Raw genomic sequence first — 54,927 nt, forward strand, 5'->3', positions numbered from 1 at the left:
GGCGGGCCATGGAGATATGGGCGGCGTCCTGTCCGAAAATCGGCTCGCCGACGGAGCGCAGGGCTTGCGCGAAGGCGTCCACATCCTTGTCCTGCGGCACATAGCCAGCCTCGAAATGGACCTCGGCGACGCGGCGGTAGTCGCGTTTGAGGAACCCGTAGAGGATCTCCGCATAGACGCGGCGAGTGTAGCGGTCGATCCGGCCCATGATGCCGAAATCGAAGGTGAGGATCGTGCCGTCGGGCGCGATCTTGATGTTGCCCTGGTGCAAATCGGCGTGGAAAAAACCATCGCGCAAGGCGTGAGTCAGGAAGAGTTGCAGGAGGCGCTGCGAGATGTCGGGCAAATCGTGGCCCGCGTCGCGAAGCTGTTGCACCTCGCCCATGGGGATGCCTTCCATCCAGCCGGTCGTAAGGATCGAGCGGGAGGAGTCCGGCCAGACCACATCGGGGACGCGGAATTTCGCATCCCCCTTGGTCTTGTCCTGAAATTCGCTGGCGGCGGCGGCCTCGTTGCGCAAATCCTGCTCGCCCTGCACAACGCCGTTGAAGTGATCGACCACGGCGGTCGGCTTGAGGCGGCGCGAGCCGGGGGACAGCATTTCGATGAGATTGGCGGCGAGATAAAACGCGTCGATGTCGCGGGAGAAGGCGCGGGCGATGCCGGGGCGCACGATCTTGACGGCGACGAGCCGCCCGTCGCGACGCACGCGGGCGCGGTGGACCTGCGCGATACTGGCGGCGGCAATCGGCTCCTCGAAATCATCGAAGAGGGCTTCGACCGGCGCGCCAAGTTCCTTCTCAATGATCCGCCGGGCTTCTTTCTGCGGGAAGGGCGGCAAGCGGTCCTGGAGCATCCGAAGTTGGCTGGCGATGTCGGGGCCAACCACATCGGGACGGGTCGAGAGGATCTGGCCGAATTTGATATAGGCGGGGCCAAGGGCGGTGATGGCGCGCGGCACGGGCGGGAGCGATGGATCGCCCTTGTGGCCAAGCCATGCGAAGGGCCAGCCAAGCACCCGCGCAGCGATCCGCAGAGGTTTGGGCGCATCGAAGGCGTCGAGCGCCTGCCGCATGGCACCGGTCCGCTCGAAGGTTGCCCCGGTGCGGATGAGGCGCAAGATATTATGGGGTCCGCGCATTTAGATCTTCCAGCCGGAATGGAGCGCCGCGATGCCCATGGAGAGGTTGCGATAGCTGACATTCTCGAACCCGCCCTCGCGGATCATCTGGGCAAAACTGTCCTGATCGGGGAAGCGGCGGATGGACTCGACGAGATATTGATAGCTGTCGCGGTCATTGGCGAGCACCTGCCCCATGGGCGGGATGATGTTGAAGGAATAGCGGTCATAGAGCCATTGCAGCCCGTCATGGGGGATCTGGCTGAATTCCAGCACGAGGAAGCGCCCGCCGGGTTTCAGCACCCGGTGCGCCTCGGCAATCGCTTCGTTGATCCGGGTCACGTTCCGGATGCCGAAGGAGATGGTGTAGGCGTCGAATGTATTCGATTTGAACGGCAGCTTCATCGCATCACCGCAAATCCAGTCGAGCCGATGCGCCTGCCCTTCGGCTTCGGCGCGGGTTTGGCCGGCTTCCAGCATCTCGGCGGTCATATCGCAAATGGTCGCGTGACCGTCGCCCTTCACGCGCTCCAGAAAGCGGAACGCGATGTCACCGGTGCCGCCCGCCACGTCCAGAAGCTTCATGCCGGGGCGCGGCGCGAGCCAGTCCAGCATCGCATCTTTCCAAAGCCGGTGGATGCCGAGACTCATCGCATCATTCATCAGGTCATATTTATTGGCGACCGAGGAAAACACGCCGCGCACGAGACCGGATTTCTCCGACTCATCAACAGTTTTGTAGCCGAAATGCGTGCTGCGTTGCTCTGCCATGATGAGGCCTTTCCGGTTGGTCTCTTCCCTTATAGTGTTGCGCCCAATGAGGGCAAGGAGGGCCGATGCCAGAGCTACCCGAGGTTGAGACGGTCCGCCGTGGACTGGCCCCAGTGCTGGAAGGCGCGGTCATTGACCGCGTGACCCTCAACCGGCCCGATCTGCGCTGGCCGCTCCCGGAAAATATGGTCGCGCGGATGGAGGGACAAGGGATCCGCACGCTGCGTCGCCGCTCCAAAGTGGTGATTGCGGAGATGAGCGGGGGCGAAAGCTGGCTCTTTCATCTCGGCATGTCCGGGCGGATGGACGTGACCGGCGCGCAGATCGGCACGTTCTATCATGAGCATCGCGCGTCGGCGGCGCATGATCATGTGGTGATTGATCTGAAAAGCGGGGCGCGGCTCACTTATAATGACCCGCGGCGCTTCGGCGCGATGGATCTCTGGCCGAGTGCCGAGATCGAGGCGCATCCGTGGCTCGCGAAACTCGGGCCGGAACCGCTCGGCAACAGCTTTCACGAGGGCTATCTTGCGGAGCGACTCGCCGGGCGGCGCAGTCCGATCAAAGCTGCGCTGCTCGACCAGAGGATCATCGCTGGACTTGGCAATATTTATGTCTGCGAAGCGCTTTGGCGGGCCGGAATCAGCCCGCGCCGCCTTGCCGCGAATCTCGGGAGCGCCCGAATTGCCCGGCTCGTTCCGGCGATTCGCGACGTTCTCAGCGAGGCGATCACGGCGGGCGGCTCTTCCTTGCGCGATTATCGCCAAGCCGATGGACAGCTTGGATATTTTCAGCATGGATTCGCCGTCTATGACCGGGAAAACAAGCCCTGTCCGCGCTGCGCGGCCCCCATTGCGCGGATCGTGCAAAGCGGGCGCTCCAGCTTTTTCTGCCCGTCCTGCCAGCGGTGAAGGGTTGCAGTTCACATTTCAACTGCTACAGGATGGGCTTTCACGTTCCCGGGAGCACCCAAGGAGAGCCTGATGGCCTATGAAACGCTGATTACCGAAACCGAAGACGCGGTTGGCATTATCCGGCTGAACCGGCCGGACGCGCTCAACGCGCTGTCGAGCCAGCTCCTCGGCGAGCTCGCCGATGCGGTGGACGCGATGGACCGCAACGAGAAGATTCGGGTGATCATCCTGACCGGCTCGGAAAAAGCCTTCGCGGCGGGCGCGGATATCAAGGAGATGTCCGAAAAGAGCTTCGTCGATATGTATATGGGCCGGTTCTTCAACACCGATGCGCAGCGGTTTTTGAATTGCCGCAAGCCGGTCATCGCCGCTGTTCAGGGCTATGCGCTTGGCGGCGGCTGCGAGCTGGCGATGATGTGCGACTTCATCCTGTGCGCGGACACCGCGAAATTCGGCCAGCCCGAGATCAATCTCGGCGTGATCCCCGGCATTGGCGGTACGCAACGCCTGACGCGGCTTGTCGGCAAGTCGAAGGCGATGGACATGACGCTTTCGGGCCGCTTCATGGACGCCGAGGAAGCGGAGCGCGCGGGCCTCGTCTCGCGGGTCTTCCCGGCCAAGGAGTTCTGGGCCAAGACCAAGGAAGTGGCCGAGAAGATCGCCGAGAAATCTCCCCTCGCCCTCATGGCGGGCAAGGATGCGATCAACGCCGCCGAGGAGCTCTCGCTCGCCGATGGAATCAAATATGAGCAGCGGCTTTTCTACGGCCTCTTCTCCAGCGAGGACCAGAAAGAGGGCATGTCCGCCTTCATCGAAAAGCGCGAACCGCAGTTCCGCGGTAAATAAATGCGTTAAAATTGGCGCGAATCGCGGTGCGGCGCTTGACTCGGGTGCCGCTCACGCGTAAAGACGCGCTTCATCTTTCCAACTTTGAGAGACCGGAATTTATCTATGGCCAATACGCCGTCGTCAAAAAAGCGGGTCCGCACCAACGCGCGTCGGGCCGAGATCAACAAAAACCGTCGTTCGCGCATGCGGACCTTCATCCGCCGCGTTGAAGAAGCCATCGCGGGCGGCGACCAGTCCAAGGCTCAGGAAGCCCTGAAATCCGCACAGCCGGAAATCATGCGCGCCGTGACCAAGGGCATCGTCCACAAAAACACCGCTTCGCGCAAAATCAGCCGTCTGGCTGCCCGCGTGAATGCCATGGGCGCGGCTGCTTAAGCTGATTCCCTTACGATTTTGTGAACGCGTCCCTAGGGGCGCGTTTTTTCTTTGCGGACAAGCGCTTACAGATGTTCCGCTTTCGGTCCCGTTGATCGGTGTCATGTGACAGCGCTATGACATTTTCACCTCAACAGAATCGGCCCCCTGGGGCGCATAAAACTGAACAAGAATAGGCGTCGGCCAATTCTTGCGCTTTACTGTATCGTTATAACGTTTACGTTACGTAACGTCCGATTAGATTTATCTCAGACGAATCTGTGTCAAGCGATACTTTATCTTGAAACGCTGTCGGGGCGAGGGCTAAGGTCCGTCGGGTGACTTGGCTGGCACCCGATTTTGGCCCGCCAGCATGACGAGTTTGAGGCGGCGATCACGGTGCCGTTGGTAAGTAAATGAGAGCATGGCTTGTGAGCCATCGGACGGGGAAACGCGCGCATGACTATTTCGCAAAAGACCGCTGCGGAAACGATGGAATTATTGGGGCAGACCCCCGATGCGCAGCTGGTCGATGTGCGCAGCCGTGCCGAATTTGCCTTTGTGGGCGTGCCGGATCTGAGCGGCATTGACCGTCAGGTCGTTCTGCTCCCGATCCGCGATTACCCGGACATGCAGCCCGATCCGCAATTTGCCGATCTGCTCGACTCACGTCTTCCGGAAGGCAGCGGCACCGTCTGTTTCATCTGCCGCTCCGGCGCGCGCTCCATGGAAGCCGCCCGCCTTTTCGCCGCGCAGCACCCCGAAGCAACCGTCGTGAATGTGTCCGACGGATTCGAGGGTGATCTCGACTGGCAGGGGCATCGCGGCAACGTCAACGGTTGGAAGCAGTCCGGTCTGCCCTGGCGGCAGAGCTGATATGATGGCCGTCTCTGTTGAACATATCTGGGCCGATGCCCTCGTTTCCATCCGTAGCAGCCTTGGCGACGACGCCTGGCGCAACTGGATCGCCCCGCTGGAGATCGTCTCGATCGAAGGCACCGTGGTGCATCTCGCCGCCCCGAGCAGCTTTATCGGCAATTGGGTCGCGCGCAATTATGGCGATGAGATTTGCCGCCAGATCAGCGCGGTCGGCCGTCCGGTCAGCCGGGTGATGATGTGCGAGAGCAAGGGCGCGACCGAGGTTGAGGCCGACGCGCCGAAGGCCACCAACACGCCCCAGCCGAAAGGCAATGGCGCGGCGGTTCTGGATCTCAGCGCTGCGCGGGCCAAACGCGCCGCGGAGCATGATGGCGCGCCCCTCGATTCGCGTTTTACCTTTGAAAATTTCGTCGTCGGCAAGCCCAATGAGCTGGCCCACGCAGCGGCCAAGCGTGTGTCCGAAGGCGGGCCGGTGAGCTTCAATCCGCTCTTCCTTTATGGCGGCACCGGGCTTGGCAAGACGCACCTGATGCACGCGATCGCGTGGGAAATTCAGGAGCGCCAGCCGGGCGCGCGGGTGCTGTTCCTCTCCGCCGAGCAATTCATGTATCGCTTCGTGCAGGCGCTGCGGACGAAAACCCAGATGGATTTCAAACAGCTTCACCGCTCGGTGGATCTCTTGATGATCGACGATGTGCAGTTCATCGCGGGCAAGGAGTCGACGCAGGAGGAATTCTTCCATACGTTCAATGCCTTGGTGGATCACGGCAAGCAGTTGGTGATTTCCGGAGACCGCCCGCCCGTCGAGATGGATGGGATGGAGGACCGCATCAAATCGCGCCTGCAATGGGGCCTCGTCGCGGATATTCACCCGACCGATTACGAACTGCGTCTCGGGATTTTGCAGACCAAGGCCGATGGCCAGCGCGAGCGGATGCCGAACCTCAAGATCGCGCCGGGTGTGCTGGAATATCTCGCCCACCGGATCTCGTCCAATGTTCGGGTGCTCGAAGGCTCGCTGACCCGGCTGACGGCGCTCGCCGATCTGACGGGCCGCGAGGTCACCATGGATATGGTGCAGGACACGCTCTCCGACACGCTCCGCGCCTCCGAGCGCAAGGTCACGCCAGAAGAGATCATCCGCAAGGTCTGCGAGCATTTCAACGTCAAGCGCTCCGACATGCTTTCGGCCAAACGGGCGCGGGCGATTGCGCGGCCCCGTCAGGTGGCGATGTATCTGTCGAAGAACCTCACGCCGCGGTCCCTGCCCGATATTGGCCGGGCCTTTGGCGGGCGCGACCACACCACGGTGATCCATGCGGTCAAGAAGGTCGATGAGCTGATGAAGACCGACAGCGAGCTGGCCGAGGACGTGGAAATGCTGCGCCGGCTGCTCGAAGCCTGACCCGGCATTAACACCTGCGGGCTTGACCCCCCTTCCTGAGCGGATAATCTGCGCATCCAACTCTAAGGAGCCCCTTTGATGAAGCTGATGATCGAGCGCAATGCCCTTCTCAAGGCGATGAGCCGGGCACAATCCGTTGTGGAGCGCCGCAACACCATCCCGATCCTCGCCAATGTGCTGATCGAAGCGGATGGCGGCTCCGTCAATTTCCGGGCGACCGATCTCGACATCGAGGTGGTGGACAAGGTGGCCGGCATGGTGGAGCGCCCCGGAGCGACCACGGTGGGTGCGCATACCTTGCATGAAATCGTCCGCAAGCTGCCTGATGGCGCGCAAGTGAGCCTTGAGGATGATGGCCAGTCGGGCCGTCTCGACATTCAGGCCGGACGCTCGCGGTTCCAGCTGGCGACGCTGCCGAAAGAAGACTTCCCGCAGATGGCGAGCGCGGAATATGACTGCCATTACAAGATCAAGGCGGGCGAGTTGCGCCGCCTGTTCGACAAGGCGAAATTCGCGATCTCGACCGAGGAGACGCGCTATTACCTCAACGGTGTTTATCTGCATATCGCCGATGGAGCGCAGGGTCAGGCACTCCGGGCCGTGGCCACCGATGGTCACCGCCTCGCCCGCGTCGATGGCGCGCTGCCCGACGGCGCAGGTGCCGCCCCCGGCGTGATCGTTCCGCGCAAGACCGTGGGCGAGTTGCGCAAGCTGCTCGAATCCGACGACACCGAGATTGATGTGGCCGTGTCGGAGACGAAGATCCGTTTCTCCACCCCCGAGATCGCGCTGACCTCCAAGGTCATCGACGGCACGTTCCCCGATTATTCCCGCGTCGTTCCGCAAGGCAACACCAAGGCGATGACTGTGGATGCCGCCGAGTTCAAGCAAGCGGTGGACCGGGTCTCGACCGTCTCCTCGGAGCGCTCGCGGGCGGTCAAGCTGGTGCTTGATGAGGACCGTCTGACCCTCTCCGTCAACGCGCCCGATGCGGGCACGGCGGATGAAGAAGTCGCGGTCGCTTATGGCGACGAGCGGCTGGAGATCGGGTTCAACGCCAAATATCTCTTGGAAATCGCCGAGCAGATCGACCGCGAAAACGCGGTATTCCTCTTCAACTCGGCCGGCGAGCCCGCGCTGGTGCGTGAAGGCGACGACGAAAGCGCCATCTATGTCGTCATGCCCATGCGGGTATGATCCGGGAGCTTTCCCTCTCGTATTTCCGTTCTCACCGGGCCGCGCGTCTCAGCTTTGACGGGCGGCCCGTTGCTATTTACGGCAATAATGGCGCGGGCAAGACCAATATTCTCGAAGCCGTGTCGCTGCTCGTACCGGGGCGCGGCTTGCGGCGGGCAAGCCCGAATGAGTTGGTCCGCCGTCCCGAGTCGGTGGGCTGGAAGATCACCGCCGCCGTCGGCAACCACGAGATTGAAACATGGGCCGAAGGCGAAGGCAGCCGCCAGACCCGGATTGACGGCAAAGCCGCCCCGCAAATCGCCCTTGGCCGTATTCTGCGAATGCTCTGGCTCATCCCCGCCATGGACCGGCTCTGGCTGGAGAGCGCCAGCGGGCGGCGGCAGTTTCTGGACCGGATGGTGCTGAATTTCGTTCCCGATCACGGGCAGGCGGCGCTCGACTACGAAAAAGCCATGCGCGAGCGCAACCGGCTGTTGAAAGACAGCGTGCGCGATGCGGGCTGGTATGGCGCGCTGGAGGCGCGGATGGCGGAGGCGGGCGCGGCGATGGATGCGTCCCGCCGGGCGGTGGTGGCGCGGCTGATTGCGGCGCAGAAAGACGCGGCCTCGGCCTTCCCGGCGGCGGATCTGACGCTGGATGGCCGGGAATGGGATCGCGAGTCGTTGGCCGAAGCGCTCGCGGCCAGCCGCCCGCAGGACATGGCCGCAGGCCGGGCGCTTCAGGGGCCGCATCGCGCGGATCTCGCGGCGGTTTATGCGGAGAAGGGAATGCCCGCCGCGCAATGCTCGACCGGGGAGCAAAAGGCGCTGCTGATCTCGCTGATCCTCGCCGCCGCTCGCGCGCTGGCCGCGGAGGGCACGCCGCCGGTGCTGCTGCTGGACGAGGTCGCCGCCCATCTCGACGAGAGCCGCCGCGCCGCGCTCTATGACGAGATTTGCGCGCTGAACCTGCAAGCCTTCCTCACCGGCACCGAGGCGCATTTATTCCAAGCCCTCGGCAAGCGGGCGATATATCTTGAGATTGGCGAAACCGAATCCGCGTCGCAGATCAAGGAAATCCCATGAGCCCGCCCCTGAATCCGCATGTCACCCTCATCACCCTCGGCGTTGGCGATTTGAAAGCCGCGACCGCATTCTATGAAAAGCTGGGGTTCACGCCCCATGCGGAGAGCCAGCCTGGCGTCACCTTCATCCAGCTTCAGGGCCTCGCCCTTGGCCTCTTTCCGCTTGAAGAGCTTGCGAAGGATCAGGGCCGCCCGGACGCGCCGCTTGGCACCGGCGCGATCACCCTCGCCCGGAATTTGCCGAGCGAGGCGGAGGTCGATGCGGCCTATCAGGACGCGCTGGATGCAGGGGCGCGCGCCCTCAAAGCCCCAGAAAAGGTCTTTTGGGGCGGCTATTCTGGCTATTTTGCGGACCCGGACGGGCATGTCTGGGAACTGGCGCATAACCCCTTCTGGCCGCTCAACGCCGACGGCACCCTCACCCTGCCCGGCTGACTGTCATGCCCGCGTCACGAAACTGTGGCGCTATCGTTGCGGTTTATCGGCAAGTTAACGGCGCAAAACGCTGTTCATTTTTGAGAAAGGAAAACGGATGCGTGGGATTTGGTCTTTGGGGCTCAGCGCCCTGTTGATGGCGTCGGCCAGCATGGGCATGGCGCAGGAAAGCGAGACGGCGGAGGCGGCAACGAGCGCGGGTCTCGCGGCGGGCTACGGCCCCCGCCCCGAATTTCTGATCGGGCTGATGGAGGACAGCGAACTAAAAGAGACGCTGCAATCCTGCCTCGGCCAGACGCCGCAAAAGAGCGATTTTTCCATCGGCCATCGCGGCGCGCCGCTGATGATCCCGGAGCATACCGTCGAGGGCAACCGCGCGGCGGCGTCCATGGGGGCGGGCATTCTCGAATGTGACGTGACCTTTACCGCCGATCAGGAACTCGTCTGCCGCCATGCGCAGAACGATTTGCACACGACGACGAATATCCTCGTCACGGATCTCGCGGAGAAATGCACCACCCCCTTCACCCCGGCCGAGGGCGAGACCGAGGCGAGCGCCGAGTGCCGCACCTCGGACATCACGCTCGCGGAATTTCGCAGCCTGACGCCGAAGATGGATGCCGCCAACGCGCAGGCGACCACGGCGGAAGAATATCAGAACGGCACCGCCAACTGGCGCACCGATCTTTATTCGGCGGGCACCACCCAGATGACCCATGCGGAGTCGATCCGGCTCTTTCAGGAGCTTGGCGCGAAATTCACGCCCGAGTTGAAAGCGCCGAGCGTGGAGATGCCGTTTGACGGGTTCACGCAAGAGGATTACGCGCAGAAGCTGATCGACGAATATAAAGCGGCGGGTATCCCGGCGAGCGATGTGTTCCCGCAGAGCTTTAACCTTGATGATGTCCTCTATTGGATCGAAGCCGAGCCGGAATTTGGCCAGCAGGCGGTCTATCTCATTGACGACAGCTCGATTGAGGGTCTCGACGGGATGGACCCGGAGACATGGGGCTTCACCCCGGCGGAGCTGAAGGAACAGGGCGTCAACTATGTCGCACCGGCGATCCCCTTCCTCGTGACGCTGGATGAAACCGGCCAGATCGTCCCCTCCACCCTCGCCCAGCAACTGGCCGAGGCGGATATCGAGATCATCGCCTGGACGCTGGAGCGCTCCGGCGATCTCACCGATGGCGGCGGCTGGTATTACAACTCCGTCACCGATGCGATCGACAATGCGGGCGATTACTACGAAGTGCTGGACGTTCTGGCGCAGGATGTGGGCGCCGCGGGCGTCTTCTCCGACTGGCCGGCGACGACGACCTTCTATGCCAACTGCATGGGGCTTTAATCCTTAATAAAAACCCAACAGAAAGGGGCCGTCGCGGCCCCTTTTTTAAGCGCTTTTCTGCCGCCCTGCCCGTGACATTCCCGGCCCGTAAGGATACAGTCTCGCGAAGGCAAAAAAGGGATGATAACAGATGGCAGAACCCGCCGCCGCCAGTAATGAGTATGGCGCAGAATCTATTAAGGTTCTCAAAGGCTTGGAGGCCGTTCGCAAGCGCCCCGGCATGTATATCGGGGACACGGATGACGGCTCTGGCCTGCACCACATGGTCTATGAGGTTGTCGATAACGGGATCGACGAGGCGCTGGCCGGACATGCCGATGAGGTGAAAGTCACGCTCCATGCCGATGGGTCGGTTTCTGTGAGCGACAATGGCCGCGGCATCCCGACCGATCTGCACAAGGAAGAGGGCGTCTCCGCCGCCGAGGTCATCATGACCCAGCTTCATGCGGGCGGGAAGTTTGACCAGAACAGCTATAAGGTGTCGGGCGGTCTGCATGGTGTGGGCGTGTCGGTGGTGAACGCGCTCAGTGACTGGCTGGAGCTGCGCATCTGGCGCGCGGGCAAGGAGCATGTCGCCCGGTTCGAGCGCGGCGAGACGGCGAAACATCTCGAAGTCGTGGGCGAGTCCGAGCAGACCGGGACCGAAGTGCGGTTCCTCGCCTCTACGGATACGTTTTCCAATATCGACTATAAATTCGAGACGCTTGAGCACCGGCTGCGCGAGCTGGCCTTCCTCAACAGCGGTGTGAAAATCTCGCTGACCGATGAGCGCGGGCCGGAGCCCAAAACCGCCGAGATGATCTATGAGGGCGGCGTGCGGGAATTCGTGCGCTATCTCGACCGCAACAAACACCCGCTGATCGAGGAACCGATCTTCGTGACCGGCGAGAAAGACGGCATCGGCGTCGAGGTCGCGATGTGGTGGAATGACAGCTATCACGAGACGGTTCTGCCCTTTACCAACAACATCCCGCAGCGCGATGGCGGCACCCATCTGGCCGGTTTCCGCGGCGCGCTGACCCGCACGATCAACGGTTATGTGGCGTCCTCGGGCCTTGCGAAAAAGGAAAAGGTGACGCTTTCCGGCGATGATGCGCGTGAGGGTCTGACCTGCGTGCTTTCGGTCAAAGTGCCGGACCCGAAATTCTCTTCCCAGACCAAGGACAAGCTGGTCTCCTCCGAGGTGCGCCCGGCGGTGGAAAGCCTGATGAACGAGAAGCTTTCTGAGTGGTTTGAGGAGCATCCCAATCAGGCCAAAGAGGTCGTCGGCAAGATCGTTGAGGCCGCGCTCGCCCGCGAGGCGGCCCGCAAGGCGCGGGAACTTACCCGCCGCAAGACGGCGATGGATATCGCGTCCTTGCCCGGTAAGCTCGCAGATTGTCAGGAAAAAGATCCGGCGAAGTCCGAGCTGTTCCTCGTCGAGGGTGACTCTGCGGGCGGCTCCGCCAAACAAGGGCGCTCGCGGCAAAATCAGGCCGTGCTGCCGCTCAAGGGGAAGATCCTCAACGTGGAGCGCGCGCGGTTTGACCGGATGCTGTCGAGCCAGGAAATCGGCACGCTCATCACCGCGCTTGGCACGGGGATCGGGCGCGAGGAATTCAACCTCGACAAGCTGCGTTACCACAAGATCGTCATCATGACCGACGCGGATGTCGACGGCGCGCATATCCGCACGCTGCTGCTGACCTTCTTCTTCCGCCAGATGCCGGAACTCATTGAAAACGGCCATCTCTACATCGCGCAGCCGCCGCTCTTCAAAGTCGGGCGCGGCAAGTCGGAAGTGTATCTGAAGAACGAGGCGGCGCTCGAAGATTACCTGATCGGTCAAGGGCTTGAGGGCGCAACGCTTCGCCTTGGCGATGGCACGGTCTTGGCCGGGGCGGATCTGCGCCGGGTGCTGGACGATGCCCGCGCCGCCCGCGCCGCGATCCACAGCTTCCCGACCCATTATCCGCGGTTCCTGCTGGAACAGGCGGCAATTGCGGGCGCCTTTCGCCCCGGTGCGATTGACGGAAATCCGCAGCAGGTCGCCGATGCGGTCGCCGCGCGACTCGATCTCATTGCGCCGGAATATGAACGCGGCTGGCAGGGCCGCCCGACGCAGGATGCCGGTCTGACATTTGGTCGCACCCTGCGCGGCGTGGAGGAAAATCGCTCCATCGACGGCAATGCGATGCGCTCGATTGACGCCAAGCGTCTCGGGCAAATGTCCGACGCACTGGTGGAGATTTACAGCCAGCCCGCCGCCCTTGTCCGCCGGGATCGCGAGACCCCGATCTACGGGCCACAGGAGCTGCTCGCCGCCGTGATGGATGAGGGGCAGAAGGGCCTTTCACTCCAACGCTACAAGGGTCTTGGCGAGATGAATGCCGACCAGCTTTGGGAAACGACTCTCGACCCCGAAGCGCGGTCCCTTCTCAAAGTCAAAGTCGGCCATATCGACGAAGCGGACGAGATTTTCACCAAACTGATGGGTGATGTTGTGGAGCCGCGACGGGAATTTATCCAAGAAAATGCGCTCAATGTCGAAAACTTAGATTTTTAATTGATGCGGATCACACACAGGGCTATCCGATCAGCGTAGGTTAACCTTTCCGTGCAAGATGGCCGGAAAGTTGTGAGGTGATATGGCAAAAGCTGGACGTGGTAAGGCCGAGTTGCGCGAAGCGCGGGCGGAAGGTTCGCGGCTTCTCTGGATTGTCGGGCTGTTCAGCATGTTCGTGAACCTGCTGATGCTGACAGGTCCGATCTTCATGCTTCAGGTCTATGACCGCGTGCTGGGGAGCCGCTCCGAAGAGACGCTGGTCAGCCTCGCGGTGCTGGTCGCGATGCTCTATTTTCTCATGGGGATCCTCGACTATGCGCGCGGCCGCGTCGCCGCGCGGGTCGGGGCGCGCTTCCAGTCGAAGCTCGACTCGCGGGTGTTCAACGCCCAGCTCGACATGGCCGCCCGGCCCGGCTCCGGAGGCAAGGCCACGGGCCTGCGCGATCTTGAAGCGGTGCAGAAACTGCTCGCCTCCCCCGCCCTGCTCGCGATGTTCGACATTCCGTGGACGCCGATTTATCTGGCCGCGATTTTCCTCTTCCATCAGTGGCTTGGCATCATGGCTCTGGTCGGCGGCGCGATCCTCGTGGTTATCGCGCTCTCCAACCAGCAACGTACCCGCAAACCGCTGGAGGAAGCCAATGGGCTGACCCTCACTGCCGAGCGCTTCGCCGACAAGATCCGCAATGAAACCGAGACGATCAACGGCCTCGGGATGCGCTCCTCCGCCCTCAATCGCTGGCAGAAAATGCGCGAGTCGGGCCTCGAAAAGCAGATCCTCGCGAGCGATTATTCCGGCACATTTACCACCGGCTCCAAGACCTTCCGCCTGTTCCTGCAATCGGCGATGCTGGCGCTCGGTGCCTATCTGGTGCTGCAAGGCGACATGACGGCGGGCGCGATGATTGCGGCCTCCATCCTGATGGGCCGCGCCCTTGCCCCGATCGAGCAGACCATCGGCCAATGGCCGGTCGTCCAGCGCGCGATGCAGGGCTGGCGCGACCTCTCGACCCTGCTCGACGACGTACCCACGGGCCGCGAGCCGACCCGCCTGCCGGACCCCAAAGCCGTGATCGAGGCGAAAAACCTGACCATCGTGCCGCCCGGCACCCGCACCCCGACCCTGCGCGGCATTTCCTTCCGCATGGAGCCGGGGCAGGCCATGGGCGTGATCGGCCCGTCGGGCGCCGGCAAATCCACCCTCGCCCGCGCAGTGATCGGCGTCTGGCCACCCGCGACCGGAAAGGTGCGGATTGACGGGATCGCGCTGGAGCAGTTCGGCCCCGATGTTCTGGGCCGTTATGTCGGGTATCTGCCACAGGATGTGGTGCTGTTTGACGGCACGGTGGCGGAGAATATCGCGCGTCTCGACGAGACGCCGGACTCCGAAGCCGTGGTCAAAGCCGCCCGCGCCGCCAATGTGCATGACATGGTTCTGAAACTGCCCAAGGGCTACGACACGCAGCTCAGCACGGCGCTCAGTATGCTGTCCGGCGGGCAAAAACAGCGCATCGGCCTTGCCCGCGCGCTTTATGGCGACCCGATCCTGCTTGTGCTGGACGAGCCGAATTCGAACCTCGACAATGACGGCTCCATCGCGCTCAACGAAGCGGTGCGCAAGATGAAAGCCACCGGCGGCGCGGTGATCATCATCGCCCACCGTCCGGCCGCGATTGGCGAATGTGACCAGATCATGATTATCGAGAACGGGCTGCAACGTGCTTACGGCCCGCGCGACGAGGTGCTGAAGGAGCAACTCAAGAATTTCGACCAGCTTAAGGGTCATCTCAACGAAAAACCGAAGGCGACTGTGCAATGAAGTGGAGCGCAAGACCGCAACTCATCACCGGCTTTATCGCCCTCGCCGTCCTCGTCATCGGCATCGGGGGATGGTCTGTCATGACCCATCTTTCGGGGGCCGTGATCGCGTCAGGTCAGGTGGTCGTTGAGGATAACCGGCAGGTCGTGCAACACGCCGAAGGCGGCATCGTCGGCGAAATTCTCGTCCGCGACGGGGACCTTGTGAACGCGGGCGATATGCTGATCAAGCTGGACGCGACACTGCTGCGCTCGGAACTCGACTCGGTGGAAGGCCAGCTTTTCGAACTCGTCGCCCGCCGCGACCGTCTCGCCGCCGAGCGGGACGAAGCCGATGAGATCACCTTTTCCGACCTTCTGGACGAGGCCAATGCGGACGATGCCGCGCAGCTCAAGGAGAGCCAGATCGCCCTGTTTGAAGCCCGCCGCGAGTCGCTGAGAAACCAGCGGGAACAGTTGGTTGAGCGGAAGGGTCAGCTTGCCACGCAGATTGCGGGCAGCGAGGCGCAGCTCAACGCGATCACCGAGCAGCTTGGCTTTATCCGCGAGGAACTCGAAGATCAGGAATCGCTCTTCGACCGCGGGCTGACGCAGCAAAGCCGCGTCCTCTCGCTCCAGCGCGAACGCGCCGGATTGCAGGGCCAGATCGGCGAGTTGACCTCCTCCATCGCCGGGATCAACGGCCAGATCACCGAGCTCGACATCGAAATCCTGCGCCTCGGCACGCAGCGCCGCGAGGAAGCAATCACCGAACTGCGCAACCAGCAGGGGCAGGAGATCGACCTCAGCGAGCGCCGCCTGTCGCTGCGCGAGCGTCTCGCCCGCCTCGACATCCGCGCGCCCTCGTCGGGCCTCGTTTACGGCATGGAAGTCCACGCGGAAAACGCGGTCATTCAGGCCGCCGAGCCGCTGATGTATATCGTGCCCTCGGAAAGCCCGCTGATCGTGGAGAGCCGCGTCGAGTCGATCCATATCGACCAGGTGCATATCGGCCAGCCCGCCAGCATGCGCTTCTCGGCCTTCGACCAGCGCACCACCCCGGAGATTTTCGGCGCCGTGGTGAATGTCTCGGCGGACGTGTTTACCGATGAGCGGACGGGAGAGAGCTTCTACACCGCCAAAATTCTGCCCAATGATGGCGAGCTCGACAAGCTGGAAGGGCTGACGCTGGTGCCGGGGATGCCGGTCGAAAGCTTCATCCGCACCAATGAGCGCACGCCGCTTTCCTATCTCGTCAAACCGATGGCGGATTACTTCGCCAAAGCCTTCAGGGAGCCGACATGAGCGTTGAAGAAAACCTGTCCGAAAAGGGCCTGACCCTGCCCGCCGCACCTGCGCCGGCCGCCAATTACGTGCCTTATGTGATCTCGGACGGGCATCTTTATGTCTCGGGCCAGATTTCGCAGGATGCGGACGGTAATCTCATCACCGGACGGCTTGGCGAGACGATGAGCATCGAGGACGGCCAAGCGGCGGCAGAGCGCTGCGCGCTGGCGCTGATCGCGCAGGCCAAGGCGGCTTGCGAGGGCGATCTGTCGAAAATCGCGCAGGTCGTGCGGCTTGGCGGCTTCGTCAATTGCACACCGGAGTTCACCGATCAGCCCAAGGTGATCAACGGCGCGTCCGATCTAATGGTCGCCGCCTTCGGCGATGCGGGCCGCCACGCCCGCGCGGCGGTCGGCGCGCCGAGCCTGCCGATGGGCGTCGCCGTCGAAATCGACGCGATCTTCCGCCTTGCCTGACCTGCCGCAGGCGTTTTTCGCCCGCCCGCTCGCGCATCGCGGGCTGCATGATCGTGCGCAAGGGCGGATCGAGAACAGCCCGGCGGCGTTTGCGGCCGCGATTGACGCCGGCTATGGCATCGAGCTCGACCTGCAACTGAGCGCCGATGGCGAAGCTATGGTCTTTCACGACGATGAGTTGGGGCGGCTGACGGCGGAAACCGGGCGTGTGCGGGATCGCAATGCGGACGCGCTAACACAGATCCGGCTCAAGGACAGCGAGGACACGATCCCGACGCTGGAGGCCGTTCTGGCGCAGGTGGCCGGACAAGTGCCGCTTTTGATCGAGATCAAGGATCAGGATGGTGCACTTGGCGAGATGGTCGGGCCGCTGGAGGCCCGCGTTGCGGCGCTCCTCAAAACCTATGACGGGCCGGTCGCGGTGATGTCTTTCAACCCGCACAGCATCGCCGCGATGGCGGAGGCCGCGCCGGAGATCCCGCGCGGGCTGGTGACCTGCGGTTTTCATCCCGGCAATTGGCGCGGCGTGCCGGAGGCGCGGCTGGAGGCGCTGCGCGAAATCCCGGATTTTGACCGGGTCGGCGCGAGTTTTATCTCTCACGATCACAAGGACTTGGACCGCCCGCGCGTGGCGGAGATCGCCAAGACGCATCCGGTGCTCTGCTGGACCATCCGCAGCGCCGCGGAAGAGGAACGCGCGCGGCGGATCGTCTCCAACATCACCTTTGAGGGCTATCGGCCATAGGCGCGCTCGTCGGGCCGTTTCACCCGGAAGACCACGCAGTACAGCGCCGGAACGAAGATCAGCGTGATCAGCGTGCCGACGATGATCCCGCCCATCATGGCGAAGGCCATCGGCCCCCAGAAAATCTGCCGCGAGATCGGGATGAGCGCGAGCGAGGCGGCGGCAGCAGTGAGTAGGATCGGGCGGGCGCGACTGTCGGACGCCTCGAACACCGCGTCCCAACGGCTGCGCCCTTTTTCGTAGAGCACCTGCACTTCGTGGATCAAAATCAGTGAGTTACGGATCAGGATGCCGATCAGCGACAGCACCCCAAGGATCGCGACGAAGCCGAGCGGCGCGCCGGAGAGGCCGAGCGCCAGCACCACCCCGATGAGGGCGAGCGGCGCGACCGAGATCACGATGGCGGTCAGGCGGAAGCTTTGCATCTGCACCATCACCAGCGTGACCATCAGGAACAGCATCAGCGGGACAACGGCGGCAATCGGGCCCTGCGACTCGGCGCTCGATTCCACCGTGCCGCCGACCTCGATGGTGATCCCGGCGGGCAGGCTGTCTTGATACGCTGCGACGGTGCTGGCGAGATCCGCGACGATGGTGTCGGGCTGCACGGCAGCGCTGATGGCGGCCTTGACGGTGATCGTCGGGATGCGGCCTTCCTGCCGGATGATGGGATGCTCGACGTCATAGGAGAGGGTCGCGAAGGCGCGCAGCGGAACCATGCCGCCGGGCGTCGAGATTTGCAGATTGCGCAGTGCATCGATGGATTGCCGGTCCGTGTCCTGCCCGCGGGCGATCACGTCGATCAGGTATGTGTCGTCGCGGATTTGCGTGATGGTCTGGCCGACAAAGACGGAGTTCAGCAGTTGCGAAATGCCTTGCGGGCTGAGGCCAAGCTGGCGCGCGCGGTCGTAGAGGACATCGACCTTGACCACCCGCGCGGGCTCGGACCAATCGAGGGTGATGTCGGCAAGCCGCGTGTCGCTGGCGATTTCCGCCGCAAGGCCGCGCGCCGCCGGGAGCAGCGCTTCGAGGTCGTGGCTGGCCACGCGATACTGGATCGGCTTGCCGACGGGCGGGCCGATTTCGAGGTTCTTGATGATGATATCCGCCGCCGGGAAGTCCGCCCGGACAATGGTATCGAGCCGTGCTTTCAGACGGTTCCGGGCCTCGACGCTCGGCGTCTGGATCACGATCTGGCCCATATGCGGCCCGGCGGTCGGCACATCATAGGAGAGGATGAACCGCGGAGCGCCCGCGCCGACATAGGAGGTCCAGAACAGCGCGTCCTCATCGCCCTCCAGATGCGACTCGAGCCGGTCCATCGTCGCCTTGGTCGCGTCGATGGAGGCGTTTTGGCGGAGCGCCACGTCGATGATGACTTCGGGGCGGTCGGAGGTCGGGAAGAATTGGTTTTCGATGAAACGCGTCCCCCAGACGGCGACGAAAAACAGTGCAAAGGTCACGGCGACGGTGATCCAGCGGAAGCGCATCGCGGCGCGGAGCAGCCCGTGAAAACGGCGGCGGAGCCAGCCGGGCGTGTGGTCGTGCTTGGCCATCTTGCTGGAGAGGAACGTCACCCCAAGGAGCGGCGCAAAGAGAACCGCGACGATCCAGGAGATGATCAGCGAGACCGCGATCACCACGAAAAGCGAGAAGGTAAACTCCCCCGCCGCCGAGTTGTTGAGGCCAATCGGGATGAAGCCGACCACGGTGACGAGCGTGCCCGACAGCATCGGGAAGGCGATGGAGGTCCAGGCATAGGAGGCCGCCTGCTCCTTGTTTTCGCCCCGTTCCAGCCGGGAGATCATGGTTTCAATCGCAATCATGGCGTCGTCAACCAGCAGGCCGAGCGCGATGATGAGCGCGCCGAGGGAGATTCGTTGCAGGTTGATGCCGTAATAATTGAGGATCACGAAGGTGATAGCGAGCACGAGCGGGATGGTCATCGTCACGACGAGGCCCGCGCGCATCCCCAGCGACACGAAGCTGACGATCAGCACGATGATCACCGCCTCGGCCAGCGCCTGCACGAAATGGCCGACGGCGTAATCCACCACTTCGGGCTGGTTGGCGACGCGATACATCTCGATCCCGACCGGCAGATCGGCGGCGACTTCGGCCATCGCCGCGTCGAGATCTTCGCCGAATTGCAGGATGTTGCCGCCCTCGACCATGCCGATGGAGAGGCCGTAGGCGGGCCGCCCGTCATAGCGGAACAGCGCGGAGGGCGGGTCCTCATAGCTGCGCTCGATGCTGCCGAGATCGCTCAGCGAATAGAACCGCTCGCCGATACGCAGGTTGACATCCTCCAGCGATTTCACCCCCGCAAAGGCGCCTGTGACCCGCAGGAAGGCCCGATCTTCGCCGCTGTCGATCACGCCGGAGGGGACCAGCGCGTTTTGCTCCTGAAGCGTGCCCATCACCTCGGATTGCGTCAGGCCAAGGGCGGCGAGGCGGCTCGGGGAGAAGTGGATATAGATCACCTCATCCTGCACGCCCAGAAGCTCGACCTTGCCCGATTGCGGCACATTTTGCACCGTCGTGCGGACCTCTTCGAGTCGGTCGCGCATCTCGCGGGGGCTGTAGCCATCGGCGGTGAAAGCGTAAATATTGCCGAACACATCGCCGAAATTGTCATTGAACTGAAAGCCGGTGAACTCTTCCGGGAAGTCGCCCCGGATATCGGCCATCATGTTGCGGACATCCTGCCAGATGCGGTCGATCTCGCTCGCATTCGTGGTTTCCAGAAGGTCCACATAAACGACCGACTGGCCCTGCATCGTGACCGAACGCGTGGTGTCCAGCTCGTCGAGGTCTTCGAGCTTTTTCTCAATCCGGTCGGTGACTTGTAGCAGCGTTTCCTCAACGCTCGCGCCCGGCAGCGCGCCCGCGATTACCATGGTCTTGATGGTAAAGTTCGGGTCTTCCTCACGGCCAAGATTGAGATAGGCGAAGGTGCCCGCGATCATCGAGACAATCAGGAAATACCAGACCATCGAGCGGTGGCGCAGCGCCCATTCGGAAAGGTTAAAGCCGCGGCGTTTTTGCGGTGTGCTCATGGCGCGGCCCTCTCCGTCACGTCCTGCCCGTCGGTGAGGCTGTTCACCCCGCGAATAACGATTTCATCGCCGCTCTGGATCTCGTCACCAGGGAGCCGCACCCGCGCATCGGGGCGGCCTGTCAGGGTGATCTCGCCCGAAAGCGGCACCCGCTCGACCGTCCCTTCGACCTCGCTGGTACGGTTCACCCGCCAGACCGCCGGGGGCTCGCCGCCCGTAAAGGCCGCTTCAGGCAGCACAATTTGCGCATTCCCCGCGTCCTTCACTTGCGCATCGACGATCTGCCCGATCCGCCAGATCGGTGCGACATCGCCAAGGCGAAGATGCGCGCGGCGGGTCCGGGTGCTGGTATCCGCAAGCGGGTCGATCTCGCGCAAGCTGGCTTCAACCGGATCATGATCGGTTCCGGGCAGGCGGATCACGAAAAGATCGCCCGGCGCGAGCGTTTCGACCGCCGTCAGCGGCAGGTCGATCACCACCTCGCGGCTCGTGGGATCGGCGAGATAGAGGACCGGCGCGCCCGCCTGCATCATGTCGCCCTCATTGGCCGCAACCGAGGTGACGACGCCGCTGATCGGGGCCTCCAAGGTCGCGAAATCACTGGCATCTTCGGCGCTCGACAGGCTCGCCGCCGCTTGCGCCACCTGCGCGCGGGCGTTTTGCAGGGCCTCGTCGGTGCTTTCCTTACGCGAACGCGGCGCGACACCGCGCGCAACAAGCGCATCGGTCCGGCGCGCTTCCGCTTCGGCTTCGGCCAGCGCAGCGCGGGCGCTGTCGAGATCCGCCGCCGCCGCGCGGGCGTTATCATCCAGTTCACCCGGAGAAAGCTGCGCGACAACAGTGTCTTGCGTCACCGTATCGCCCAATTCCACATTGCGCGCGATCATCCTCCCCGCCGTTTGAAAGGCCAGCGCCAATTCGGTTCGGGCAACGATAGTCCCTGCGTAATGGCGCTGCGCCTCCAGCTCCGTCTCCGCGATGATGGAGACGACCGGGCGCGGGTGATCCTGCGTCTCCGCGTTGCTTTTCGGCGCGTCGGATTGGCAGCCGTCGATGGCGAGCAAGGCGACCAGCGGGATCATCGCAAGTTTCATTGCGCGCCCTCCGCCACCGGGTTCAACTCCCGCCCCGGATAGAGCAGAAACGCGCCTTCGGTCACGACCTGCATCCCCGGCGACAGACCCTCCGCAACCATCACGCTATGGGTGTCGTAGCGCCCGACGGTGATCGGCTGAAGCTCCGCCGTCGTCTCGCCCGCCATCACCCAGACCGCCGGGCCTTCGCCGGTTTCCACCAGCGCGTCGGCGGGGATGCTGATCCCTTCGGGCATCGCCGCCGTGATCCGCCCGCGCACCGCACTGCCAAGCAGATCCGTATCGAGCCCGGTCGCGTCGGTGATCCGCGCGCGCATCTCCACGCTGCCCGTCGCTTCATCCACAATCGGCGCGATTTCGGTGACGCTTCCGGTCATCTGGATCTGCGGCGCATCGACCGGGATGAGATCCACCGGCTGGCCCATCAACGCATCGACCTCAATACCGCCGGGCAGCATGAACCGCGCCTCAAGCATCTGATCCTGCGCGATATTCACAATACTGCTGGCGCTGCTCACCACCTCGCCAATCTCGACCTCCCGCGCGACGATCACCCCGGAAACCGGCGCCGTCAGCGTGGTGTCCTCCAGGCTTTCCTCCGCATCGGCCAGACGCGCCGCCGCGCGGCCAACCGCCGCCTGCGCCACATCGCGCGCCCGGAGCGACGCATCGAGCCGCGCGCGTGTGATCACACCGCGCCGCAGCAGTTCCGCATCACGGGCATAATCGGTTTGGGCCGTCTCCGCCGTCGCCTGCGCGCCATTCAACGCCGCCTGCGCCGCATCGCGCGCCAGCCGCGCCTGCGTGGGATCGATTTGGGCAATGCGGTCGCCGGCGGACACACTGTCCCCGGTATCGACCCAAAGCTCTGTCACCCGCCCGCCTTCACGAAACCCGACCGACACCGTTTCCGCCGCCGTAATTGTTCCGGTGATCGCCAGCGGCACAACCTGCTCCTCCACCGCCACCTCAACCACCGTGACCGTCAGCGGATTGGCGAAAAGCGGCGCCGCGAGCGCGGCAACGGCCAGCGCGACGAGGGAACGGGGGGCGGTCATAAGATCCTGCCGAATGGTGACTATTCAGTCGGGACTGAAGCCGAAAAAAGCACCAAAATGCAATGGCAAAGGCCCCGCGACCTTACGGCAAATAGGTCGCATTTTTCCTAAATTTGGTGCCCGCTGCCGGACTCGAACCGGCACGCCCGGAGGCAAGGGATTTTAAGTCCCTGGTGTCTACCAATTCCACCAAGCGGGCCCGATATGAGGGATATTGCCGCAAAGGCGGCTTGTCCAGACGCCTTGGCCCCAACGTCACCCCAAAGCCTTCCCTCACGTTAACCCTCGCATGGGGCCGCGTCGCATGGCATTGTTAACAAAAAGGGAGGAACACATGCTTGGACAGATGATGACTCTGCCGCTCACCATTTCGCGGATCATCACCCATGCGGGGAAATATCACGGCGAGACGGAGATTGTCTCGGTCGAGACCGATGGCAGCACCGCGATCACCAATTGGCGCGAGACGGAGCTCAGGGCGCGCAAACTCGCCTCCGCGCTTGGCAAACTCGGGCTGGAGCCGGGCGCGCGCTGCGGCACGATCGCGTGGAACAATTACCGCCATCTCGATATTTATTACGGTGTCGCGGGGGCGGGGCTGATCTGCCACACGATCAACCCGCGTCTTTTCCCCGAACAGCATGTGTTCGTCACCAACCATGCCGAGGATCAGGTGCTGTTCTTCGATCTCACCTTCCTCCCGCTCATCAAGGCGCTGAAGGCGAAATTCGAGACGGTGAAGCATTACGTCCTCATGGGGCCGCGCAATGAGGAGGCCGCGAGCGAGGTCGACGGGCTGCTCTTTTATGACGAGTTGATCGAGACGGGCGATGCCGATTACGTCTGGCCGGAGCTGACCGAGGACACCGCGTCGTCGCTTTGCTACACCTCCGGGACGACCGGCAACCCCAAGGGCGTGCTCTATTCGCACCGCTCAACCGTGCTGCACAGCCTCAATATCTGCATGGCGGATTCGCTGGCCATGTCGGCGCGCGACTGCGTGATGCCCGTGGTGCCGATGTTCCATGTGAACGCTTGGGGCATCCCCTATGCCGCCGGGATGAGCGGCTGCAAACTCGTGCTTCCGGGGCCGGGTCTCGATGGGGAGAGCCTGCTCAATCTCATCATGACCCACAAGATCAACATCGCGCTCGGCGTGCCGACGATCTGGCAAGGGCTGCTCGCCGCGATCCGCAAGGCGGGGCTGAGCGAGTTGCCGATGAAACGCACCGTGATCGGCGGGGCCGCCGCGCCGCCCGCGATGATCCACGCCTATGCGGAGGTCGGCGTCGAGGTGATCCACGCTTGGGGGATGACCGAGACGAGCCCCGTGGGAACCGTCAACCATCTGCTTGAAAAACATCAACATCTGTCGCCCGATGAGCAAATGAATATCCGCGAATGTCAGGGCCGTCCGCCCTTCGGCGTGGAGTTGAAGCTGGTCGATGATGACGGCGCACCGCTCGCCGAGGATGGCGAGACGCAGGGCCGGCTCCTGATCCGCGGCGACTGGATCGTGCAGGATTATTTCAACACCGATGTGCAGACCCTGACCGAGGATGGCTGGTTCGACACGGGCGACATCGCAACCATCGACGGCGACGGGTTCATGACCATTCGCGACCGCTCGAAGGACATCATCAAGTCCGGCGGCGAGTGGATTTCGACGGTGGAGCTGGAAAACATCGCCATGAGCCACCCCAAGATCCGCGAAGCGGCGGCCATTGCAGCGCGGCACCCCAAATGGGACGAACGCCCGGTCCTCCTCGCGGTCCGCGAGGGCGAGGATGTCGCCGAGGACGAAATGATCGCGTTCTACGACGGCAAGGTCGCCTCCTGGCAGGTGCCCGACCGCGTGATCTTCATCGACGCGCTGCCCCGCAACGCCACCGGCAAGGTGCTGAAAAACACCCTGCGCGACGAATATGGCGGGGTGCTTGAGGGGTGAATCCCATCCTTGAGACGAACTATCCGGCCCCGCTTTGCGGGGTCGATGAGGTCGGGCGCGGGCCATGGGCCGGGCCCGTGATCGCCGCCGCCGTGATCGCGCCGGACGGGCTCCCTGAGGGCATCCGCGATTCCAAAAAACTCAGCCTCAAACGCCGCGAAGCACTGTTCGACGCGATTTCCGAGCGCTGCCTCATCGGCATCGGCCGCGCCGAAGTGGAGGAGATTGACGCGATCAACATCCTCGCCGCCTCGATGCGCGCCATGGAGCGGGCCATCGCCGCCCTCGGCACCACTCCCGCCTTCGCGCTCATCGACGGCAACCGCCTGCCCGTCCTCCCCTGCCCCGGTGAAGCCGTAGTAAAGGGCGACGACCGCTCCCCCCTCATCGGTGCCGCCTCCATCATCGCCAAAGTGACGCGCGACCGAGAGATGGTTGCCCTTGCGCAACAGTTTCCCGGCTATGGATGGGAAAGAAACGCCGGATATGGCGTGAAAGCCCATTCCGAGGCGCTCAAATCCCTAGGGGTCACCCCACATCATAGACGTTCCTTCAAACCCATCCACAATATCTTGTGTGAAGGAAAATCTCTAAGTGACTGATTCGAAAAAGAAATTGACCACGAATCACCTTTGACTCACACTAAGCCTCATAACCCAGACACAAAAATCGGGACTTAGAGGCATGGCGAAAACAACACAGCGCGTGGCAGAATTGCCAAAGGATACCATCCTGCAAGGGGACTGCATCGAGATCATGCAGTCGCTTCCGGAAAACTCTGTCGATCTGATTTTCGCCGATCCGCCCTATAATTTGCAGCTCAAAGGAGATCTGCACCGCCCGGATAACTCCTTGGTGGACGCCGTGGACGACGCCTGGGACCAGTTCGCGAGCTTCAAGGTCTACGATCAGTTCACCCGCGAATGGCTCGCCGCCGCGCGCCGCATCCTCAAGCCCGACGGGGCGATCTGGGTGATCGGCTCCTATCACAACATTTTCCGCGTCGGAACGGCGCTACAGGATGCGGGGTTCTGGATCCTTAACGATGTGGTCTGGCGCAAGTCGAACCCGATGCCGAATTTCCGGGGCAAGCGCCTCACCAACGCCCATGAAACCATGATCTGGGCCGGCAAATCCGACACCGCCAAGCCGACCTTTAACTATGAAGCGCTCAAGGCCCTCAACGAAGGCACCCAGATGCGCTCCGACTGGCTGCTCCCCATCTGCAACGGCAATGAGCGCCTGAAAACCGAGAGCGGCGAGAAGGCGCATCCGACCCAGAAGCCCGAGGCCCTGCTCCACCGCGTCCTCGTCGGCTCGACCAATCCCGGCGATGTGGTGCTCGACCCGTTCTTCGGCACCGGCACGACCGGCGCCGTCGCCAAACGTCTCGGCCGCCACTATATCGGCATCGAGCGCGAGGACGCCTATATTCAGGCCGCGACCAAACGCATCGACGCGATCCGCCGCTACGACCGCGATGCGCTGGAAGTGAGCCAGTCGAAACGCGCCGCGCCGCGCGTGCCCTTCGGCCAACTCATTGAGCGCGGGATGCTCCGCCCCGGCGAATTCCTCTACTCCCAATCCGGCCGCCACAAAGCCCGCATCCGCGCCGACGGCACCCTCGTCGCCCACGACGCCCGCGGCTCCATCCACCAGGTCGGCGCGATTCTGGAGAACATGCCAAGCTGCAACGGCTGGACCTATTGGTGCTACAAGAAAGAGGGCGCGCCGGTGCCGATCGACACGCTCCGGCAGCAGATCCGGGCGGAGATGTGAGAGCGAGTCTCAAACTTCCTTGATATAAGCATATTCGCGCTCAGGGCCGCTACGAGGCCGAGACCCGAAAATTCTCAGCGCTTAAATCTTGAAATGTACAGGATTCTGTGCATATAATAAGAGACTCATAAAGAGGTGCCTCAAGTGGATGTTATGACTTACACAGATGCCCGCGCATCGCTGAAGGATGTTATGGACCGCGTCATACATGATCGCACAGAGGTCGTTGTCACGCGTAAAAACCGCGAAGCTGTCGTGATGATCTCACTTGATGATTTCAATGCGATCCAAGAAACGCTGCATCTTCAAAAAAGCCCAGAAAACGCGCGGCGTTTGCAATCGTCCATTGCGCAACTAGATGCTGGTCGCGGCACGGAACGTGATGTCGAACTTTGAAGTTAATCTTTTCCGATAACGCTTGGGAGGATTACATCTGGTGGCAGTCCGCAGGTCATGAAAAAGGGCTGCTCCGGATCAACGAGTTGATAAAAGCCACAAGAAGAACACCCTTCAAAGGCATCGGAAAGCCCGAACCTCTCAAGGGTGATCTCAGCGGCTGGTGGTCAAGGCGCATTACCGATGAACACCGGTTCGTGTATCGCGTAAGCGGTAAAGGCGACGAACAAAGCTTGGACATCGCCCAACTAAGATATCACTATTGACGAAGACAGTCGTTAGCCGAATTTCCGTAGAAGTTAAGGGGCCTCACCGGCCCCCTCCCATCTTACCTCGCTGCCAGCCGATACCCGCCCTGCTCGGTCAGCAGGATCGACACATTCTGCGGGTCCGGTTCGACCTTCTGGCGGAGGCGGTAAATATGCGTCTCCAGCGTGTGCGTCGTGACCGCGGCGTTGTAGCCCCAGACCTCATGCAGCAGTTCTTCACGCGGTACGGTTTTTTCGCCCGCACGGTAGAGATACTTGAGAATATTGGTTTCTTTCTCCGTCAGGCGGATCTTCTTGTCGCCTTCGAGAAGCTGCTTTGCCGCCGGTTTGAACGTGTAGGGCCCGACCGTGAACACCGCATCTTCGGAGCTTTCATGCTGGCGAAGCTGCGCCCGGATTCGCGCCAGCAGCACCGGAAACTTCATCGGTTTGGTCACATAATCATTCGCCCCGGAATCGAGCCCAAGGATCGCGTCGCTGTCGGTGTCATGGCCGGTCAGCATGATGACGGGGCAGGTCACGCCCTGTTTGCGCATCACGCGGCACAGCTCGCGTCCGTCCATATCAGGCAGACCGACATCGAGGATGATGAGGTCGAAGAGATTGTCCTTCGCCGTCTCCAGCCCCTCCTGACCGTTGCCCGCTTCGGTCACGTTAAACTCTTCGCTCATGCGAAGCTGCTCGGCCAGCGCCTCGCGCAGATCAAAATCATCGTCGATCAAAAGGATATTTTTTGCACTGCTCATATTACACCTCCGTGAAATCTGGTGATAAGGAAGGATCAGTCGCGTGATTTCGCAAGTGGTGGCGAGAGTTTATCACGAACGCGTGTCCAAACGTGGCAGATTGTTTCAGAATGTGAGGCCGTATCACGTGAATTCCAAGGCGCTCAAACCCAGCCAGACCGAATGGGCCGCCCGCGCGGCGGCGGATCTGCGCCTTGGCCTGCCCGTGGCGCTGGAGGGGGCCGGGCTGATGCTCGCGGCGGAGACGGCAACGGCGGAACGCCTTGCTGCGTTACGTGCATTGGGCGCGGCGCAGATGGTGATTTCGGCGCGGCGGGCGGAAACCCTGCGAATCGCGGCCTATGACGGGGATCTGGCGCGGCTCGCGCTGCCGGATCACGCGGATCTGGCCTGGGTGCGCGCCATGGCGGACCCGCAATGGGATCTCGATTATCCCATGAAAGGCCCGTTTTCTTCGCTCCGCGGCGGCGATCCGGCGGCGGCCCGCGCGGCGCTTCAGCTTTGCAAGGATGCGCAGCTTTTGCCTGCGGCGCTCCTGGTCGAGACGGATGCGCGCCCGGACGGCGTCTCTGTGATCACGATTGAAGCGGACAGCGCCGCGCCGAAACTTGTCGAGATTTCCGCCGCCCGTGTGCCGCTTGAGGTCTCGCAATTCGGCCGCGTCCGGGTGTTCCGCTCCCCCGATGCGCGTGAGGAGCATTACGCGATTCAGATCGGCGAGATCTCGGGCGATCCGCCACTGGCGCGGCTCCATTCCGCCTGTTTTACGGGCGATGTGCTGGGCTCACTCAAATGCGATTGCGGGCCGCAGCTTCATAAAGCGCTGGAGATGATGGCCGATGAAGGGCGCGGGCTGCTCCTCTATCTCAATCAGGAAGGGCGCGGGATTGGCCTCGCCAACAAAATGCGCGCCTATGCGCTTCAGGACCAGGGGTTTGACACGGTCGAGGCCAATCATCGGCTCGGTTTCGAGGATGACGAGCGGGATTTCCGCCTCGGCTCGGCCATGCTGAAAGGGCTGAAACTGGACGCGGTGCGGCTGCTGACGAACAACCCGCGCAAGGTCGCGATGCTGGAAAGAAATGGCGTGACGGTCACCGAGCGCGTGCCGCTCATCATCCCGCCACGCGACGAAAACCGCGCCTATCTCGCGACAAAGGCCAAGAAAAGCGGGCATTTGCTATGATCGCGACGCGTGACGATCTTGTGATCACAAAATGGGGCGCGCGGTTCAGCGGGCTGCGCTTCCCCTGCGCCATCGGGCGCGGCGGGATTGGCGAAAAACGCGGCGAAGGGGACAGCATCACGCCGCGCGGTGTGCATCGCTTGCAATATGTGATCACACGGCCCGACCGCCCGGTGCCGACCCTGCCCCTACCGGTTGTTACAAGCGGTCCGCAAGATGGTTGGGGTGACGATCCGGCGGACCCGGCGGGCTATAACCGCCCGATCTGCCGCCCTTATGCCGCCAGCCATGAGCGCCTGCGCCGCGCCGACCCGCTTTACGATCTCGTCGGTGTGATGGATTACAACCGCGACCCGATCACCCCCGGCGGCGGAAGCGCGATTTTCCTGCATGTCTGGCGGCGACCGCGCTACCCGACCGAGGGCTGCATCGCCTTCGATCCGGGCGATCTATTGGCGATTCTCTCCCGCTGGACCCCGCGGAGCCGGATCCTCATTCAATAGGCGCGTTTCCCGAAAATCGCGCTGCCCACGCGGATATGCGTCGCGCCAAGCGCAATCGCCTCCTCGAAATCGTCGCTCATCCCCATGGAAAGCCCGTCCAGCCCATTGCGCTTGGCGATCTTCGCGAGCAGCGCGAAATGCAGGCTTGGCGTTTCATCGACCGGCGGAATCACCATCAGCCCCTTCACCGGCAGGTCCATGCCCCGGCAAGTGGCAATGAAATCATCCGCTTCGCTCGGCAACACGCCGGCCTTTTGGGGCTCTTCGCCGGTGTTCACCTGAATGAAGAGATCCGGAGAGCGCCCCGCCTCCTGCGCCTTGTCGGCGAATTTGCGGGCGATTTTCTCACGGTCGAGGGCGTGGAAGGCATCAACCAGATCGAAGGCGGTATTGACCTTGTTGGATTGCAGCGGCCCGATGAGATGGAGCTTCACCCCCTCAAACTCCTCGCGATAATCCGGCCAGCGCCCTTGCGCCTCCTGCACCTGATTCTCGCCAAAGACGCGGTGCCCCGCTTCCAGAACCTCGCGAATCCGCGCTTCCTCCTGCCGTTTCGAGACAGCGATCAGCGTGATGTCATCGGGGTTTCTACCAGCGTTTTCAGCGGCATTGCGAAGGCGGGTGGTGATGTCTTCCAAGCTCATGCCCCACACATAACGCCGCTTCGCGCATAAAAAAAGAGCGGGCACGAGGCCCGCTCTTTCGTGAAAGGTTTCTGATCCCGAGGGATTAGAATTCCATTTCGATACCGCCACCGATACGGGTGACGTCGTAGTCAACTGCTGCGTCGCCGTCGAGCTCGTTCTCGAAGTTGACGAAGGAAACAGCTGCGGTTGCTTTCGCGCCACCACCGAGGTTGTAAGCGCCGAACAGACCGTATGCCATCCAGTCGAGGCCTGCTTCGTCTTCGAAGTCGAACGACACAACGTTCGCACCGAACTCATATGCGTCCATTGCGTAGGTTGCCGAACCCTGGATCGTGGTCAGGTTCTTCTCGTCGTCGATGTCGTAACGGGTGTAACCAGCAGTCAGACCGAAGCCCATATAGGTGGTGCCAGCGGTGATGCCGTAAGCGTCGAACTCGACATTGTCGTCGTTCTCACCGGTCTGGTAAGCAAGACCAAAGTCGAGGTCAGCATTCATCACGTTGCGCGAGAAGCCAGCACCGACCGAGAAGAGGCCGTTGTCGAGGCCTTCAGCTTCGCCCTGATACGAACCCGAGAGGGTGAAACCAGCGATCGAGTAGTCGTAACGCAGGGTGTCGCCGCCGAAGTTCGAGTTGAACAGGTCGTGCTCGTCATCATAGTAAGCAGCTTCGTCGTCGATACCGCCGGTAGCGATTTCAGCGAGTGCTTTTTCGAATGCGGAGTCAACGTCCGAACCACCGGTCAGGGTGCCGAAAGCGCCCGAGATGTAGACGGAGTAATCGTAGGTGCCGCCAGCTTCCTCAACGAGGACCGGGTTACCTTCTTCGTCAACACCGATGGTGTAGGAGGTGTCGCGACCGAGGTCGTCGAGGTCCATTTCACCACCGAAGGTCAGACCGTTGTTGGTCGTGCCGGTTGCAACAGCTTTGAGGTCAAAGTCATGCACGTAGTGAGTCGTGCTGTCATTGCCTTCGCCGATGTCAGCGCCTTCGATCGAGAACGGGCCGCTCAGGCCGTCCAGCGAGGTGTGCGAAACACCGAGTTCAGCGGAGCCGGTGAGGGAGATGCCGGTTTCTGCGTCTTGAGCAGCTGCGGCACCTGCGAAAGCAACCAGTGCGGTGGTTGCGAAGAGAACGTTTTTCATCGTCGTGTCCCTTTCAGGTTTCTAATTCGATCCACCAGAGGATCTGGAAGAAGTGCTATCTTATTCCTCCAAAACACCCTTTTGGGTCAATCAAAGCACGCCCGCGCCGGGTGCGGTTTGCGAAAAATGGTGCAGCTTTGCCACAGTGTCACCGCGTAGACCCTTATTTTCTTTAGTCAAAGCCCTGTGAGCGCCTGTGCGCCGCGTTCATTCAGCCCCCTTGTGAGCCCGCCTTGTCGCCGCTAAAACCGCTTGCAACAGTATATTTTCCAAAGGAGGCCGCGATGCCTGCCCCTCTCCGGTTGATTCCCCTCGCGCTCGTCGCAGCGCTCGGCCTCGCCGCCTGTAACCCGGATCGTGACGCGCAAATTGAAGAGCAGCGCCAGAACGTGCCTGATTATGCGCGGGACGACAGCCCGGGTCTTCTCGATCTCTTTACCAACCAGTCCGATGCGAACCGCGAGATCAACGTCAATAAATTCATCTGGCAGGCCTCGCTCGACACGCTGTCCTTCCTGCCGCTGGAAACCGCCGATCCGTTTGCGGGCGTGTTCACCACCGGTTGGGGCCGCGCGCCCGGCTCGTCGCAGCTTTATCGCGCGACGGTTTATGTGACCGGCCCGGCGCTCGATGCGCGGAGCCTTAAGGTCTCCGTCCAGCGCGCTGCGGGCGGCGGCGGTGTTCCGGCCTCGGCGGAAACCACGCGCCAGATTGAGGACGCGATCCTCACCCGCGCGCGCCAGCTGCGCATCGCCTCGCAAGGCCGTTAACTCTTTGCGGCCCGCGTGAGGGCCGCCACTCAGGGATTCTATATATCTATGTCGCGTTACAACGCCCGCACCTCCGAACCGCAGTGGCAGGCCGCCTGGGATGAGGCCGGTCTTTTCCAAGCCGAAGCCAAACCCGGAGCGCCGAAATATTATGTGCTGGAGATGTTCCCCTATCCGTCGGGGCGCCTCCACACCGGCCATGTGCGCAATTACACCATGGGCGATGTGGTCGCGCGGTATAAGATGGCGCAGGGCTTCAATATTCTGCACCCGATGGGCTGGGACGCTTTCGGGATGCCCGCGGAAAACGCGGCGATGGACAAGGGCGTCCATCCCGGCGACTGGACCTATCAGAATATCGACCAAATGCGCGCGCAGATGAAGCCGCTTGGCCTCTCGATTGACTGGTCCCGCGAATTTGCGACCTGCGACCCCGAATATTACGGCCAGCAGCAGGCGCTTTTCCTCGACATGCTGGAGGCGGGCCTCGTTTACCGCAAAAACGCCGTGGTTAACTGGGACCCGGTGGATATGACGGTTCTCGCCAATGAGCAGGTTGAGGATGGCCGCGGCTGGCGCTCCGGCGCGCTGGTGGAGCGCAAGGAACTGACGCAGTGGTTCTTCAAGATCACCGAATATGCCGAAGATTTGCTGGACGCGATTGACGGGCTCGACGGCTGGCCGGAAAAGGTCCGCCTCATGCAGCGCAACTGGATCGGCAAGTCGCGCGGAATCGAGATTCCGTTCGCGCTGACCGAAACCGTGGCCGGGCTCGACGTGATCACCTGTTATTCGACTCGTCCCGACACGCTGCATGGTGCGAGTTTCCTTGCGATCTCACCGGATCACCCGGTCGCCAAGGCGCTTGAGGCGGACAATGCGGAGATTGCGGCCTTCAACGCCGAATGCCGCAAGGGGGCCACCACGGAAGAAGCGCTGGAGAAGGCCGAAAAACGCGGGCTTAGCACGGGCCTCACCGTCCGCCACCCGGCCGAGGACCGCGATCTGCCGGTCTGGATCGGCAATTTCGTCCTGATGGATTACGGCACCGGCGCGGTCTTCGGCTGTCCGGCCCATGACCAGCGCGATCTCGATTTCGCCCGCAAATACGACCTGATGGTCCGCAACGCCTTCTTCCTGCCGGGCGACGACATCCCCGTGGAAAATGAGGCGCTGATTCCCGAAAAAACCGAAACGGTCCATTATGTTGACCATTTCGCGGGGCTGACCGATGCGACGTCCCAGCAGGGGATCGACCAGACCATCGACTGGTTCGAAGCCAAGGGCCTCGGCACCGCGATGACCAAATACCGCCTGCGCGATTGGGGGATTTCCCGCCAGCGCTATTGGGGCTGCCCGATTCCGGTCGTCCATTGCGAAAGCTGCGGAATCGTCCCGGAAAAGAAAGAAAACCTGCCGATTGAACTGCCCAAGGATGTCGCCTTCGACCGCCCCGGCAACCCGCTCGACCGTCACGCCAGTTGGCGCGATGTGCCCTGCCCGTCCTGCGGCGCACCCGCCAAGCGCGAGACGGACACGATGGACACATTTGTCGATTCCTCATGGTATTACGCGCGTTTCACCGCGCCCCATGCCGAAACGCCGACGGACCCCGAAGCCGCCGATTACTGGATGAATGTCGATCAATATATTGGCGGGGTGGAGCACGCGATTCTCCACCTGCTCTATTCGCGTTTCTTCGCTCGCGCCATGATCCGCACCGGGCATCTGCCGGAAAAAGCGGCGGAACCGTTCAACGCGCTCTTCACCCAAGGCATGGTCAATCACGCGACCTATAAAAGCGCCGATGGCAAATGGCTCGCGCCGACCGAGGTGCAGCCCGATGGTCAGGGCGGCTTTACCTTTGACGGCCAGCCCGTCGAGGTCGGCCCGTCGATCAAGATGTCCAAATCCAAGCGCAATGTGATCGACCCGGACGAGATCATCGACCAATATGGCGCGGACACGGTGCGCTGGTTCGTCATGTCCGACAGCCCGCCCGAGCGTGATGTCGAGTGGACCGCCGCCGGCGCAGATGCGACATGGAAGCATCTTCAGCGGGTTTACCGCCTCGCCGCGGAGATTGAGGACGCCCCCGCCAATCCCGACGCGGATAAGGCGCTGGAAAAAGACACGCATCGCGCCATTGCCGCCGTGACCGAGGGGATCGAGGGCTTCGCCTTCAACAAATCCATCGCCAAGCTTTACGAATTCACCAACGCCATCGGCAAATCCAGGGCCGGGAGCGACGCGAAAAAAGCCGCGCTCCGCGTTATGGCGCAGCTCACCTGCCCCTTCACCCCGCATCTGGCCGAGGAGCTGTGGTCCATGGCGGGCGGCGAGGGCCTTGTCAGCGCCGCCGCTTGGCCCGAAGCCGATCCCGCGATGCTCAAGGACGACACGATTCTGCTGCCGATCCAGATCAACGGCAAGAAACGGGGCGAGCTGGAAGTCGACGCGGATGCGGATAAAGGCACCATCGAGGCCGCCACTCTCGCCCATGAAGCCGTGCAAAAGGCGCTTGATGGCGGGCAGCCCAAGAAACTCATCGTCGTGCCGGGCCGGATCGTGAATGTCGTGGTCTAGGCGGCATATCCTGCTGGCGCTCGCGGCCCTGCCGGGGTGCGGGTTCACGCCGGTTTATGCGCCCGGCAGCGCGGCGAGCGCGCTTGATGGCCAGATCGCCATCGCCCTCATTCCCGGCGGTCTCGGCTTTGCCCTGCGCGAGCGGTTGCAGGAACGTCTCGGCCGGGTCGAAACCGCGCCGCTCCTTCTCGAAATCGATCTCGATCTCGACTCCGAAGGCCGTGTGATCACAGAGGACAACCGGATCACCCGCTACACCCTGACCGGCGAAGCGCCGTGGCGGATTGTGGCGGGCAATCAGGTGGTTATGGAAGGCCGCGCGCTCTCGGTCACCGCATGGTCGGCCACCGCCGCGCCCTTCGCGACCCGGCAGGCGGAAGAAGACGCCTATCGCCGCCTCGCCATCAGTCTCGCCGAGAAAATCTCCCTCGAAATCGCGGCCCGCGCGGGGGAAATCCCGCCCGAAGCGCTCAGCGCCGCGCCGCAGGGCCTATGATCCCGAATCGCACCGATGCCCGCGCCTTCCTCGCCAACCCCCGCGAGGCGGTTGGCGCGGTGCTGCTTTACGGCCCGGATTCGGCGCTCACCGCCAGCCACCGCAAATCCGTCGCCGCCGCGATTGGCGGGCCGGAGGCGGAAAAAGACATGCGGCTTGAGCGGATCGACCCGGCGGGCCTGCGCAGTGATCCGGCGGCGTTGAGCGATGCGCTCGGCGCGGTTGGCTTTTTCCCCGGCCCGCGTGTGGTCATCGTCGAGGACGCCAACGATACCGCTGCCGCCGCGATCACCAATGCGCTCGACGCCCGCAAGGAGGGCGACGCTTTCCTGATCGTCACCGCTGGCGCGCTCAAGAAAACCGCCAAGCTGCGCAAGCTCTTCGAGGACAAGAAGCGCCCCGCCTATTGCATCGCGCTCTATCCGGACCCGCCGGGCCGCGCCGATATTGAGCAGGCCCTCACGGCGCGCGGCGCGGAGGCCGACGGCCCCGCCATCGGCGCGCTCACGGAACTCGCCCACGGGCTGACCCGCGGCCAGATCGACCAACTCATTGAAACCCTGAGCCTTTATGCCAAGGGCGAGACCGTGACGGCCGAGACGGTCGCCCTGCTCGCCCCCGGTGCGCTCGACGCGGAAACCGACGAGATCGTCACCGCCATGGCGGGCGGCCAGCCCGCGCGGATCGCGCCCCTGATGCAGCGGCTCTCGGGCCAAGGCGTCACGCCGACCACGCTCGTCATCTCCGCAGGCCGCCATCTGCGCCAACTCCACAGCGCCATGAGCCACCCGAACGGCCCCGATGCCGGGATCGGCGCGCTCCGCCCGCCCGTCTTTGGCCCGCGCCGCGACGCCATGCGCCACCAGACCCGCCACTGGACCGCGCCGCTCCTCGAGCGCGCCCTCACCGAATTGACCGAGGCGGATCTTGCGTTACGCTCGGGCCGAACCGTTCCCGCCACCGCGCTTGTTGAGCGCTGTTTCATCCGCATCGCCATGATGCCGCGTTAGGAGAGTCTCATGAGTTATCGTGTCCTTGGAAGCCCCGTCACCCGCGCCATGCGCGTTTACTGGCTGCTCGAAGAGCTCGGCGAGCCTTACGAGATGATCCGCGCCATGCCCGCCTCCAATGATGCCAAAGCGTCGAACCCCACGGGCCGGGTGCCCGCGCTTTTGCTGGAGGATGGGATTTTGACGGAATCGGTCGCGATCATGCAGTTTCTGGCGGATCGTCACGATGCGTTTACCTTCCCGGTCGGCACGATGGAGCGCGCCCGGCAGGATGAAGCGCTGCATTTCGGCCTCGACCGGATGGACGCGACCCTCTGGATGGCCGCCCGCCACAGCTTCGCCCGCCCCGAGGAATTACGGGTGCCTGCGGTGAAGGATTCGCTCCGCTGGGAGTGGAACAACGCGATGGAGGAGCTGGAGGGTTTGCTGGGCGATCAGGAGTTTATCGCCGGGGAATTCAGCATCGCGGACATCCTGCTGGTCCATTGCGCCGGTTGGGCGCGGGTCGCGAAATTCGACCTGCCCGGCGGCAAAGTCGGCGACTATTTCAAACGCATCTCCAAGCGCCCCGCCTATGCCAAACTGCGCGAGCAGGCGAAGGGCTGACCTTTTCACACGCGGGGCCGCCGCGCCTGCGGCAACGCCGTTTGAGGGGGCACCCGCCCCCGAAACCGGCGGTCATCCCTCGCGGTCCAACCACGCCGCCGCGCCAAGACCCGCCGCGCGGCCCGTCGCAAGACACGCGGTCAGCAAATAGCCCCCGGTCCGCGCGTCCCAATCGAGCATTTCCCCGGCGATAAACAGGCCGGGCCGATCCTTGACCATCAGCGCCGCATTGACCGCGTCCCGAGGCAGTCCGCCCGCCGTCGAAATCGCTTCATCCATCGGAAAGGGCGCGCCCACGCACAGCGGTATCGCTTTGGCCCGCAGCGGATCGCCCTCGGCCCATTCGTTGAGCAGCGCCGCCCGCGCGCCTTCGAGACCAAACGCCTTGCGCAGCCAGTTTTTCCGGCTCGCCTTGCCGCGCGGTTTCGCGGCCTGCGCCGCCAGCCAGTCCATATCCCGGTCCGGCACCACATCCAGCGTCGCCCGTGCGCCGTTTCGCAGCGCCGCCGACACCCGGTAAATCAGCGCGCCCTCAACGCCGCGCTCTGTGATCACAAACTCCCCGCGATGCGTCTCGCCGTCTACGCTCACCGCAGCGGGCTTCACCGGCGCGCCGAAATGCGGGGCCATATGCGGCGTCCAGTCCACGGCAAAGCCCATATTGCTCGGCTGAAACGGCACGGACGGGAGCCACCCCGTCCACGCCCCATCCGATCCGAGCCGCGACCAACTCGCCCCGCCGAGCGCCGCCACGGCCACCGGCGGACGTAGGCGCTGCGCCCCCTCCGGCGTCTCGAAAAGATAGGCATCGCCGTCAAACCCGGTCCACCGCCAGCGCGGGCGCATCTCCACACCTGCCGCGCCCAAACGCTGCGCCCAGGCCCTGAGAAGCGGCGCGCCTTTCATCGCTTTGGGAAACACCTGCCCGGACGATCCGGTGAAACAGTCGGCCCCCAAACCATCCGCCCAGTCCCGCACCGCCTCCGGCCCGAAATCGGCGAGCATCGGCGCGAGCCAGTTCGCCCCCTCCCCATAGCCGGAGAGAAAATCCGCCCCGGCATGGGTCAGGTTCAGCCCCGATTTCCCGGCCATCAGAAACTTGCGTCCAAGCGTCGGCTTGGCCTCGCAGATCACCGGCGGATGCCCGGCCTTCGCCAGCATCTCCGCCGCCATCAGCCCCGCCGGGCCGCCGCCTATCACCAAGGGTCTCTCCATGCCCTCCGCGATAGCGCGCTTGCGCTGCGGCGTCCATCGGCCAATCATGGACCCCATGTCTGACGATCCCCTCTGCGCGCTCTGCGGCCGCCCGATCCCGCCCGAGGCCAAGCAAAGCGTTCACCATCTCGTCCCGAAGCTCAAAGGCGGCAAACATGGCGAGACGGTGCGCCTCCACCAGATCTGCCACAACGAAATCCACGCCGTGCTGACCGAGGCGGAACTCGCCCGCGATTTCAACACGCCCGAAGCCCTCCGTGCCCATCCCCATCTCGCGCGCTTCATCCGCTGGCTTGCGAAGAAACCGCCCGGCTTTCATGGCCGCACCCTGCGCTCCAAAAGGCGGCGTCGCTGATTGCCCGCGCGCCGAAACCGGGCTATGCACCGCCCATGAGCCATGATCTTTCCCATCTCGCCCACCATCTTCTCGACCTTGCGCAGAAAGCCGGGGCGGACGCCGCCGATGTGCTGGCCGCCGAAGGGGTGAGCCAGTCCATCGAGGTCCGCGCGGGCCAGCTTGACCAGATCGAACGCGCCGAGGGGATCGACCTTGGCCTGCGCGTGCTGGTCGGCACACGTCAGGCCTGCGTCTCCGCCTCCGATCCGCGCGAGGCGACGCTGGCGACTCTTGCGGAACGTGCCGTGACCATGGCGCGGCTGGCCCCGGAGGACCCGACGGCAGGGCTTGCCGATCCATCTGAGCTTGCGACGGACACCGATATGTCCGCCCTCGATCTCGTCGATGACAGCCCGGCCCCGAGCCCCGATGAGCTTCTCGACCGCGCTCGTGCCGCCGAGGCCGCCGCCCTTGCCCATAAAGGCATTTCGCAGGTGGAAATGGCCGGGGCCTATGCGAGCGACAGCCGGGTCCACATGGCGATGAGCAACGGGTTTTCCGCAGGCTACCGCCGCACCGGCCACGCCCAGCACTGCGTTGCGGTCGCCGGGACCGGCACCAGGATGGAGCGCGACAGCCATGGCGACTCGCGCAGCCATCTCAGCGATCTCGAAAGCGCGGCACATATTGGCGATCTCGCCGCGACCCGCGCCCTCGCCCGTATCGGCGCGCAAAAGCCGCCGACCGGCACCTATCCCGTGCTTTATGACGAGCGTATCGCGGGCGGGCTGATCGGGCATCTGCTTGCGGCGATTAACGGTATGTCCATCGCGCGCGGTGATAGCTGGCTCAAAGACGCCATGGGGGAGCGTGTTCTGCCCGAAGGACTGGACCTGACCTGCGCGCCGCATCGCCCGCGCACCACCAGCGCCCGCCTCTTCGACGCCGAGGGCCTGCCGACGCGCGCGCTCCCGCTCGTGGCGGATGGCGTGCTGCAAAGCTGGGTTCTCGACCTCTCCACCGCGCGCAAACTTGGGCTGGAGAGCACCGGCCATGCCGCGCGCGGCACCTCTTCGCCGCCCCGTCCGGCGGTTGGCAATCTGACCATGACGCAAGGCACCGCCTCGCGCGAGGATCTCATCCGCGACATGGGCACCGGCCTCATCGTGACCGGGCTGATCGGCTCCACGATCAACTCCAGCACGGGCGATTATTCGCGCGGGATCAACGGGTTCTGGGTCGAGAATGGCGAGATCACCGGCCCCGTGCAGGAATGCACCATCGCGGGCAATCTGCGCGACATGCTGGCCCGCGTGATCCCGGCCAATGACGCGCGGACGCATCTGTCGCGGGTCGTGCCGTCGCTGCTCGTGGAGGGGATGACGGTTGCCGGAAACTGACGACCTCACCCTGCTCCTCGACGCTGCCCAGAAAGCCGGACGCATCGCCAGCAAACATTTCGGCGCGAATCCGGAGTTTTACGACAAGGGCAACGGGCTCGGCCCGGTCTCGGTCGCCGATCAGGAGATCAACAGCGCGCTCTATGAGATGCTCACGGCGGCGCGGCCCGATTACGGCTGGCTGTCGGAGGAGAGCGTGGATGATCCCGCGCGGCTCGACGCGGCTTACAGTTTCATCCTCGATCCCATCGACGGCACCCGCGCCTTTCTCGAACAGCAGCCGCATTTCTCGCATTCCATCGCGATTGCCAAGGGTGCGGAGATTGTCGCCGCCGTGGTGCATCTGCCCGAACTCGGCCTGACCTATCGCGCCCGCAAGGGCGGCGGCGCGTTTCTCAACGGGCGGCGGCTCGGCGGGCCGCATCCGGCGGATCTGAAAAACGCGCGGATCCTCTCCAACGCGCAATCGCTCAAGGACGATCACTGGCGCGGCGGCGCCCCGCCCGTCAAACGCCATTTCCGCCCGTCGCTGGCCTACCGCCTCTGCCTCGTCGCCGATGGCAGTTTCGACGGGATGATCTCGATGCGCCCGACTTGGGAATGGGACATCGCCGCCGGCACGCTCATCGCCGGGGAAGCGGGCGTTACCGTGACCGACCGCACCGGCGCGCCGCCCCGGTTCAACCAGCCCGATCCGCGCAGCAACGCCGTGATCGCGGCCCCCGCCCCCCTTCACGCCGCCCTCATGGATCGGCTATAAACAGCGCGACATATCAGGAGGATTCCATGTCTGAACAACGCCTTCACCTCGTCTTTGGCGGCGAGTTGGTTGACCCGCAAAGCACCGAATTCCGCGACACGGACGACATTCATATCGTCGGCGTCTTTCCCAATTACGACTCGGCTTTCAAGGCTTGGCAGGGCGAGGCGCAGCGCACCGTGGACAACGCCCATATGCGCTATTTCATCGCCCATCTTCACCGCCTGCGCGATGAGGAAAAAGAGGCCAGCCCCACCGAAGAGCTCGGGAACTGAGTATGAGTGCAGCGGGGGCGAGCGCGCACCTGCATGTGCATAGCGAAGCGGCGGATCATGCGCCGCTTCTCGCGCTTCTTGAGCGCATCCGGGACCGGTTCGGCCTGACGATCAGCCTGACCCGCTCGACCCGGCTGACCTGTCCCGCCCCGACCTGGCTCACCGATCTGGGCGACAGCACCCTGACACTGCCGGAAAACATGCGCGCCGACATGATCCTGCATCACGGCCCGGTCCAGCGCTTTGACCATCTGCGCGGCGCGCTCCGGCTCGCCAAACAGGACAACGTGCCGTTTTTTCTCACCGATTTCGGGACAGAACTCGCCAATTGGCGGATGCTGCTCGGCGGGAACATGGCCCTGCGCGAGCTTCTGACCCATGCGCGGTTTTGCTGGGTGAGCGACGCGGCGACGCAGCGCCAGATCGTCCAGCTTGGCATCCAAGACACCCACAGCCGCTTCAGCGACCCGTTGAGCGAAGCGCCGCCCGCCCCGCCTTGCGACGAGGCGCGGCGTCAGACCATCGCGCGCTCCACCGGAAGCCGCCCGAGTTGGCTCGCCAGCGATCCGGCCCCCGAGGAAATCAGCGCCGTCATCACCGCCCATGGCGCGCTCCGCCGCCGGGCGCACAACCTCTTGCTCATCATCACCCTGAGCGACCTCAAGCAGATCCCGAACCTGCGCGAACGTCTCAGCAATGCAGGCTTCACCGCCATCGAGGACGGCGAGGGCATCGTGCCGGGCCGCGATACCGATGTGGTGATCGCCAATGCCGCCGATGACGGGCTCTGGCACCGCATCGCGCCCGCCTGTTTTCTGGGCCGCACCCTTTGCGAGCGGGACGCGCCCCTCCCTTGGGCCGCGCTGACCCTTGGCTCGGCCATGGTTCACGGCCCCCACACCAAGCCGCATGAAGCTCTTTATAAACAAGCGGATGCGCTCGGCGCGGCGCGGCGGGCGGACACGGCGGATGCACTGATCCCGGCGCTTGGCACCGCGCTCGCCCCCGATCACGCGGCGGATATGGCGGCGGCGGGCTGGCGGCTCGCCTCGCGCGGCGCGGATCTGACCAACGAGATTCTGGACCATATCGCCGCCGCGCTGGAGGACTCATGAAACGCTTCTGGCAAACGCGCGGCCCGCTCGCGCGGCTCCTCTTTCCGCTTGGCCGCCTCTATCAATCCGCAACGGACCGCCGCGTCGCGCGCGGCCCCTATGAGCGCCTGCCCGTCCCGGTCATCTCCATCGGCAACCTCACCGTCGGCGGGACCGGCAAAACCCCCGTGACCATGGCCCTCGCCGAACGCCTCATCGCGGCGGGCCATGCCCCGCATATCGTCTCACGCGGCTATGGCGGATCGCTCGCAGGCCCCGTCACCGTGGACCCGCAGCGCCACAGCGCCGCCGAAGTGGGGGATGAGCCGCTGATGCTCACCGGTTTCGCGCCGGTCCATATCGGGCGGGATCGCGGCCCGGCGGCGGCGCTGGCGGTCAAGGCCGGGGCCGATGTGATCCTGCTTGACGACGCGCATCAGAACCCGGCGCTCGCCAAAGATCTCTCCATCATCGTGATCGACGGCGCGACCGGCTTCGGCAATGGCTACGGCCTGCCCGCCGGGCCGCTGCGCGAAACCGTTCCCGCAGGTCTGAAACGCGCCGATCTCGCGATCATCATGGGCGCGCAAACCGCCCCGCTCCCGCCGCTCGACATGCCGACCCTCCACGCCACGCTTGAACCGCTGTCTACTGGAATGGACTGGCAAAACCTTCGCGCCATCGCCTTCGCCGGGATCGGGCGGCCCGCAAAGTTTTTCGAGACATTGAAAGGGCTTGGCGTCACGCTGGTCGCAACCCACGAGTTCCCCGATCACGCGCCCTATTCGGACGTGATCCTCACCCGCCTGCGCAATGAGGCGGCGCAAAGCGGCGCCGTTCTGGTGACAACGGAAAAGGATATCGCGCGGATGACGCCGGAGCAGCGGCAAGGCATCTGGCCGCTGATGGTCCGATGCAAATTCGCGGATGAGGGCCCCCTCACCCGCGAACTCGCGAAACTCGGATTATGACGCGTTTTCAACCGCTTCGGCGAGCGCATCGCTGAGGGCCGGATAGCCCCCTTCCAGCTTCTCGCCATTAATCACGAAGCTCGGCGTCGAGTTAATCCCGTCCTCTTCGCTGTTGGTCTGATAGGCCGTAACCAGCGCGCGCATCGCCGCCTCATCGCTCAGACAGGCATTGACCTGCTCTTCATTCAGCCCAACCGAATTGCCGAAATCGCGCAGGTTCTGCACGAGTTCCTGCGCACTTCCGGCCTGCGCCCAATCTTTCTGCTTGCGATACAGCATATCGGCGGTCGCGAAATAGCGCGTCTCACCCGCGCAGCGCGCAACAAGACCGGCCCAAAGACCACCCTGATCGAAATACACCTCGCGCTTGATATATTTCACCTGACCGGAATCGATGTAATCGGCCTTGATGTCCGGATAGACCTGCGTCGCGTAATTGGCGCAATGCGGGCAGGTGAAGGAGGCATACTCGATCACCGTGACCGGCGCGGCCTCATCGCCAAGCACCATATCGCCCACTGGGATGGTCGGCTCGGCATCCGCCGCCGCGCTTTCTGCCTCGGCGCCGGTGTCGGCTTCATCGCCATCCGTCTCGGCCTGCGCATCAATTGGCGCCACCTCCTCAACCACCTGGCTGTCCGACGCGGTGGCCAGAACGGGCTCTTCCTCTTTGTTCAGCACCAGCACCGCAGCCACAGCCGCGACGGCGACGCCGCCCATAAGAACAAGTTTATTCATCTTTTCATCTCCTGAGTTTGACCCTTCGCCGCCACATGCTTGCCCAACCGGGTCAAAGCCTCGCGCAGCGGGCTGTCTTCCATCTCCGCAAGGCTCGCCTTGGCGGCGGGCTCGGCGGGAATCTTTGGTTTCGGGGTAAAGGCGGCCTGCGCCTCGGCCATGCCGCGCATCCCCACAGGGGCGCTCTGGCTCAGCCGGATCTTGGACACCGAGCCGTAACCCAGCGCCGCATTGATCCGCCCGCGCAAGGTTTCAAGCTGCATACTGACCTCCGGCGCATCCGGCCCGGCCACGGCGAGCGTCAGCAGCCCGCCACTCCCGGCGCGCTGGCTCAGCTTGACCGGCGTGCATTTCGCCGCGAGGTCCCCCGCGATCTCCGTCCAATTGGAGAGAAGCCGCGTCTGGGCAAAGCCACGCTGCTGCACCGCCTTGCCCAGACGGCCCTTGAGAACACCGCCGGTCTGGCGAAATCCGCCCGTGCCGCGTCGTTTCTCGTAAGGGGTTTTCATCCGCGCTGCTCTCCGCTTGTCGCTGTCCCGGCGCCACCTTAGATAAAAGCTCCATGGAAAACCAGAACCCCCAAGCCCCCTCAAATGGACGTGAAGCGGCGCTTTTGCTCGCTTGGTACGACGAAAACGCCCGCGATTTGCCGTGGCGCGTGCCGCCGGGGGCGAATACCGCGCCCGATCCGTATGGCGTCTGGCTCTCCGAAGTCATGCTTCAGCAGACCACCGTGGCGGCGGTCCGCGAGTATTATCAAAAGTTTCTGGGTCTTTGGCCGGATGTGACTTCGCTCGCCGAAGCCGCAGACGAGGACGTCATGGCCGCATGGGCCGGGCTCGGCTACTACTCCCGCGCCCGCAACATGCTGAAAGCGGCGCGTTTTGTCGCCTTCGAGCGAAACGGAGTGTTTCCAGACAGCGAAGCGGGCCTCCTCGCGCTGCCCGGCGTCGGCCCCTACACCGCCGCCGCCATCGCCGCGATAGCTTTCGGCGAGCGCGCCGTAGTGGTCGACGGCAATGTCGAGCGCGTCATGGCCCGCTATTTCGCCATCGACACGCCCCTGCCCGCCGCCAAACCGGAGCTTCGGGCGGCCATGGATCACCTGACCCCCGCCCTCCGCTGCGGCGACTTCGCCCAAGCCGTGATGGATCTCGGCGCGACGGTCTGCAAACCCCGCACCCCCGACTGCCTCGCGTGCCCCTGGGCCGAAGGATGCGCCGCCCGCTCTGCCGGGACCGCCGACACCCTCCCCCGCAAAGCGCCAAAAAAGGCCAAACCCGAGCGCCGCGCCCACGCCCTCGTCGTCAGCGATGGCCGCGACATCCACCTCGAACGCCGCCCCGCCAAGGGCCTCCTCGGCGGCACGATGGGCGTGCCCCTCAGCGAGATGGTGGAATTTGCGGCAGGCGAAACGCCGCCGGACCTACCCGTGCCGTGGAAGACCTCCGAGACGCTGCGCTATTGCGGCGAGATCACCCACGTCTTCACCCATTTCCGCCTCACGGTGAAGGTCTGGCGCAGCGATACGGATAAGGCGCACCCGCTGACACATAGCATGGAAACCGCCCTCGCCTCGGTCCCAACGCTGATGAAAAAGATCATCCGGAAGGCGCAAGAGGCTGAGGACATGCCGAAATTGCCGCTTTAACAGCATTGAGAGGCAGCCAGCAGCATTAAGTGCACCCGTCGAGTTAGCTTCTCTGGAACCTAACCGCCTAAGGCTCCTTTCGTCCTAAACGGTTGACCGCGAGCACCCGTATTCAAGCAGCGCAATTGTACAAATCGAGCTAAAAATTACTTCGGCGCAAAAAGGCCCGCACGCTGAAACCCTACTACAGAAAATTCATCCCAACTGCGTCGAGAGGCGTTTGGGGAATTTGAACAGGCCGGATGAGTGGATTTTCTGCGCAGGAGCACTATGATGCCGCGAGCGCTGAGAAGCCTATGGCAAGACAACCGCGCCGGAACCACAGCCCGGTATTCAAAGCAAAGGTGGCGGTGGCAGCGATCAAGGGCGAAAAGACCCTGATCGAGTTGTCGCAGGATTTCGACGTGTATCCGAACCATCTCTTCGAAACTGGCGAGGCTGCTTATAGATCTCCGTTTCTAGCTCTCACTGCAAACTGCACGCATTGTTTGATGCTGATGCTGATGCTGATGCTGATGCTGATGCTGATGCTGATGCTGCATTTCAGCCAGTTTCATTATCAAGCCATTTATTCATCGCAAATGCAGTCCAATCCTCTCATCATCAGATTAGCCTCGCGCTCATCAAATTAGCGTCCTGTTAAGCTAACCACCTGCGTCTTCACTGAACCCAAAAGCAACTGGGCAGCCACTGAACCAAGCATAAAGCCAACGCATAAATCACCTAAGACCAATCAACGAGCCTCCGCCGTCAGTCAAAATCGCCCCTTCGCTCGGCATCTATATCACCGTCGCGCCCGCCTAATCTGCGTCACCTCCGACTGAGCAATTTCGCCCCCGCCAGAAAGCCCGAGGATCATCCGGCCATCCTCCACGCTGACCTCCTCAACCGTCGCGTAGACAAGTCCCGGAGAGGTTTCGAGCAACTCCTCGCCCTCATAACTCTCGACCGCAAAACTGTATTCGCCGAGCGGGAGATCCGCCGTGCCGCCCCAATTGATCTCATTCGCCGTCGGCGACACCGCTTCCTTATGCACCACATTCCCGCTCGCGTCGCGAACCACCATCTGGGCGCCATCCGCCGTGGCGTGCGTGTCGTAGCGGATATTGATCGTCTCGCCGCGCCAGTCCGCGCGCGTGTCGGCCCGCACCTCCTTGCCGATCCAGTCCGCCGCGCCCACCTGCGCGCCGAGCGAGAGTTCAGCAAGGATCGCATCCAGCGACTTGTTGGTGTTCACTTGCTGCTCCACTGCAGAGAAATTCGCAAGCTGCGCGACAAACTCGGTCGACTCCAGCGGCTTGAGCGGATCCTGATTTTTCATCTGCGTTGTCAGCAGCTTGAGGAAGGTTTCGAAATCCCCCGTCGCGCTGGTCAGCGTTTTGGTTTGATCCGTTTTCGCGGACGCCGCCGTGGCGGGCTGCGTGTTCATCACGTCCATAAGTTTCCCTCTCTAAAGCCGCATATCGAGGCGGCCAGACACCGTCCCTTGCGCCACAACAATCTGCTCCGTCTCAGGCGGCAGCGCGGCGAATGATGCTCCGTTTTCTTCCGCCAATCTGGGCGGCTCTCGCTCCGGCGCGTCTCCGAAATCAAGTTGCGCGCCTTCATAGCCTGCATCAACGAGGTTCTGCTGAAGCAGATCCGCGTGACGGCGCATGAGATCGACCACCTCAGGGCGTTCCGCCTGAACCATCGCCGTAACGCCTTGGTCTGTCACCGAAAGATGCATCGTCACCCGGCCCAACTCCGCAGGATCGAGGCGAAGGACGACGCGCTCATGCCCGCCGAGTTTCTGCACCTCATAGTGCACAATCTCGGGACGCGGCATGTTCGCAACCTGCGGGGTCGTATGCGTTGCGACCACGTGAGGCGCATCTCGGCGCGCTATGTGCGAGATGCCGTCAATATCGATGTCCGGCGCGAGATCGGAAGAGAAATTTGAGGGTGGAGCCGCGTCTGACATCACGTCAACTCGCGTTTGCGGAGGGGGCGTGATCACGCGCGCGGCAGTATCATTATAAAGCTTCGGCTTGAGGTCGTCGACAGCCCCGAGCTTCGTTTCACCCTCATGCTCAAAGGCTTCGGCGACTTGGTCAGCCATCACACCGACATCTACAGACGAGGCGGTCATTGACATGCTTGCCAGAACTTCGCTGTTTGAGTTAGCCGGCACCGCACCTTTTGTCTCCTGCGGCGTCGAGGTGGCTTCCCAAAGCTGCCTTCTCGCATCGGGTGATTTGCTACGAACGGGCTCCGACTTCTTTTGCTCGGCCGTGACTTCGGCATTCGATGATTGCGTCTGCACGGACGCCGCAACGGCGGTTAAAGCAGGGTTGTCAGGAGAAGCTGCTACATCTTTGTCAGTTTGACGGGACGGTTCCGTCAGATCGCGAGCGGTATCGGCGATTTCCGTCGGGTATTGAAGGGCGTGCCCTTCCGCTTCCTCTTGCGCTGCGTCTGTTGAGATGTCGACATCAGCCTCCGGAGAAGACGCTGCAACCTCCAGAACATCTGTGCTTTCAGCGACCTCTTCATCTGAAGCAGTCGGATCATCCTCGTCCGCCGACAACGCGGTGATCGCCTCCGCGAGATCTACTTCCTGCTCCGCAAACCCCTCATCCACCTGACTTTTCGTGAAAATCATATCGAAAGAGGCGACAGGCACCTCGGGGTCAACGCTGTCCACGGCCTTGGGCGACGGCTTCTTGTCCGCAGCCATGCTGGCCCCGAGAATCATCATCGCTTCGCTCATAGACGCATCACCCTCTCGATTTCGCTCGAAATTTTCACAGACAGACTAAGAAATCATTTACGCGAATCAGGCAGGTTGGGGCGTGAAAGAAGCGAGGTGCGATGAGCGTTCACTCTGTAAATATGGCCGGTTTGGCGAAGGAGCCGCATCCGAAACTGCGTGCGGTGGCGCAGGATCTGGAGGCTAATTTTCTCGCGGAGATGCTGAAATTCAGCGGGCTTGGCGAGTCTCGTGAAAGTTTCGGAGGCGGCGCGGGCGAGGATGCTTTCGCGTCCATGCTCACCACCGAATATGCCGATCTGCTTGCGGCGCAGGGCGGCGTCGGGCTTGGCGAGCAAATCTATCAATCCCTTGTGGAAAGGATGGCGGAATGATCAGTCGGATGCTGGCGCGGATGCGCTTGAAAACATTGGAAAGACTTCTTGAGGAAGAGCGGCGGCTTTTGCTTGCCGGAGAGCTCCACAAGCTGGTGGAATATGCGGCGCAGAAGGATGAGGCACTGCGGGTCATCGAGGCGATAGATGAAAGCGTCGCCGAACCGCTGGCGGAGTCGATCAAATCCGTGCGGGACAAGGCGGCGCGCAATGTCGGCCTGCTGAAAGCGGCCATGCGCGGGTTCAAAGAAGGCGTCGAGGCCGTTGCCGCGCTCCGGGCCGAGCAAGGCGCGCTGACGGTTTATGGCGAGTCGGGCCGGGCGGAAGCGCTGAAAACGCGGGCGTAGGCCGGATCAGACGCAGTTGACGGTGAACTGGCGGAGCCGCAATTCGGCTGTCGCTTCCTGATTGCGCTGACCAATGCCCTTGCCGTCGCCAGCGCTCACGGCACTCTTGCCTTGGGCGGCGCAGATGCTTTGGGTGTCCGCCGTCGCGCGGGCTTCTGTGGTCACTTCGGGATCATAGGTCACCAAGACTTCGGAACCGATCTGGAATTGCATGTGAATGCCACGCGACATCAAGGGGTTCTGCGCCGTGATATCCCCCTGCCCGATCGCGCCGGCATTGCTCGTCGGCGTCGAGGTGGTCGTGCTGCTTGCGCCGCAAGCCGCCAGGAAAAACAGGGGAAGAAAAGCGTAGCGCATACCAACACTCCATGATTGATCTGCGCCACGCTATCACCGCCCGCGCGCCGCGATCAAGCGGGCGCGGACGGGCGAGACATAAGAAAGCGTTACCAGCTTCCGGTGTTTTCCATGCTAGCCCAAGGCTCTTGCGGTGGAAGGTGGTCCCCCTCCTGCAAAATCTCGATGGAAATGCCGTCAGGGGATTTCACAAAGGCCATATGCCCGTCCCGCGGCGGGCGGTTGATCGTGACCCCCGCATCCATCATTTTCTGGCAGGTCTCATAGATATTCGCGACGCGATAGGCGAGATGGCCGAAATTCCGCCCGCCCTCATAGGTTTCGTCGCTATCCCAGTTATATGTCAGCTCCACTTCGGCCGCGTCCTGACCCGGAGGCGCGAGGAAGACCAGCGTGAATTGTCCTTTTTCGTTTTCCATCCGGCGACGTTCCTCTAAACCAAGAAGGTCGCAGTAGAATTTTTTGGACTCTTCGATGTCGCGCACACGGACCATTGTGTGCAGATAGCGGATACTCATAGGGTCCTCCTTAGTGTTGATGGGAGTAACATATGCCGCTTTCACCCGAGCAAAAGGCCGAAATTGAAGAACAACGTTCTGAAATCCGGGAGACGCGCCGCGCGGTGGCCCCCGGCATGGAGGCGCATCTTTACGAGGCGAAAGAGGTTCTCGACCACGGTTTTGTCCGGGTGATCGACTATATGGGCGACGATGCGGCCATCGTTCAGGCGGCGCGGGTGTCCTATGGGCGCGGCACGAAAGCGGTGCAGAATGACGAGGGGCTGATCCGATATTTGATGCGTCATTGGCACTCGACACCGTTCGAGATGTGCGAGATCAAGCTGCATGTGAAGCTGCCGGTTTTCGTGGCGCGGCAATGGATCCGGCACCGGACGGCGAATGTGAATGAATATTCGGCGCGATATTCGATTCTGGATCGCGAGTTTTACATTCCGGCGCCGGAAAACCTGTCCGCGCAGTCGAAAAACAACAAACAGGGCCGCGGCGCGGTTCTGGAGGGCGAGGAAGCGGCGCGGGTGCTCGATCTGCTGAAAACCGACGCCGAGCGCGCTTACGACCATTACGAGGACATGCTGTCGACGGACGGTCAGCAGGGTCTCGCGCGGGAATTGGCGCGGATGAACCTACCCGCCAATGTCTATACGCAATGGTATTGGAAAACCGATTTGCACAATCTTTTCCACTTCTTGCGCCTGCGCGCGGACGCCCATGCGCAATATGAGATCCGCGTCTATGCCGATGCGATTGCCGATGTGGTGAAGGACTGGGTGCCGATGGCGCACAAGGCTTTCGAGGACTACGGCATGGGCGGCGCGCAACTCTCCCGCATGGGCGTCGACTGCCTCCGCCGGATGCTGTCCGGCGAAAAGGTCACGCAGGAAAACAGCGGCATGAGCGCGCGGGAATGGCGAGAGTTTGAGGGGATTATAAAAGCGAGTTAAAAACTCGCTTTAGAAACTTCAGCTTTTTCTATTTCTCTTTCACCGTGGTAGCTGGATGAGCATTAGCATAACGCTCGCTTACAAACCGCCCAGTTTTGGCGCTTCTAGGACTACCTGTAGGAGCGCCGCCACGCTTTTCAGAAAGAGTAGTTGATGGGTGTGTTTTCGCATACCTCTCCGAAACAAACTGACCCGACTTCGAACTTCTATGATTTTTACCGGCCATCTCATACCTCATGTGGTGTAACATTTAATGACACACACTATATCGAGATATACCGATTCGATCAAACTAAATGGAACGAAGGCGGAACAGGCTTTTCCAGCCTAACGCCCCCATCGCCGGTGGAGCCAATACCATTGCCCCGGATGCGTTTCGACGCGGGCGGAGAGGCGGGTGTTGATCTCGCGGGTCATGGTTTCGGCGTCGCTTGGGGGGATCGGGGCCTCGAAGGCGATGTCGATCTCGTTGGGGTCTTCGCGGCGAATGCCGAAAGCGGGGACCATGGGAATGCCGTATTTCAGCGCCAGTTGCGCGGGCGCGATGGAGGTCAGCGCGTCATGGCCGAGGAAGGGGATGTCCTTGCCTTTACGGAATTTTTGGTCCGTCAGGATGGCCACGAAGCCGCCTGAACGGAGGTGTTTGATCATCGCGCGCATCCCTTCTGGGCCGCTGTCGAACATCGGCTCGCCGCCCTCGGCGGTCATGCGGACGAAGAGATCGTTGTAATAGCCGTTATTGTTGTCGCGATAGATCGCGCCGGTCGGCAGGCCCTCGGCTTGCAGCACGGCGCGGATGGCTTCCCATTGGCCGAAATGGCCGGAGACGATGATCGCGCCTTTGCCCTTGGCGGCGCGTAGAACGTCGAGACCGGGGCCGCTTGGGTGGAAATGGGTCAGGCGCTGCTGGAATTGGTCGTTGTTGAGGAGTTCCGATAAGCCGCGGGTGACATTGCCGCCGACGGCGCGGATGATCTCGGCGCGACGGGCCTCGGGCAAATTGGGCCAGATGAGGGCGAGGTTTTTCTCCACCCGGCGGCGCGGGCCGAGGGGGAGCGCGATCAGGAGCCGCCCGAGCGACGCCCAGAGGGCGGCGCGGGTCTCGAAAGGCAGCGGGCGGGTCAGGCCCCACCACAGGCGCACAGGAAGAAATTCAAACCACCTGCGCAAGGTTTTCTGGTTTCGCGTTTGCATCCCTGTCCGCTAGCATGGCAGCCGTGACCGGGGAAGGGAGTTGCTATGCAAAAGATCGTGGTTTTGAGCGGGGCGGGGCTGTCGGCGGAGAGCGGCATTCGCACCTTTCGCGACACGGGCGGTCTGTGGGAGGATCACGCCATTGAGGATGTGGCGACCCCGGAGGCTTTCGCGCGTAACCCCAAGCTGGTTCAGGAGTTTTACAATATGCGCCGCCGTCAGGCGAAGGATGTCCAGCCCAATCCGGCCCATGAGGCGCTGGCGCGGCTCTGGCAGTCGGCCCCGGAGAAGGTCACGCTGGTGACGCAAAATATCGAGGATTTGCTGACCCAGGCCGGGGCGGAGGATGTGGTGCATATGCATGGGAGCCTCTTTTCGGCGCTGTGCCTGAGATGCGGCGCGCGGTCGGACTGGCGGGAGGATATGGGGGCGGAAAGCGTCTGCCCGGCTTGCGATCGGGCGGGCGGGCTGCGGCCCGATATCGTGTGGTTTGGCGAAATTCCCTATCATATGGAGCGCATCGAGGCGGCGCTGGCGGATTGCGATATGTTCGTCTCGGTCGGCACCAGCGGGACGGTGTATCCGGCGGCAGGTTTCGTGCAAATGGCGCAGATGGTGGGCGCGCGACGGGTTGAGCTAAACATGGAGGCGACGGCCCCGCATCTTTATGACGAGAGCCATCAGGGACCCGCCAGCGAGACGGTGCCGGCCTTTGTGGATCGGGTGCTTGGTGAGGCGCTCCCTTAACATTGCCGCCCATTCTGCCTATATCGGCCCGAACTGAGGAGGACGATTATGAGCGAGCAGGATTTTCCCGGATGGCACGGCACGACGATTATTGGCGTGCGCAAGGGCGGCAAGGTGGTTGTCGCCGGAGACGGGCAAGTCAGCCTCGGCCAGACCGTCATCAAGGGCAGCGCGCGCAAGGTGCGGCGGCTGACACCGGGCGGTCAGGATATCGTCTGCGGCTTTGCGGGCTCCACGGCGGATGCGTTCACGCTGCTCGAACGGCTTGAAAAGAAGCTGGAAAGTCATCCGGGGCAGCTCCGCCGCGCCTGTGTGGAACTCGCCAAGGACTGGCGGATGGACAAATATCTGCGCAATCTCGAAGCGATGCTGATCGTGACCGACGGCACCGATTTGCTGGTCATCACCGGCGCGGGCGACGTGCTGGAGCCGGAGCATGAGATTGCGGCCATCGGGTCGGGCGGGAACTTCGCGCTGGCCGCGGCCCGCGGGCTTTACGACTATGAAACCGACCCCGAAGAAATCGCACGCCGCGCCATGGCGATTGCCGCCGATATTTGTGTATATACAAATGGCAATCTGACGGTGGAAATCATAGAAAGGGCATAGTCATGCCTTGGCTTTACCTAGTATTCGGCGGAATTTTTGAAGTCGGCTTCACAACCGCGATGAAAGCATCGGACGGGTTTACACGCGTGATCCCCTCCCTCGCCTTTCTGGTCTGCGCAGCTCTCAGCTTCTGGTTCTTGTCCCGCGCAACGCTCCATTTGCCAATCGGCACCGCCTATGCGGTGTGGACCGGGATCGGCGCGGTCGGGACGGTGATCATGGGCATTGTGCTCTATGGCGAGCCCGCCGGCGCGATGCGGCTCTTTTTTATCGCCACGCTGGTCGGCTCCATCATCGGGCTGAAATTCGTGTCCTGACGGGCATTTCCAACAAAAAGAAGGCAGTATGACTGATCTCACTCCCCGCGAAATCGTCTCGGAACTCGACCGGTTTATTATCGGCCAGAAGGACGCCAAGCGCGCCGTTGCGGTGGCGCTGCGCGGTCGCTGGCGGCGGCGGCAACTCGATGCGTCACTCCGCGATGAGGTGTTTCCGAAAAATATCCTCATGATCGGCCCGACCGGCGTGGGCAAAACCGAAATCTCGCGCCGTTTGGCCAAGCTGGCCAAAGCGCCCTTCGTGAAGGTGGAAGCGACGAAATTTACCGAAGTCGGCTATGTCGGCCGCGATGTGGAGCAGATTGTCCGCGATCTGGTGGAAAGCGCCATCGTGATGATCCGCGATCAGATGCGCGAGGATGTGAAGGCGCAGGCCCATGAGGCCGCCGAGACGCGGGTGTTGAACGCGCTGACCGGCGACGAGTCCCGCGAGGCGACCCGCGAGATGTTCCGCAAGAAGCTGCGGGATGGGGAGCTGGACGACAAGGAAATCGAGTTGGAGGTCGCCGACACGTCGAACCCGATGCAGATGCTCGACATGCCCGGCATGGGCGGTCAGATGGGCATGATGAACCTCGGCGATATGTTCGGCAAAGCCTTTGGCCAGCGCACAAAAACGCGCCGGGTGAAGGTGAAGGACAGCTACGAGCTTTTGATCAATGAAGAGGCGGACAAGCTTCTCGATCAGGAGACCGTGCAGCGCGAGGCGCTGCGGGCGGTTGAGGAGAACGGCATTGTTTTTCTTGACGAAATCGACAAAATCGCCGCTGGTGAAGGCCGCCGCGGCGCGGATGTGAGCCGCGAGGGTGTACAGCGTGATCTGCTGCCGCTGATCGAAGGCACGAGTGTGGCGACGAAATATGGCCCGGTGCGGACGGATCATATTCTCTTCATCGCGTCCGGCGCGTTCCATGTGGCGAAACCGAGCGATTTGCTGCCCGAATTGCAGGGCCGCCTGCCGATCCGCGTGGAATTGCAGGCGCTGACGGAAGAAGATTTCGTGCGGATTCTGACGGAAACCGACAATGCTCTGACCCGCCAATATACCGCGCTGATGGAGACCGAAGGCGTCAATGTCAGCTTCACCGAGGACGGGATCGCGGCGCTCGCCCGGATCGCGGCGGAAGTGAATGGTTCGGTCGAAAATATCGGGGCGCGGCGGCTTTATACGATTGTCGAGCGGGTCTTTGAGGAACTGGGCTATACCGCCCCGGATCGCGGTGGCGAGGCGATCACCGTCGATGCCGCCTATGTCGAGGGACAGCTTGGCGATCTGGTGCGCGACACCGACACCAGCCGCTATGTTCTGTAACAAAGGCTTGCGCGGAAACCCCCTATCGAGGGCAGTGATTTGCCCCTAAACTGCGCGCGAAGGAGAAATTTATGAAGAGATTTGCTTTTGCAGCGACGCTGCTCGCCGCGACGCCGCTTCTGGCGGCAGATGCCGAGGATAAATTCGCCGTTGAGGGCCGTGCCGCGCTCGCAAGCTGCGAGGATTTCGTTGGCGCGCGGGAAAACAACCCGGAGCTTCACGCCGCTTTTGTCGGCTGGATGGAAGGCTTCATGCTGGGCGCCAATGCGTTCACGCCGAATGTCTATGACGCAACCCCTTGGCAGAACGTCGAATATTTCGGCGCGGCGATTCAGAGCGCCTGCACCGAGAACCCGAATATGGCCGTCGGGATGGTCGCGAGCGGGATCATGAAGCGTCTGACCGAGGAGCCGCTGACCGAAGAGGTGGCCCGCGTGACCTTCGAGGATGGCGACAACCGGGCGACCATCTATGAGACGGTGGCCGAGGATCTGCGCCAAGTTCTGAATGAT

Annotated in this window: 57 protein-coding genes, 1 tRNA gene and 1 pseudogene (2 of these 59 cut by a window edge); 42 read left to right on the top strand and 17 right to left on the bottom strand. The window is 62.8% G+C overall.

The features are described 5' to 3' along the window. Positions 1 to 1,141, bottom strand: partial view of a 2-polyprenylphenol 6-hydroxylase gene (gene ubiB / locus ACMA5I_RS14645; RefSeq protein WP_525887023.1) — the 5' portion only. The gene continues 383 nt to the left of window position 1, outside the view; only the first 1,141 of its 1,524 coding nucleotides appear in the window; it begins with the start codon at positions 1,139 to 1,141; its stop codon lies off the left edge, out of view. Continuing rightward, positions 1,142 to 1,891: a bifunctional demethylmenaquinone methyltransferase/2-methoxy-6-polyprenyl-1,4-benzoquinol methylase UbiE gene (gene ubiE / locus ACMA5I_RS14650; RefSeq protein WP_525887024.1), complete on the bottom strand. Its 750-nt coding sequence runs from the start codon at positions 1,889 to 1,891 to the stop codon at positions 1,142 to 1,144. 65 nt (positions 1,892 to 1,956) lie between these two features. Between ubiE and mutM the strand changes: the two genes are divergently transcribed. The 14 genes from mutM (at position 1,957) to ACMA5I_RS14720 (ending at position 17,185) form a co-directional block, all read left to right on the top strand. Next, complete coding sequence (mutM, locus tag ACMA5I_RS14655; protein WP_525887025.1) at positions 1,957 to 2,802, top strand: bifunctional DNA-formamidopyrimidine glycosylase/DNA-(apurinic or apyrimidinic site) lyase; 846 nt, start codon at positions 1,957 to 1,959, stop codon at positions 2,800 to 2,802. A gap of 72 nt (positions 2,803 to 2,874) precedes the next feature. Beyond that, positions 2,875 to 3,651: an enoyl-CoA hydratase/isomerase family protein gene (locus tag ACMA5I_RS14660; RefSeq protein WP_525887026.1), complete on the top strand. Its 777-nt coding sequence runs from the start codon at positions 2,875 to 2,877 to the stop codon at positions 3,649 to 3,651. Positions 3,652 to 3,756: 105 nt separating this feature from the next. Continuing rightward, on the top strand, positions 3,757 to 4,029 hold the full coding sequence (gene rpsT, locus ACMA5I_RS14665; RefSeq protein WP_525887027.1) for a 30S ribosomal protein S20: 273 nt from the start codon (positions 3,757 to 3,759) through the stop codon (positions 4,027 to 4,029). A 438-nt stretch (positions 4,030 to 4,467) separates the two neighbouring features. Next, complete coding sequence (locus tag ACMA5I_RS14670; protein ID WP_525887028.1) at positions 4,468 to 4,884, top strand: rhodanese-like domain-containing protein; 417 nt, start codon at positions 4,468 to 4,470, stop codon at positions 4,882 to 4,884. Positions 4,885 to 4,888: 4 nt separating this feature from the next. Continuing rightward, positions 4,889 to 6,292: a chromosomal replication initiator protein DnaA gene (gene dnaA, locus ACMA5I_RS14675; protein WP_525887029.1), complete on the top strand. Its 1,404-nt coding sequence runs from the start codon at positions 4,889 to 4,891 to the stop codon at positions 6,290 to 6,292. A gap of 78 nt (positions 6,293 to 6,370) precedes the next feature. Then, positions 6,371 to 7,489 (top strand): DNA polymerase III subunit beta, encoded by a 1,119-nt coding sequence (gene dnaN, locus ACMA5I_RS14680; RefSeq protein ID WP_525887030.1) that lies wholly within the window; start codon positions 6,371 to 6,373, stop codon positions 7,487 to 7,489. After that, complete coding sequence (gene recF, locus ACMA5I_RS14685; protein WP_525887031.1) at positions 7,486 to 8,553, top strand: DNA replication/repair protein RecF; 1,068 nt, start codon at positions 7,486 to 7,488, stop codon at positions 8,551 to 8,553. The genes dnaN and recF overlap by 4 nt, the downstream gene beginning before the upstream one ends. Continuing rightward, a complete protein-coding gene (locus tag ACMA5I_RS14690) occupies positions 8,550 to 8,987 on the top strand; it encodes a VOC family protein (protein WP_525887032.1) in 438 nt (145 codons plus the stop codon). Before recF ends, ACMA5I_RS14690 begins: the two co-directional genes overlap by 4 nt. Before the next feature lie 157 nt (positions 8,988 to 9,144). Next, positions 9,145 to 10,335 (top strand): glycerophosphodiester phosphodiesterase family protein, encoded by a 1,191-nt coding sequence (locus ACMA5I_RS14695; RefSeq protein ID WP_525887088.1) that lies wholly within the window; start codon positions 9,145 to 9,147, stop codon positions 10,333 to 10,335. 130 nt (positions 10,336 to 10,465) lie between these two features. Further along, positions 10,466 to 12,880 (top strand): DNA topoisomerase (ATP-hydrolyzing) subunit B, encoded by a 2,415-nt coding sequence (gene gyrB, locus ACMA5I_RS14700; protein ID WP_525887033.1) that lies wholly within the window; start codon positions 10,466 to 10,468, stop codon positions 12,878 to 12,880. An 82-nt stretch (positions 12,881 to 12,962) separates the two neighbouring features. Next, positions 12,963 to 14,699 (top strand): type I secretion system permease/ATPase, encoded by a 1,737-nt coding sequence (locus ACMA5I_RS14705; RefSeq protein ID WP_525887034.1) that lies wholly within the window; start codon positions 12,963 to 12,965, stop codon positions 14,697 to 14,699. Then, positions 14,696 to 15,982: an HlyD family type I secretion periplasmic adaptor subunit gene (locus ACMA5I_RS14710; protein ID WP_525887035.1), complete on the top strand. Its 1,287-nt coding sequence runs from the start codon at positions 14,696 to 14,698 to the stop codon at positions 15,980 to 15,982. Before ACMA5I_RS14705 ends, ACMA5I_RS14710 begins: the two co-directional genes overlap by 4 nt. Then, positions 15,979 to 16,440: a RidA family protein gene (locus ACMA5I_RS14715; protein ID WP_525887036.1), complete on the top strand. Its 462-nt coding sequence runs from the start codon at positions 15,979 to 15,981 to the stop codon at positions 16,438 to 16,440. Before ACMA5I_RS14710 ends, ACMA5I_RS14715 begins: the two co-directional genes overlap by 4 nt. After that, a complete protein-coding gene (locus ACMA5I_RS14720; RefSeq protein WP_525887037.1) occupies positions 16,433 to 17,185 on the top strand; it encodes a glycerophosphodiester phosphodiesterase family protein in 753 nt (250 codons plus the stop codon). The genes ACMA5I_RS14715 and ACMA5I_RS14720 overlap by 8 nt, the downstream gene beginning before the upstream one ends. Here ACMA5I_RS14720 and ACMA5I_RS14725 read toward each other — a convergent pair. The 4 genes from ACMA5I_RS14725 to ACMA5I_RS14740 all read right to left on the bottom strand — a co-directional run bounded on the left by ACMA5I_RS14725 (position 17,173) and on the right by ACMA5I_RS14740 (position 22,595). Then, the gene (locus tag ACMA5I_RS14725; protein WP_525887038.1) at positions 17,173 to 20,244 is read right to left on the bottom strand and encodes an efflux RND transporter permease subunit; all 3,072 of its coding nucleotides are present in this window, start codon (positions 20,242 to 20,244) and stop codon (positions 17,173 to 17,175) included. The two genes, ACMA5I_RS14720 and ACMA5I_RS14725, sit on opposite strands and share 13 nt — an antisense overlap. Continuing rightward, on the bottom strand, positions 20,241 to 21,338 hold the full coding sequence (locus ACMA5I_RS14730; protein WP_525887039.1) for an efflux RND transporter periplasmic adaptor subunit: 1,098 nt from the start codon (positions 21,336 to 21,338) through the stop codon (positions 20,241 to 20,243). Before ACMA5I_RS14730 ends, ACMA5I_RS14725 begins: the two co-directional genes overlap by 4 nt. Next, positions 21,335 to 22,396: an efflux RND transporter periplasmic adaptor subunit gene (locus ACMA5I_RS14735; protein WP_525887040.1), complete on the bottom strand. Its 1,062-nt coding sequence runs from the start codon at positions 22,394 to 22,396 to the stop codon at positions 21,335 to 21,337. The genes ACMA5I_RS14730 and ACMA5I_RS14735 overlap by 4 nt, the downstream gene beginning before the upstream one ends. A 114-nt stretch (positions 22,397 to 22,510) precedes the next feature. Then, positions 22,511 to 22,595, bottom strand: a tRNA-Leu gene (locus ACMA5I_RS14740). A gap of 135 nt (positions 22,596 to 22,730) precedes the next feature. Here ACMA5I_RS14740 and ACMA5I_RS14745 point away from each other — a divergent pair. The 5 genes from ACMA5I_RS14745 to ACMA5I_RS14765 all read left to right on the top strand — a co-directional run bounded on the left by ACMA5I_RS14745 (position 22,731) and on the right by ACMA5I_RS14765 (position 26,785). Further along, complete coding sequence (locus tag ACMA5I_RS14745; protein WP_525887041.1) at positions 22,731 to 24,344, top strand: long-chain fatty acid--CoA ligase; 1,614 nt, start codon at positions 22,731 to 22,733, stop codon at positions 24,342 to 24,344. Beyond that, positions 24,341 to 24,946, top strand: coding sequence for a ribonuclease HII (gene rnhB / locus ACMA5I_RS14750; RefSeq protein ID WP_525887042.1), 606 nt, complete (start codon positions 24,341 to 24,343; stop codon positions 24,944 to 24,946). The genes ACMA5I_RS14745 and rnhB overlap by 4 nt, the downstream gene beginning before the upstream one ends. 82 nt (positions 24,947 to 25,028) lie before the next feature. Continuing rightward, a complete protein-coding gene (locus ACMA5I_RS14755; RefSeq protein ID WP_525887043.1) occupies positions 25,029 to 26,123 on the top strand; it encodes a DNA-methyltransferase in 1,095 nt (364 codons plus the stop codon). Between the two features lie 153 nt (positions 26,124 to 26,276). Then, complete coding sequence (locus tag ACMA5I_RS14760; RefSeq protein WP_525887044.1) at positions 26,277 to 26,519, top strand: type II toxin-antitoxin system Phd/YefM family antitoxin; 243 nt, start codon at positions 26,277 to 26,279, stop codon at positions 26,517 to 26,519. Next, positions 26,516 to 26,785: a Txe/YoeB family addiction module toxin gene (locus tag ACMA5I_RS14765; protein ID WP_525887045.1), complete on the top strand. Its 270-nt coding sequence runs from the start codon at positions 26,516 to 26,518 to the stop codon at positions 26,783 to 26,785. The genes ACMA5I_RS14760 and ACMA5I_RS14765 overlap by 4 nt, the downstream gene beginning before the upstream one ends. Positions 26,786 to 26,847: 62 nt before the next feature. Here the strand turns inward: ACMA5I_RS14765 and ACMA5I_RS14770 are convergent, their stop codons facing one another. Then, a complete protein-coding gene (locus ACMA5I_RS14770; protein WP_525887046.1) occupies positions 26,848 to 27,534 on the bottom strand; it encodes a response regulator transcription factor in 687 nt (228 codons plus the stop codon). 82 nt (positions 27,535 to 27,616) lie between these two features. On the opposite strand from ACMA5I_RS14770, the gene ribA reads away from it, so the two are divergent. Together ribA and ACMA5I_RS14780 are read left to right on the top strand one after the other, a co-directional pair. After that, the gene (ribA, locus tag ACMA5I_RS14775) at positions 27,617 to 28,720 is read left to right on the top strand and encodes a GTP cyclohydrolase II (RefSeq protein WP_525887047.1); all 1,104 of its coding nucleotides are present in this window, start codon (positions 27,617 to 27,619) and stop codon (positions 28,718 to 28,720) included. Next, positions 28,717 to 29,223, top strand: coding sequence for a L,D-transpeptidase family protein (locus tag ACMA5I_RS14780; protein WP_525887048.1), 507 nt, complete (start codon positions 28,717 to 28,719; stop codon positions 29,221 to 29,223). The genes ribA and ACMA5I_RS14780 overlap by 4 nt, the downstream gene beginning before the upstream one ends. Here the strand turns inward: ACMA5I_RS14780 and ACMA5I_RS14785 are convergent. Beyond that, on the bottom strand, positions 29,217 to 29,867 hold the full coding sequence (locus tag ACMA5I_RS14785; protein ID WP_525887049.1) for a YggS family pyridoxal phosphate-dependent enzyme: 651 nt from the start codon (positions 29,865 to 29,867) through the stop codon (positions 29,217 to 29,219). The genes ACMA5I_RS14780 and ACMA5I_RS14785 overlap by 7 nt on opposite strands. 85 nt (positions 29,868 to 29,952) lie before the next feature. After that, positions 29,953 to 31,014 carry a porin gene (locus ACMA5I_RS14790; RefSeq protein WP_525887050.1) on the bottom strand — a complete coding sequence of 354 codons (1,062 nt, stop codon included), beginning with the start codon at positions 31,012 to 31,014 and terminating at the stop codon, positions 29,953 to 29,955. A gap of 284 nt (positions 31,015 to 31,298) precedes the next feature. Here ACMA5I_RS14790 and ACMA5I_RS14795 point away from each other — a divergent pair, with 284 nt between their 5' ends. Genes ACMA5I_RS14795 through ACMA5I_RS14815 form a run of 5 tightly spaced genes read left to right on the top strand, consistent with a single transcriptional unit; the run spans position 31,299 to position 36,482 of the window. Continuing rightward, on the top strand, positions 31,299 to 31,784 hold the full coding sequence (locus tag ACMA5I_RS14795) for a DUF3576 domain-containing protein (RefSeq protein WP_525887051.1): 486 nt from the start codon (positions 31,299 to 31,301) through the stop codon (positions 31,782 to 31,784). A 48-nt stretch (positions 31,785 to 31,832) separates the two neighbouring features. Then, a complete protein-coding gene (gene leuS, locus ACMA5I_RS14800) occupies positions 31,833 to 34,370 on the top strand; it encodes a leucine--tRNA ligase (RefSeq protein ID WP_525887052.1) in 2,538 nt (845 codons plus the stop codon). Continuing rightward, the gene (lptE, locus tag ACMA5I_RS14805) at positions 34,357 to 34,866 is read left to right on the top strand and encodes an LPS assembly lipoprotein LptE (protein ID WP_525887053.1); all 510 of its coding nucleotides are present in this window, start codon (positions 34,357 to 34,359) and stop codon (positions 34,864 to 34,866) included. The genes leuS and lptE overlap by 14 nt, the downstream gene beginning before the upstream one ends. Beyond that, entirely contained in the window at positions 34,863 to 35,876 is a 1,014-nt protein-coding gene (gene holA / locus ACMA5I_RS14810) for a DNA polymerase III subunit delta (RefSeq protein WP_525887054.1), read from the top strand. Before lptE ends, holA begins: the two co-directional genes overlap by 4 nt. 9 nt (positions 35,877 to 35,885) lie before the next feature. Then, entirely contained in the window at positions 35,886 to 36,482 is a 597-nt protein-coding gene (locus tag ACMA5I_RS14815) for a glutathione S-transferase (RefSeq protein WP_525887055.1), read from the top strand. Between the two features lie 72 nt (positions 36,483 to 36,554). On the opposite strand, the gene ACMA5I_RS14820 is transcribed toward ACMA5I_RS14815, so the two are convergent. Then, the gene (locus ACMA5I_RS14820; protein ID WP_525887056.1) at positions 36,555 to 37,697 is read right to left on the bottom strand and encodes a TIGR03862 family flavoprotein; all 1,143 of its coding nucleotides are present in this window, start codon (positions 37,695 to 37,697) and stop codon (positions 36,555 to 36,557) included. A 46-nt stretch (positions 37,698 to 37,743) separates the two neighbouring features. Between ACMA5I_RS14820 and ACMA5I_RS14825 the strand changes: the two genes are divergently transcribed. From ACMA5I_RS14825 to lpxK, 6 genes are read left to right on the top strand one after another with little or no spacing between them, the layout of a single operon-like run. Then, a complete protein-coding gene (locus ACMA5I_RS14825; RefSeq protein WP_525887057.1) occupies positions 37,744 to 38,052 on the top strand; it encodes an HNH endonuclease in 309 nt (102 codons plus the stop codon). A gap of 35 nt (positions 38,053 to 38,087) precedes the next feature. Continuing rightward, positions 38,088 to 39,434, top strand: a complete 1,347-nt coding sequence (locus ACMA5I_RS14830) for a metallopeptidase TldD-related protein (RefSeq protein ID WP_525887058.1) — start codon at positions 38,088 to 38,090, stop codon at positions 39,432 to 39,434. Beyond that, on the top strand, positions 39,421 to 40,194 hold the full coding sequence (locus tag ACMA5I_RS14835) for a 3'(2'),5'-bisphosphate nucleotidase CysQ (protein WP_525887059.1): 774 nt from the start codon (positions 39,421 to 39,423) through the stop codon (positions 40,192 to 40,194). The genes ACMA5I_RS14830 and ACMA5I_RS14835 overlap by 14 nt, the downstream gene beginning before the upstream one ends. Positions 40,195 to 40,220: 26 nt before the next feature. Beyond that, entirely contained in the window at positions 40,221 to 40,469 is a 249-nt protein-coding gene (locus tag ACMA5I_RS14840; RefSeq protein ID WP_525887060.1) for a DUF4170 domain-containing protein, read from the top strand. Between the two features lie 2 nt (positions 40,470 to 40,471). Beyond that, complete coding sequence (locus ACMA5I_RS14845; protein WP_525887061.1) at positions 40,472 to 41,584, top strand: hypothetical protein; 1,113 nt, start codon at positions 40,472 to 40,474, stop codon at positions 41,582 to 41,584. Continuing rightward, positions 41,581 to 42,534: a tetraacyldisaccharide 4'-kinase gene (gene lpxK, locus ACMA5I_RS14850; RefSeq protein ID WP_525887062.1), complete on the top strand. Its 954-nt coding sequence runs from the start codon at positions 41,581 to 41,583 to the stop codon at positions 42,532 to 42,534. The genes ACMA5I_RS14845 and lpxK overlap by 4 nt, the downstream gene beginning before the upstream one ends. Here the strand turns inward: lpxK and ACMA5I_RS14855 are convergent. Next, positions 42,529 to 43,272 carry a DsbA family protein gene (locus ACMA5I_RS14855; protein WP_525887063.1) on the bottom strand — a complete coding sequence of 248 codons (744 nt, stop codon included), beginning with the start codon at positions 43,270 to 43,272 and terminating at the stop codon, positions 42,529 to 42,531. The genes lpxK and ACMA5I_RS14855 overlap by 6 nt on opposite strands. After that, positions 43,269 to 43,781, bottom strand: coding sequence for a DUF721 domain-containing protein (locus tag ACMA5I_RS14860; protein ID WP_525887064.1), 513 nt, complete (start codon positions 43,779 to 43,781; stop codon positions 43,269 to 43,271). Before ACMA5I_RS14860 ends, ACMA5I_RS14855 begins: the two co-directional genes overlap by 4 nt. A 53-nt stretch (positions 43,782 to 43,834) precedes the next feature. On the opposite strand from ACMA5I_RS14860, the gene ACMA5I_RS14865 reads away from it, so the two are divergent. Next, entirely contained in the window at positions 43,835 to 44,923 is a 1,089-nt protein-coding gene (locus tag ACMA5I_RS14865; RefSeq protein ID WP_525887065.1) for an A/G-specific adenine glycosylase, read from the top strand. Between the two features lie 296 nt (positions 44,924 to 45,219). Continuing rightward, positions 45,220 to 45,345: pseudogene (locus ACMA5I_RS14870) on the top strand (transposase); the annotation flags it as partial. A 362-nt stretch (positions 45,346 to 45,707) separates the two neighbouring features. Here ACMA5I_RS14870 and ACMA5I_RS14875 read toward each other — a convergent pair. Together ACMA5I_RS14875 and ACMA5I_RS14880 are read right to left on the bottom strand one after the other, a co-directional pair. Further along, entirely contained in the window at positions 45,708 to 46,361 is a 654-nt protein-coding gene (locus ACMA5I_RS14875) for a flagellar hook assembly protein FlgD (RefSeq protein ID WP_525887066.1), read from the bottom strand. 12 nt (positions 46,362 to 46,373) lie between these two features. Next, a complete protein-coding gene (locus ACMA5I_RS14880; protein WP_525887067.1) occupies positions 46,374 to 47,675 on the bottom strand; it encodes a flagellar hook-length control protein FliK in 1,302 nt (433 codons plus the stop codon). Between the two features lie 101 nt (positions 47,676 to 47,776). Between ACMA5I_RS14880 and ACMA5I_RS14885 the strand changes: the two genes are divergently transcribed. Both ACMA5I_RS14885 and ACMA5I_RS14890 read left to right on the top strand, forming a co-directional pair. Beyond that, positions 47,777 to 48,049, top strand: a complete 273-nt coding sequence (locus ACMA5I_RS14885) for a rod-binding protein (protein WP_525887068.1) — start codon at positions 47,777 to 47,779, stop codon at positions 48,047 to 48,049. Continuing rightward, on the top strand, positions 48,046 to 48,396 hold the full coding sequence (locus ACMA5I_RS14890; protein WP_525887069.1) for a hypothetical protein: 351 nt from the start codon (positions 48,046 to 48,048) through the stop codon (positions 48,394 to 48,396). The genes ACMA5I_RS14885 and ACMA5I_RS14890 overlap by 4 nt, the downstream gene beginning before the upstream one ends. Positions 48,397 to 48,402: 6 nt before the next feature. Here the strand turns inward: ACMA5I_RS14890 and ACMA5I_RS14895 are convergent, their stop codons facing one another. Next, positions 48,403 to 48,753, bottom strand: a complete 351-nt coding sequence (locus ACMA5I_RS14895; protein WP_525887070.1) for a hypothetical protein — start codon at positions 48,751 to 48,753, stop codon at positions 48,403 to 48,405. 89 nt (positions 48,754 to 48,842) lie between these two features. After that, positions 48,843 to 49,271, bottom strand: coding sequence for a VOC family protein (locus ACMA5I_RS14900; RefSeq protein ID WP_525887071.1), 429 nt, complete (start codon positions 49,269 to 49,271; stop codon positions 48,843 to 48,845). Between the two features lie 32 nt (positions 49,272 to 49,303). Here ACMA5I_RS14900 and thyX point away from each other — a divergent pair, with 32 nt between their 5' ends. Then, the gene (gene thyX, locus ACMA5I_RS14905) at positions 49,304 to 50,215 is read left to right on the top strand and encodes an FAD-dependent thymidylate synthase (RefSeq protein WP_525887072.1); all 912 of its coding nucleotides are present in this window, start codon (positions 49,304 to 49,306) and stop codon (positions 50,213 to 50,215) included. 327 nt (positions 50,216 to 50,542) lie between these two features. On the opposite strand, the gene ACMA5I_RS14910 is transcribed toward thyX, so the two are convergent. Continuing rightward, positions 50,543 to 51,409, bottom strand: a complete 867-nt coding sequence (locus ACMA5I_RS14910; RefSeq protein WP_525887073.1) for a lysophospholipid acyltransferase family protein — start codon at positions 51,407 to 51,409, stop codon at positions 50,543 to 50,545. Positions 51,410 to 51,454: 45 nt separating this feature from the next. Between ACMA5I_RS14910 and ACMA5I_RS14915 the strand changes: the two genes are divergently transcribed. The 5 genes from ACMA5I_RS14915 to ACMA5I_RS14935 form a co-directional block, all read left to right on the top strand. Further along, the gene (locus tag ACMA5I_RS14915) at positions 51,455 to 52,156 is read left to right on the top strand and encodes an SIR2 family NAD-dependent protein deacylase (RefSeq protein ID WP_525887074.1); all 702 of its coding nucleotides are present in this window, start codon (positions 51,455 to 51,457) and stop codon (positions 52,154 to 52,156) included. Between the two features lie 48 nt (positions 52,157 to 52,204). Then, complete coding sequence (hslV, locus tag ACMA5I_RS14920) at positions 52,205 to 52,765, top strand: ATP-dependent protease subunit HslV (protein WP_525887075.1); 561 nt, start codon at positions 52,205 to 52,207, stop codon at positions 52,763 to 52,765. Positions 52,766 to 52,767: 2 nt separating this feature from the next. After that, complete coding sequence (locus ACMA5I_RS14925) at positions 52,768 to 53,082, top strand: DMT family transporter (RefSeq protein WP_525887076.1); 315 nt, start codon at positions 52,768 to 52,770, stop codon at positions 53,080 to 53,082. 28 nt (positions 53,083 to 53,110) lie between these two features. Beyond that, positions 53,111 to 54,415, top strand: coding sequence for an ATP-dependent protease ATPase subunit HslU (gene hslU / locus ACMA5I_RS14930; protein WP_525887077.1), 1,305 nt, complete (start codon positions 53,111 to 53,113; stop codon positions 54,413 to 54,415). A 71-nt stretch (positions 54,416 to 54,486) separates the two neighbouring features. Next, positions 54,487 to 54,927, top strand: the 5' portion of a protein-coding gene (locus ACMA5I_RS14935; RefSeq protein ID WP_525887078.1) for a peptidoglycan-binding domain-containing protein. 180 nt of this gene lie beyond the right edge of the window; 441 of the gene's 621 nt are visible here — the first part of the coding sequence; its start codon is at positions 54,487 to 54,489; its stop codon lies beyond the right edge, outside the window.

This window comes from Jujubicoccus corallicola, from assembly GCF_047345645.1.
Taxonomy (GTDB): domain Bacteria; phylum Pseudomonadota; class Alphaproteobacteria; order Rhodobacterales; family Rhodobacteraceae; genus JBLEFH01.

Bases quoted from the DNA above. Each gene is read 5' to 3' on its own strand.
- ubiE (WP_525887024.1), bottom strand. From the start codon at position 1,891: ATGGCAGAGCAACGCAGCACGCATTTCGGCTACAAAACTGTTGATGAG.
- mutM (WP_525887025.1), top strand. From the start codon at position 1,957: ATGCCAGAGCTACCCGAGGTTGAGACGGTCCGCCGTGGACTGGCCCCA.
- ACMA5I_RS14660 (WP_525887026.1), top strand. From the start codon at position 2,875: ATGGCCTATGAAACGCTGATTACCGAAACCGAAGACGCGGTTGGCATT.
- rpsT (WP_525887027.1), top strand. From the start codon at position 3,757: ATGGCCAATACGCCGTCGTCAAAAAAGCGGGTCCGCACCAACGCGCGT.
- ACMA5I_RS14670 (WP_525887028.1), top strand. From the start codon at position 4,468: ATGACTATTTCGCAAAAGACCGCTGCGGAAACGATGGAATTATTGGGG.
- dnaA (WP_525887029.1), top strand. From the start codon at position 4,889: ATGGCCGTCTCTGTTGAACATATCTGGGCCGATGCCCTCGTTTCCATC.
- dnaN (WP_525887030.1), top strand. From the start codon at position 6,371: ATGAAGCTGATGATCGAGCGCAATGCCCTTCTCAAGGCGATGAGCCGG.
- recF (WP_525887031.1), top strand. From the start codon at position 7,486: ATGATCCGGGAGCTTTCCCTCTCGTATTTCCGTTCTCACCGGGCCGCG.
- ACMA5I_RS14690 (WP_525887032.1), top strand. From the start codon at position 8,550: ATGAGCCCGCCCCTGAATCCGCATGTCACCCTCATCACCCTCGGCGTT.
- ACMA5I_RS14695 (WP_525887088.1), top strand. From the start codon at position 9,145: ATGGCGCAGGAAAGCGAGACGGCGGAGGCGGCAACGAGCGCGGGTCTC.
- gyrB (WP_525887033.1), top strand. From the start codon at position 10,466: ATGGCAGAACCCGCCGCCGCCAGTAATGAGTATGGCGCAGAATCTATT.
- ACMA5I_RS14705 (WP_525887034.1), top strand. From the start codon at position 12,963: ATGGCAAAAGCTGGACGTGGTAAGGCCGAGTTGCGCGAAGCGCGGGCG.
- ACMA5I_RS14710 (WP_525887035.1), top strand. From the start codon at position 14,696: ATGAAGTGGAGCGCAAGACCGCAACTCATCACCGGCTTTATCGCCCTC.
- ACMA5I_RS14715 (WP_525887036.1), top strand. From the start codon at position 15,979: ATGAGCGTTGAAGAAAACCTGTCCGAAAAGGGCCTGACCCTGCCCGCC.
- ACMA5I_RS14725 (WP_525887038.1), bottom strand. From the start codon at position 20,244: ATGAGCACACCGCAAAAACGCCGCGGCTTTAACCTTTCCGAATGGGCG.
- ACMA5I_RS14730 (WP_525887039.1), bottom strand. From the start codon at position 21,338: ATGAAACTTGCGATGATCCCGCTGGTCGCCTTGCTCGCCATCGACGGC.
- ACMA5I_RS14735 (WP_525887040.1), bottom strand. From the start codon at position 22,396: ATGACCGCCCCCCGTTCCCTCGTCGCGCTGGCCGTTGCCGCGCTCGCG.
- ACMA5I_RS14745 (WP_525887041.1), top strand. From the start codon at position 22,731: ATGCTTGGACAGATGATGACTCTGCCGCTCACCATTTCGCGGATCATC.
- ACMA5I_RS14755 (WP_525887043.1), top strand. From the start codon at position 25,029: ATGGCGAAAACAACACAGCGCGTGGCAGAATTGCCAAAGGATACCATC.
- ACMA5I_RS14760 (WP_525887044.1), top strand. From the start codon at position 26,277: ATGACTTACACAGATGCCCGCGCATCGCTGAAGGATGTTATGGACCGC.
- ACMA5I_RS14770 (WP_525887046.1), bottom strand. From the start codon at position 27,534: ATGAGCAGTGCAAAAAATATCCTTTTGATCGACGATGATTTTGATCTG.
- ACMA5I_RS14780 (WP_525887048.1), top strand. From the start codon at position 28,717: ATGATCGCGACGCGTGACGATCTTGTGATCACAAAATGGGGCGCGCGG.
- ACMA5I_RS14785 (WP_525887049.1), bottom strand. From the start codon at position 29,867: ATGAGCTTGGAAGACATCACCACCCGCCTTCGCAATGCCGCTGAAAAC.
- ACMA5I_RS14790 (WP_525887050.1), bottom strand. From the start codon at position 31,014: ATGAAAAACGTTCTCTTCGCAACCACCGCACTGGTTGCTTTCGCAGGT.
- ACMA5I_RS14795 (WP_525887051.1), top strand. From the start codon at position 31,299: ATGCCTGCCCCTCTCCGGTTGATTCCCCTCGCGCTCGTCGCAGCGCTC.
- leuS (WP_525887052.1), top strand. From the start codon at position 31,833: ATGTCGCGTTACAACGCCCGCACCTCCGAACCGCAGTGGCAGGCCGCC.
- lptE (WP_525887053.1), top strand. From the start codon at position 34,357: ATGTCGTGGTCTAGGCGGCATATCCTGCTGGCGCTCGCGGCCCTGCCG.
- holA (WP_525887054.1), top strand. From the start codon at position 34,863: ATGATCCCGAATCGCACCGATGCCCGCGCCTTCCTCGCCAACCCCCGC.
- ACMA5I_RS14815 (WP_525887055.1), top strand. From the start codon at position 35,886: ATGAGTTATCGTGTCCTTGGAAGCCCCGTCACCCGCGCCATGCGCGTT.
- ACMA5I_RS14820 (WP_525887056.1), bottom strand. From the start codon at position 37,697: ATGGAGAGACCCTTGGTGATAGGCGGCGGCCCGGCGGGGCTGATGGCG.
- ACMA5I_RS14825 (WP_525887057.1), top strand. From the start codon at position 37,744: ATGGACCCCATGTCTGACGATCCCCTCTGCGCGCTCTGCGGCCGCCCG.
- ACMA5I_RS14830 (WP_525887058.1), top strand. From the start codon at position 38,088: ATGAGCCATGATCTTTCCCATCTCGCCCACCATCTTCTCGACCTTGCG.
- ACMA5I_RS14840 (WP_525887060.1), top strand. From the start codon at position 40,221: ATGTCTGAACAACGCCTTCACCTCGTCTTTGGCGGCGAGTTGGTTGAC.
- ACMA5I_RS14845 (WP_525887061.1), top strand. From the start codon at position 40,472: ATGAGTGCAGCGGGGGCGAGCGCGCACCTGCATGTGCATAGCGAAGCG.
- lpxK (WP_525887062.1), top strand. From the start codon at position 41,581: ATGAAACGCTTCTGGCAAACGCGCGGCCCGCTCGCGCGGCTCCTCTTT.
- ACMA5I_RS14855 (WP_525887063.1), bottom strand. From the start codon at position 43,272: ATGAATAAACTTGTTCTTATGGGCGGCGTCGCCGTCGCGGCTGTGGCT.
- ACMA5I_RS14860 (WP_525887064.1), bottom strand. From the start codon at position 43,781: ATGAAAACCCCTTACGAGAAACGACGCGGCACGGGCGGATTTCGCCAG.
- ACMA5I_RS14865 (WP_525887065.1), top strand. From the start codon at position 43,835: ATGGAAAACCAGAACCCCCAAGCCCCCTCAAATGGACGTGAAGCGGCG.
- ACMA5I_RS14875 (WP_525887066.1), bottom strand. From the start codon at position 46,361: ATGGACGTGATGAACACGCAGCCCGCCACGGCGGCGTCCGCGAAAACG.
- ACMA5I_RS14880 (WP_525887067.1), bottom strand. From the start codon at position 47,675: ATGAGCGAAGCGATGATGATTCTCGGGGCCAGCATGGCTGCGGACAAG.
- ACMA5I_RS14885 (WP_525887068.1), top strand. From the start codon at position 47,777: ATGAGCGTTCACTCTGTAAATATGGCCGGTTTGGCGAAGGAGCCGCAT.
- ACMA5I_RS14890 (WP_525887069.1), top strand. From the start codon at position 48,046: ATGATCAGTCGGATGCTGGCGCGGATGCGCTTGAAAACATTGGAAAGA.
- ACMA5I_RS14895 (WP_525887070.1), bottom strand. From the start codon at position 48,753: ATGCGCTACGCTTTTCTTCCCCTGTTTTTCCTGGCGGCTTGCGGCGCA.
- ACMA5I_RS14900 (WP_525887071.1), bottom strand. From the start codon at position 49,271: ATGAGTATCCGCTATCTGCACACAATGGTCCGTGTGCGCGACATCGAA.
- thyX (WP_525887072.1), top strand. From the start codon at position 49,304: ATGCCGCTTTCACCCGAGCAAAAGGCCGAAATTGAAGAACAACGTTCT.
- ACMA5I_RS14910 (WP_525887073.1), bottom strand. From the start codon at position 51,409: ATGCAAACGCGAAACCAGAAAACCTTGCGCAGGTGGTTTGAATTTCTT.
- ACMA5I_RS14915 (WP_525887074.1), top strand. From the start codon at position 51,455: ATGCAAAAGATCGTGGTTTTGAGCGGGGCGGGGCTGTCGGCGGAGAGC.
- hslV (WP_525887075.1), top strand. From the start codon at position 52,205: ATGAGCGAGCAGGATTTTCCCGGATGGCACGGCACGACGATTATTGGC.
- ACMA5I_RS14925 (WP_525887076.1), top strand. From the start codon at position 52,768: ATGCCTTGGCTTTACCTAGTATTCGGCGGAATTTTTGAAGTCGGCTTC.
- hslU (WP_525887077.1), top strand. From the start codon at position 53,111: ATGACTGATCTCACTCCCCGCGAAATCGTCTCGGAACTCGACCGGTTT.